The sequence below is a fragment of the Pseudomonas sp. PDM22 genome (assembly GCF_014851965.1).
Lineage (GTDB): Bacteria > Pseudomonadota > Gammaproteobacteria > Pseudomonadales > Pseudomonadaceae > Pseudomonas.
Genome location: NZ_JACVAR010000001.1, coordinates 1113048 through 1169825, shown reverse-complemented (window position 1 = coordinate 1169825; position 56778 = coordinate 1113048). Strand labels below are relative to the sequence as shown.

At 62.9% G+C, this 56778-nt stretch carries 52 protein-coding genes and 3 tRNA genes (2 of these 55 running past the window's edge); 26 read left to right on the top strand and 29 right to left on the bottom strand.

Features of this window, described 5'->3' with window-relative positions; genetic code table 11:
• The 4 genes from IB255_RS05640 to IB255_RS05625 form a co-directional block, all read left to right on the top strand.
• Positions 1–604, top strand: partial view of a C69 family dipeptidase gene (locus IB255_RS05640; RefSeq protein ID WP_081516409.1) — the end only. The gene continues 641 nt to the left of window position 1, outside the view; 604 of the gene's 1245 nt are visible here — the last part of the coding sequence; its start codon lies off the left edge, out of view; it ends in the stop codon at positions 602–604.
• 64 nt (positions 605–668) lie between these two features.
• Positions 669–1313: a carbonate dehydratase gene (gene can / locus IB255_RS05635; protein WP_081516408.1), complete on the top strand. Its 645-nt coding sequence runs from the start codon at positions 669–671 to the stop codon at positions 1311–1313.
• Positions 1310–2311 (top strand): isocitrate/isopropylmalate dehydrogenase family protein, encoded by a 1002-nt coding sequence (locus IB255_RS05630; protein WP_192209862.1) that lies wholly within the window; start codon positions 1310–1312, stop codon positions 2309–2311. Before can ends, IB255_RS05630 begins: the two co-directional genes overlap by 4 nt.
• 80 nt (positions 2312–2391) lie before the next feature.
• A complete protein-coding gene (locus IB255_RS05625; RefSeq protein WP_081516406.1) occupies positions 2392–3084 on the top strand; it encodes an SOS response-associated peptidase in 693 nt (230 codons plus the stop codon).
• Positions 3085–3923: 839 nt separating this feature from the next.
• Here IB255_RS05625 and IB255_RS05620 read toward each other — a convergent pair.
• Entirely contained in the window at positions 3924–6869 is a 2946-nt protein-coding gene (locus IB255_RS05620; protein ID WP_192209861.1) for a DEAD/DEAH box helicase, read from the bottom strand.
• A gap of 47 nt (positions 6870–6916) precedes the next feature.
• A complete protein-coding gene (locus IB255_RS05615) occupies positions 6917–7477 on the bottom strand; it encodes a hypothetical protein (RefSeq protein WP_192209860.1) in 561 nt (186 codons plus the stop codon).
• Between the two features lie 627 nt (positions 7478–8104).
• On the opposite strand from IB255_RS05615, the gene IB255_RS05610 reads away from it, so the two are divergent.
• The 12 genes from IB255_RS05610 to IB255_RS05555 all read left to right on the top strand — a co-directional run bounded on the left by IB255_RS05610 (position 8105) and on the right by IB255_RS05555 (position 16231).
• Entirely contained in the window at positions 8105–8377 is a 273-nt protein-coding gene (locus IB255_RS05610) for a DNA-binding protein (RefSeq protein WP_192209859.1), read from the top strand.
• 223 nt (positions 8378–8600) lie between these two features.
• On the top strand, positions 8601–8936 hold the full coding sequence (gene pflM / locus IB255_RS05605) for a lysogeny maintenance protein PflM (RefSeq protein ID WP_192209858.1): 336 nt from the start codon (positions 8601–8603) through the stop codon (positions 8934–8936).
• Positions 8937–8939: 3 nt separating this feature from the next.
• Complete coding sequence (locus IB255_RS05600) at positions 8940–9167, top strand: hypothetical protein (RefSeq protein ID WP_192209857.1); 228 nt, start codon at positions 8940–8942, stop codon at positions 9165–9167.
• A gap of 369 nt (positions 9168–9536) precedes the next feature.
• A complete protein-coding gene (locus IB255_RS05595) occupies positions 9537–9953 on the top strand; it encodes a DNA-binding protein (RefSeq protein WP_192209856.1) in 417 nt (138 codons plus the stop codon).
• A 16-nt stretch (positions 9954–9969) separates the two neighbouring features.
• A complete protein-coding gene (locus tag IB255_RS05590; protein WP_081520094.1) occupies positions 9970–10191 on the top strand; it encodes a hypothetical protein in 222 nt (73 codons plus the stop codon).
• A gap of 1 nt (position 10192) precedes the next feature.
• On the top strand, positions 10193–10444 hold the full coding sequence (locus IB255_RS05585) for a hypothetical protein (protein WP_192209855.1): 252 nt from the start codon (positions 10193–10195) through the stop codon (positions 10442–10444).
• A 12-nt stretch (positions 10445–10456) separates the two neighbouring features.
• Positions 10457–10708, top strand: a complete 252-nt coding sequence (locus IB255_RS05580; RefSeq protein WP_192209854.1) for a major capsid protein — start codon at positions 10457–10459, stop codon at positions 10706–10708.
• A 145-nt stretch (positions 10709–10853) separates the two neighbouring features.
• Positions 10854–12038 carry a hypothetical protein gene (locus IB255_RS05575; protein ID WP_192209853.1) on the top strand — a complete coding sequence of 395 codons (1185 nt, stop codon included), beginning with the start codon at positions 10854–10856 and terminating at the stop codon, positions 12036–12038.
• Positions 12039–12042: 4 nt separating this feature from the next.
• Positions 12043–12399 carry a DUF2523 family protein gene (locus IB255_RS05570; RefSeq protein WP_151188328.1) on the top strand — a complete coding sequence of 119 codons (357 nt, stop codon included), beginning with the start codon at positions 12043–12045 and terminating at the stop codon, positions 12397–12399.
• 3 nt (positions 12400–12402) lie between these two features.
• Positions 12403–13686 carry a zonular occludens toxin domain-containing protein gene (locus tag IB255_RS05565; RefSeq protein ID WP_192209852.1) on the top strand — a complete coding sequence of 428 codons (1284 nt, stop codon included), beginning with the start codon at positions 12403–12405 and terminating at the stop codon, positions 13684–13686.
• A gap of 239 nt (positions 13687–13925) precedes the next feature.
• The gene (locus IB255_RS05560) at positions 13926–15218 is read left to right on the top strand and encodes a hypothetical protein (protein ID WP_192209851.1); all 1293 of its coding nucleotides are present in this window, start codon (positions 13926–13928) and stop codon (positions 15216–15218) included.
• Positions 15215–16231 (top strand): tyrosine-type recombinase/integrase, encoded by a 1017-nt coding sequence (locus IB255_RS05555; RefSeq protein WP_192209850.1) that lies wholly within the window; start codon positions 15215–15217, stop codon positions 16229–16231. The genes IB255_RS05560 and IB255_RS05555 overlap by 4 nt, the downstream gene beginning before the upstream one ends.
• A 601-nt stretch (positions 16232–16832) precedes the next feature.
• Here IB255_RS05555 and IB255_RS05550 read toward each other — a convergent pair.
• The 11 genes from IB255_RS05550 to IB255_RS05500 form a co-directional block, all read right to left on the bottom strand.
• Positions 16833–17687, bottom strand: coding sequence for a hypothetical protein (locus tag IB255_RS05550; RefSeq protein ID WP_192209849.1), 855 nt, complete (start codon positions 17685–17687; stop codon positions 16833–16835).
• A gap of 118 nt (positions 17688–17805) precedes the next feature.
• Positions 17806–17882: transfer RNA gene (locus tag IB255_RS05545), tRNA-Met, on the bottom strand.
• Between the two features lie 178 nt (positions 17883–18060).
• Complete coding sequence (gene ychF, locus IB255_RS05540; protein ID WP_081516405.1) at positions 18061–19161, bottom strand: redox-regulated ATPase YchF; 1101 nt, start codon at positions 19159–19161, stop codon at positions 18061–18063.
• A 39-nt stretch (positions 19162–19200) separates the two neighbouring features.
• A complete protein-coding gene (pth, locus tag IB255_RS05535) occupies positions 19201–19785 on the bottom strand; it encodes an aminoacyl-tRNA hydrolase (RefSeq protein ID WP_081516404.1) in 585 nt (194 codons plus the stop codon).
• A 38-nt stretch (positions 19786–19823) separates the two neighbouring features.
• Positions 19824–20438, bottom strand: coding sequence for a 50S ribosomal protein L25/general stress protein Ctc (locus tag IB255_RS05530; RefSeq protein WP_081516403.1), 615 nt, complete (start codon positions 20436–20438; stop codon positions 19824–19826).
• Positions 20439–20550: 112 nt separating this feature from the next.
• Positions 20551–21492, bottom strand: coding sequence for a ribose-phosphate pyrophosphokinase (locus tag IB255_RS05525; RefSeq protein ID WP_015478849.1), 942 nt, complete (start codon positions 21490–21492; stop codon positions 20551–20553).
• Positions 21493–21544: 52 nt separating this feature from the next.
• Positions 21545–21619: transfer RNA gene (locus tag IB255_RS05520), tRNA-Gln, on the bottom strand.
• Between the two features lie 62 nt (positions 21620–21681).
• Positions 21682–21756 (bottom strand) — tRNA-Gln (locus tag IB255_RS05515).
• 31 nt (positions 21757–21787) lie between these two features.
• Complete coding sequence (ispE, locus tag IB255_RS05510; RefSeq protein WP_081516402.1) at positions 21788–22636, bottom strand: 4-(cytidine 5'-diphospho)-2-C-methyl-D-erythritol kinase; 849 nt, start codon at positions 22634–22636, stop codon at positions 21788–21790.
• Position 22637: 1 nt separating this feature from the next.
• Complete coding sequence (lolB, locus tag IB255_RS05505) at positions 22638–23282, bottom strand: lipoprotein insertase outer membrane protein LolB (RefSeq protein ID WP_081516401.1); 645 nt, start codon at positions 23280–23282, stop codon at positions 22638–22640.
• Between the two features lie 3 nt (positions 23283–23285).
• Positions 23286–25052: a tetratricopeptide repeat protein gene (locus IB255_RS05500; RefSeq protein WP_177429472.1), complete on the bottom strand. Its 1767-nt coding sequence runs from the start codon at positions 25050–25052 to the stop codon at positions 23286–23288.
• 145 nt (positions 25053–25197) lie between these two features.
• Here IB255_RS05500 and hemA point away from each other — a divergent pair, with 145 nt between their 5' ends.
• The 6 genes from hemA (at position 25198) to IB255_RS05470 (ending at position 30563) form a co-directional block, all read left to right on the top strand.
• Positions 25198–26466 (top strand): glutamyl-tRNA reductase, encoded by a 1269-nt coding sequence (hemA, locus tag IB255_RS05495; RefSeq protein WP_045211202.1) that lies wholly within the window; start codon positions 25198–25200, stop codon positions 26464–26466.
• Complete coding sequence (prfA, locus tag IB255_RS05490; RefSeq protein WP_081516399.1) at positions 26463–27545, top strand: peptide chain release factor 1; 1083 nt, start codon at positions 26463–26465, stop codon at positions 27543–27545. Before hemA ends, prfA begins: the two co-directional genes overlap by 4 nt.
• 14 nt (positions 27546–27559) lie before the next feature.
• Entirely contained in the window at positions 27560–28390 is an 831-nt protein-coding gene (prmC, locus tag IB255_RS05485; protein ID WP_081516398.1) for a peptide chain release factor N(5)-glutamine methyltransferase, read from the top strand.
• Positions 28384–29139 carry a molybdopterin-synthase adenylyltransferase MoeB gene (locus tag IB255_RS05480; protein WP_081516397.1) on the top strand — a complete coding sequence of 252 codons (756 nt, stop codon included), beginning with the start codon at positions 28384–28386 and terminating at the stop codon, positions 29137–29139. Before prmC ends, IB255_RS05480 begins: the two co-directional genes overlap by 7 nt.
• Positions 29132–29926 (top strand): glutamate racemase, encoded by a 795-nt coding sequence (gene murI, locus IB255_RS05475; RefSeq protein WP_081516396.1) that lies wholly within the window; start codon positions 29132–29134, stop codon positions 29924–29926. The genes IB255_RS05480 and murI overlap by 8 nt, the downstream gene beginning before the upstream one ends.
• A 115-nt stretch (positions 29927–30041) precedes the next feature.
• Positions 30042–30563 (top strand): acyloxyacyl hydrolase, encoded by a 522-nt coding sequence (locus IB255_RS05470; RefSeq protein WP_081516395.1) that lies wholly within the window; start codon positions 30042–30044, stop codon positions 30561–30563.
• 230 nt (positions 30564–30793) lie between these two features.
• On the opposite strand, the gene phrB is transcribed toward IB255_RS05470, so the two are convergent.
• The 4 genes from phrB to IB255_RS05450 all read right to left on the bottom strand — a co-directional run bounded on the left by phrB (position 30794) and on the right by IB255_RS05450 (position 35305).
• Entirely contained in the window at positions 30794–32221 is a 1428-nt protein-coding gene (gene phrB, locus IB255_RS05465; RefSeq protein ID WP_081516394.1) for a deoxyribodipyrimidine photo-lyase, read from the bottom strand.
• Positions 32218–33168 carry a MerR family transcriptional regulator gene (locus IB255_RS05460; protein ID WP_081516393.1) on the bottom strand — a complete coding sequence of 317 codons (951 nt, stop codon included), beginning with the start codon at positions 33166–33168 and terminating at the stop codon, positions 32218–32220. Before IB255_RS05460 ends, phrB begins: the two co-directional genes overlap by 4 nt.
• A 31-nt stretch (positions 33169–33199) precedes the next feature.
• Entirely contained in the window at positions 33200–34171 is a 972-nt protein-coding gene (locus IB255_RS05455) for a YbgA family protein (RefSeq protein ID WP_081516392.1), read from the bottom strand.
• A gap of 150 nt (positions 34172–34321) precedes the next feature.
• A complete protein-coding gene (locus tag IB255_RS05450) occupies positions 34322–35305 on the bottom strand; it encodes an NAD(P)/FAD-dependent oxidoreductase (protein ID WP_081516391.1) in 984 nt (327 codons plus the stop codon).
• A gap of 275 nt (positions 35306–35580) precedes the next feature.
• On the opposite strand from IB255_RS05450, the gene IB255_RS05445 reads away from it, so the two are divergent.
• The 4 genes from IB255_RS05445 (at position 35581) to IB255_RS05430 (ending at position 40493) form a co-directional block, all read left to right on the top strand.
• Positions 35581–36486 (top strand): TIGR01777 family oxidoreductase, encoded by a 906-nt coding sequence (locus tag IB255_RS05445; RefSeq protein ID WP_081516390.1) that lies wholly within the window; start codon positions 35581–35583, stop codon positions 36484–36486.
• 108 nt (positions 36487–36594) lie between these two features.
• Positions 36595–37617, top strand: coding sequence for a ferrochelatase (hemH, locus tag IB255_RS05440; RefSeq protein ID WP_081516389.1), 1023 nt, complete (start codon positions 36595–36597; stop codon positions 37615–37617).
• A 292-nt stretch (positions 37618–37909) separates the two neighbouring features.
• The gene (locus IB255_RS05435) at positions 37910–39274 is read left to right on the top strand and encodes a spinster family MFS transporter (RefSeq protein WP_081516388.1); all 1365 of its coding nucleotides are present in this window, start codon (positions 37910–37912) and stop codon (positions 39272–39274) included.
• Between the two features lie 103 nt (positions 39275–39377).
• Entirely contained in the window at positions 39378–40493 is a 1116-nt protein-coding gene (locus IB255_RS05430; protein ID WP_081516387.1) for a hypothetical protein, read from the top strand.
• A gap of 185 nt (positions 40494–40678) precedes the next feature.
• Here the strand turns inward: IB255_RS05430 and IB255_RS05425 are convergent, their stop codons facing one another.
• From IB255_RS05425 to IB255_RS05370, 12 genes are all read right to left on the bottom strand, one after another.
• Complete coding sequence (locus IB255_RS05425) at positions 40679–41116, bottom strand: type IV pilin protein (RefSeq protein ID WP_081516386.1); 438 nt, start codon at positions 41114–41116, stop codon at positions 40679–40681.
• The gene (locus IB255_RS31045; RefSeq protein WP_081516385.1) at positions 41113–45078 is read right to left on the bottom strand and encodes a pilus assembly protein; all 3966 of its coding nucleotides are present in this window, start codon (positions 45076–45078) and stop codon (positions 41113–41115) included. The genes IB255_RS05425 and IB255_RS31045 overlap by 4 nt, the downstream gene beginning before the upstream one ends.
• Positions 45079–45088: 10 nt before the next feature.
• On the bottom strand, positions 45089–45667 hold the full coding sequence (locus IB255_RS30765) for a PilX N-terminal domain-containing pilus assembly protein (protein WP_081516384.1): 579 nt from the start codon (positions 45665–45667) through the stop codon (positions 45089–45091).
• Positions 45664–46425 (bottom strand): PilW family protein, encoded by a 762-nt coding sequence (locus tag IB255_RS05410; RefSeq protein WP_081516383.1) that lies wholly within the window; start codon positions 46423–46425, stop codon positions 45664–45666. Before IB255_RS05410 ends, IB255_RS30765 begins: the two co-directional genes overlap by 4 nt.
• Before the next feature lie 8 nt (positions 46426–46433).
• Complete coding sequence (gene pilV / locus IB255_RS05405; protein WP_081516382.1) at positions 46434–46970, bottom strand: type IV pilus modification protein PilV; 537 nt, start codon at positions 46968–46970, stop codon at positions 46434–46436.
• Positions 46967–47443 (bottom strand): GspH/FimT family pseudopilin, encoded by a 477-nt coding sequence (locus IB255_RS05400; RefSeq protein ID WP_081516447.1) that lies wholly within the window; start codon positions 47441–47443, stop codon positions 46967–46969. Before IB255_RS05400 ends, pilV begins: the two co-directional genes overlap by 4 nt.
• Positions 47444–47788: 345 nt before the next feature.
• Complete coding sequence (locus IB255_RS05395; RefSeq protein WP_151188304.1) at positions 47789–50848, bottom strand: multidrug efflux RND transporter permease subunit; 3060 nt, start codon at positions 50846–50848, stop codon at positions 47789–47791.
• A gap of 195 nt (positions 50849–51043) precedes the next feature.
• Positions 51044–52159, bottom strand: coding sequence for an efflux RND transporter periplasmic adaptor subunit (locus IB255_RS05390; protein WP_081516380.1), 1116 nt, complete (start codon positions 52157–52159; stop codon positions 51044–51046).
• A gap of 290 nt (positions 52160–52449) precedes the next feature.
• Positions 52450–54075, bottom strand: coding sequence for a methyl-accepting chemotaxis protein (locus IB255_RS05385; protein ID WP_081516379.1), 1626 nt, complete (start codon positions 54073–54075; stop codon positions 52450–52452).
• A 242-nt stretch (positions 54076–54317) separates the two neighbouring features.
• Positions 54318–55412, bottom strand: a complete 1095-nt coding sequence (locus IB255_RS05380; protein WP_081516446.1) for a DUF1513 domain-containing protein — start codon at positions 55410–55412, stop codon at positions 54318–54320.
• A 153-nt stretch (positions 55413–55565) separates the two neighbouring features.
• Positions 55566–56627 carry an imelysin family protein gene (locus IB255_RS05375; protein WP_081516378.1) on the bottom strand — a complete coding sequence of 354 codons (1062 nt, stop codon included), beginning with the start codon at positions 56625–56627 and terminating at the stop codon, positions 55566–55568.
• A gap of 15 nt (positions 56628–56642) precedes the next feature.
• Positions 56643–56778 carry the 3' portion of a di-heme oxidoredictase family protein gene (locus IB255_RS05370; RefSeq protein ID WP_081516377.1) on the bottom strand. The gene runs 1289 nt beyond the window's last position, so the window shows 136 of its 1425 coding nt (coding positions 1290–1425); its start codon lies beyond the right edge, outside the window — the gene reads right to left on this strand; its stop codon occupies positions 56643–56645.

Below are 56778 nucleotides of genomic sequence, written 5' to 3'. Positions count from 1 at the left end.
CGATGGCCGCGTACTGCCCTGGGTGGCTGGCGCCCACCAGCGCCGCCAACTCAACGAAGACTTCCTCGCTCACTGCCCGGCTCAGGTCGACTGGCTGGCGCTGGTGGTTGCCCTGCGCAGCCACGGTCATCGTGGGCACCGCTTCAATCTGCACGACAACCGGCAGATCTGCCTGCACGCCGGCAGCTTCTGGCGCCCCTCGCAGACCACCGCCAGCCTCATCGCCCGGCTCGACGGCGACTCTCCGCGCCTGGCAGCGACCGCGACCTCCGCACCCTGCCTGTCGATGTTCCAGCCGCTGGGCTTCGACGAGCGTGCCGGGGAAGGGCTGCTCAGCCGCGAGACCGACGCCGTTGAGGATTCGCTCTGGTGGCGCTTCGAAACCGTGCACCAGCGCGCCCTGGCCGACCCCGGCTTCGCCGACGCCCTGCGCGCCGGTCACGGCTGGCTGGAAACCGAGTTGCTCGGCGCCCTGGATCGGCGCACGCTGGATTGGCCGCGCCTCGCCGCCGAAGGCCAGGCCTGGCACGATGCCTGGCACCAGCTGGCGCTGCAGCAGGCGCCTCGCCCGTCGCGCTGGTGGCGGATGAACGCTGTGCGCTGATGCGGCTTGTCAGCCACGCCTGTGCTGCGTAAGGTGCCGCCAGCCAAATGATGAGGAGCCGGACATGAGCGATCTGCAGGAACTGTTCGACAACAACGCCCGCTGGGCCGAAGCCATCAAGCAGGAAGACCCTGACTTCTTCGCCAAACTGGCTCGCCAGCAGACCCCCGAATACCTGTGGATCGGCTGCTCCGATGCACGCGTACCGTCCAACCAGATCGTCGGCCTGCTGCCCGGCGACCTGTTCGTCCACCGCAATGTCGCCAACGTCGTGCTGCACACCGACCTCAACTGCCTGTCGGTCATCCAGTTCGCCGTCGACGTACTCAAGGTCAAGCACATCCTGGTCACCGGCCACTATGGCTGCGGTGGCGTGCGCGCTGCGCTGCACCACAGCCAGCTCGGCCTGATCGACGGCTGGCTGCGCACCATCCGCGACCTCGCCTACGAATACCGCGACCACCTGGCGCAGTTCGAGAAGGAAGAAGAGCGCGTCGACCGCCTCTGCGAGCTCAACGTCATCCAGCAGGTCGCCAACGTCAGCCACACCAGCATCGTCCAGAACGCCTGGCACCGCGGCCAGAAGATCTCTGTGCACGGCTGCATCTACGGCATCAAGGACGGCATCTGGAAGGACCTCAACGTCACCGTCAGCGGCCTCGACCAGTTGCCGCCGCAGTACCGCCTGCGCCCGCTCGGCCAGTCTTGAGCCAACGCCTGTGCGTCATCCCCGGTGACGGCATCGGCCGCGAGGTCGTGCCCGTCGCCGTGGAGGTGCTGCAACGTCTGCTGCCCGATCTGCAGGTAGAAGAAGCCGAAGCCGGCTGGGACTGCTTCCAGCGCCACGCCACCTCCGTTCCTGACGCCACCTACGAACGCCTTCGAGCCTGCGGCGCCGGGCTGTTCGGCGCGGTTTCCTCGCCCAGTCACAAGGTCGAGGGCTACCGCAGCGCCATCCTCAGTTTGCGCCAGACGCTGGCGCTGAACCTCAACCTGCGCCCCGTGCGTTCTCGCCCGGTCGTCTCACCGCGCGCTGGCATCGACCTGCTGGTCCTGCGGGAAAACAGCGAAGGCCTCTACAGCGGCCGCGAGCATTGGGAAGCCGAAGGCGTCGCCATCGCTGAGCGGGTTATCAGCCACGCCGCCTGCGAACGCCTTGCCACGGGTGCCGCCGAACTCGCCCGCCTGCGCCACGCCCGGCGCATTACCCTCGTGCACAAGGCCAACGTCCTGCCGCTCACCTGCGGCCTGTTCCGCGATACCTGCCGGGACCTGCTGGCCGCAGATGGCTGGGGCGACGTGCTCGACGAACGCCTGGTCGACGTCGCCGCACTGCAACTGGTCGAGCGCCCGGAAGCCTTCGACCTGATCGTCACCACCAACCTCTTCGGCGACATCCTCTCCGACCTCGTCAGCCACTGGGGCGGTGGCCTCGGCCTGGCGCCCTCGCTCAACCTCGGCACCGGTATCGCCCTGGCCGAACCCGTCCACTGCAGCGCCCCCGACATCGCCGGCTCCGGCCGCGCCAACCCGCTGGCCGCCATCCTCAGCGCTGGCATGCTGCTGCGGCATTACTGGCAAGTGCCGGAACTGGCCGACCGACTCGATGGAGCGGTGGATGCATTCCTGCGGGAGGAGGGCAGGGTGGACTTCGGGGGCGAGACGACGCGGGTGATTTGGAAGGGTGTGCTGGAGCGCCTGGGCTAAACGGACGCCCGTCGCCCTGTCTGGACAGCCCGCGATTCGACACCCAAGGTGAAAGTAACCCTTTCCCCAAGGTAGCCGGCATGTGCGGACGCTACGTCAGCCCCCAAGAAGCAGCCATCGAACGCTACTGGCACATCGGCGCGCGCACGCCACCGCGCTGGCTGCAGGCCTGCTACAACGTCGCCCCGACCATGACCGTGCCCATCCTGCGCCACGACGAAAGCGGCCAGCTCGAACTGTTACCCGCCCGCTGGGGCCTGATTCCTACCTGGTGGAAGGAGTCCACCCCGCCGCGCTTCTCCTTCAACGCGCGCAGCGAAGAAGCCGCTGGCAAACCTCTCTGGCGCCAGGCCCTGCGTAGCACCCGCTGCCTCATGCCTGCGCTGGGCTGGTACGAATGGAACGAGAAGGAAACCGTACGCAACCCTGCCGGCCGCCAGGTGCACCAGCCGTATTTCATCCACAGCCCCACCGACCCCATCATCGCCATCGCCGGCCTCTGGTCCCTGTGGATAAACCCCAACGGCGAGCCTGTCCTGTCCTGCGCGCTGCTGACCAAATCCGCCGCTCCGAGCATTGAGGACATCCACCACCGCATGCCCGTGGTGCTGGCGCCGGAGAACTTCGAGGAGTGGCTGTCTGCTACCACGCGCAGTGAAGCGCTGGGCGAGTTGGTTCTCTATTCGCGTGAGGACTTCGTGGGGAATCGGGTGTCGTTGCGGGTGAACGATGCGAGGAATGATTCGGTGGAGTTGATTGACGAGGCTGAGTAAAGCGCGAGAAACGCTTTTTCGCAGGCGAAAGAAAAGGGGTTTAGCTTTCGCTAAACCCCTTTCGAGATATGGTGGCTACACCGGGACTTGAACCTGGGACATCAGCATTATGAATCGCATGAAGTGGTCATCGCGCCACCTCAGAGCCCCATATTTCGGGGCCTTCCGAGGGGCTGCTAGCTGGCTCAACCTCGCTGTTTCACGCTGGCGCCATGATGTAGTCACCTCAAATTCGAGCATCCGAGATAGGCTAACGTGACCACGACGGATCGATCTCATATCACCGCGTGGCGGTAACCACCTTGATCTGCAGATTGGCTGAGGTCGTCGGAGTAAGTTACGACGTGGACTCGCTGCGGGTTGAGGTGCGTGGCCTGGGGGCGAAGCACGTTGGCAAATCACCTTCCCTGGAGTCGAAGGTTTCCGTGTGCTTGATGAAGACGATCTTGGGGAGTTCTGGGCGCACGTTCCCGGCCTAGTCATTGAGGTGACCGCTGGCGGTTAGTGGGAACAGGAGTGTGCAAGAGCCGGGTTCGTCGGCAAATGGGACCAAGAAAGTCCGAGAGTATTTTTTAAGTGGCCAGAACGCCCGCTTTAGCGTGCTTTCTTGGAGCGGTCTACTATATCGTCGAGATAACGTTCTTTATGGATTGTATCTCTGCCGAAGAGTAGTGAGCTCTTCAGCAGAGTCTTATGAATCGCACGAGGATCGTTCTGGCGAGGCCATGCACCTCCTTGATACGGACTTTTCTAGCTGGTTCAAACACCTTAACGCCCGTTGCTCCTGAAAAGTCCCATCAATGTATTCGCTAAGAAACGCTATCAGGTTAAATAAATAGTTATTGATTTATTATCACTTTGAGGTTTTTTCCTGATATGCCTTTTATATATGTGTAGCTTGTCCCTAGGACAGTAAGCTGCTCATCGGTCAGGGCTTTTTCGGATATTGCCGGTTGCACAATAAAGAAGCCCATAACGAGTTCCAGATCTCGGCATTTTCTTTTTAGTATGTCGATGTCCGAAATCTTTCCTTTGAGAACTCGATCGAAGCCTCTGTCAATTGACTTTTGATATCGTGCAATTATTTGGGAAAAGAGTTGTTCGCCTTGATGAAGCCATTTCACTGAGCGTGAAGTTTGGCCTGATACGACATAGGTGTCCTCGACTCGCCCGCCCGCTTTTACTACACCCTGTTTGGATGGGCAGTATTTGCAGTGATAGAAGTCAACAAATATTACTCCATCTTTTTCATTTATACCTATTAGGTCTGCAATCTCGCCTGCATCATCATCGTTGAACACGATTTGGTAGGTGTCTTCTATCTTTTTAAATGTAAAACCTTGGACGCAGTCAAGTTCCGCATTCTTCCCCATGGATTCTTTTTCTATGCGGGTGTCGCCCCAATCCCATACTATCAAGTGCTCCTTCGGGATTTTTACATTCAAAGTCTGCGGGGAGAAGTATTTGTAGTTTCCGCGAATAAATGATCCATCTTGCTTGAGTAGGCGAAGTGGATTGTTGTCCAAATATTCCGCGAAGTCCCTATCTTTAGATCCCGAGAGCTTTATTCCATTGCATTTTGTTCTGAAGCCATCATCCAGTAACTCAATTTGTATACTGGATAGCTCCTCGTCTCTAATTCCGTTTTCGTGAGTTAGAATTGGAATTTCTAGAACTCTGCTAGATGCCTTATTTGGTTGCCCGAGAAATACGTCGAGTAAATTATAAGATATACCGCTTATTGTTAGGTGTGTTTTTATTTCTCGCTCAATTGATAGTTCGTCTGGCCAGTCAGCAAAAAATATACCAGTGGGCCAAGAGTCCTTTATTTGCTCGGCTCTCATTGAATTTTCAATAATCAGCTTTGTGTCAATATCGGGGTCGTTAAGTTTTGCTGCAGCGCTTTCACACCATTGGACCCAGTAATCGAGAGACTCAGAGTTCATCTCCCATATTTTACCCTTATAGGAGCATCCTGCAGTTGACTTTTTGCCATCTTCATAGCCAACCGCAAAAACATTGGACTTTACGGCTGCGCCTGTTTCCAAGTCGCTAATTATCGCGTTTATGTCGCGTCCAACGTGCATTGTAAAGCGAATGTCCTTGCTTGCACGTGATAGGCCAACGTTTTGCAGTCTCAAGAAGTCGATATTGTGAAGGATCCGGAATGTCCTTTCTCCAAATATCTTAATCGGATTTTTTGCAATGAGGTCACGGAACCTAGAAGTTTGTCCGTCGTCTCCAGAACAATGTATGAATAGAGTTTTTTCATTTTCTAAATAATAGGCTGCATACAAAAACCACTCGGTATTCTTGACTTCTGAGGTGTTGGCCCAAGGAACTGATGCTTCTGACTTTGTTACCATTACAACCATGTCGCCGGCATCGCTCACTGATACGAGCTGCATTTCTTCTGAGTGCGAAGAAAAATATTGAGCATTATTCGGTAGCCAATCATCTTTGGAGATAGTGTAAGCGGTCGCGCTGATATTTGGTGTGGGATTAAGTGCAAGTATTTTCTCGCCGCTTTCTTCTTTTTTGAATTTTGATTCGAGCGCTTCTCGCTGAATTTCTCTTTTTATTTTTTTTGCGCTTACATCTCGGATAATTGTGCTCCAGTCGGCGCTCTCTTCATATAGCGCGGACATTTGTGCGTCCATCCGTTGGTTAGCGATGTTTGCTACAAATTTTGCGGTGCCAAGTTTTTTATTGGCTCGAGTCATTCGTCCAATAAATTGCAGGGTTACTGCTGGGCTACAGTGCTGGTCATGTATTGCGGCGATTTTCAGCTCTGGTAGGTCGAACCCCTCTCCAAGCATATCAACGCATACAATTATTCTGTGCTCTTTAGCTTTTATGCTTTTAAGTATGGTGGCTCGATTCTTTGTTTTGCTATGTATTAGTATTGGGTTGAGCTCTTTTTGTGATTTGTATATTTCGAATAATTCATCTGCTCTCTTTTGTGATTTTGCTCTAACGAGCATGAGATGGTCTTTATTGTCCGCTAGATCTGCTTTTAGTAGAGCGACGGCTTTCTCTGCGATTGCATTGTCAGCCAGGCTAGGCTGGTATTCTCTAATTGGGTGGAATTCTATTTCTTGGAAATATCCATCGGATTGAGCTTCTTTTAATGGATAGTTATATATTATTTTTCCATCTAGCCCTTCCTTGTCCTCTCTGAATGGTGTTGCAGTGAACTGAATGCAAGGCTTGTTTTTGAAACATTTCTTTATTCGATTCCATGTCCTCGCTGCAACGTGGTGGGCTTCGTCGATTATTAAGTGCGAGCACAAGTCTGTGAAGCTCGAAAGCTCCTCTTCAGTAAGTCGCTGCAGAGCCTGGGGGGTAGATATGATTACGTTTGATAGCTTGGCGAGCTCAAGTCCTTCATCATCAAGTTTTGAGCTGACTTTAAGAACTTTCGGAGAGAGAGTTTCTTGCGAAATGGCTCCCATGTCTCGTAAGTTTTTCAAGGTTTGTATGTTTTCGGAGACTTGCTCTCGCAGCGCATCAGAAGGAACTATTATTAATGTTTTAGGGAATCTTCCGGATATTATGAGTGAAAATATTGTGTCGGATTTTCCTGTCCCTGTCGGCATCACTACTAACGCTGGTACTGTTGGGGTTGATGTTAAATGCCCAAGTATTGTGTATAGAGCAGAAATTTGGGGTTTTCTGAGGCCTTTTTCTTGGGTTTTCTGACTTGGTTCGATAAATTTAAAGTTGTAATCGGCCCAGCTTCTGTAGACATCATTGTCGTCGTATAGCTGTTCAACTATAGGCATCTAGAATTCCTTTTAGAAGTCGAGTAGGGATGTTTTGTTTCTTCTGTCTATTGTTCGTATATTTCGGAGTTTACGATTCTGTTTGCGTGTGCGTTTTCTATCGGTTTTCCCTCTTTCCAGTATGCACCTTTTCCCCATTCGGTATGAAAACGTTTCATTGCTCTTGCTCTGAAGTTAGAACAGTCCATTTGTGTCCACTTCATATCCGAAGGCGCGCAACTGGGATGAGGTATGAATACTCTGTTGAATGTGGCAAGTGATATTTCATACGATAGCGGCAGCTGTTCTCTTCCGCTGGATATGTGGGAGGTATCGACTTTGGGTTCTTCTGGTGAGATTTTTTGTTGCGCGGATTGTACCAAGCGAGGTTGAGTATTGGTCCCAGTCTCGATGAGGTGGTCTTTTATTTGAATATGGGGTGATGCTTTATCGTTAGTTATAGAAAAAGCATCAATTAATTTATTTCGATCAATCACGATGCCCCAGCCGGATTTGGCTAGGAGGAGAAACAAAAAAATATTACCGGCTGTGATCAGGGTTATCACCAGCCAAATTTTCGATTTTTTACCATGCCGATAAGCTAATCGGTCTTCCCTTTCTGCCCTCATCTCGGCGTCCTTGCTGAATCGCGTGGCGAACCACCAGCTATCCATCTAGCCGTTATTGGCTAGTGGCTAACGGCTATTAAGCCATACGTTTTGCATGGTTTCTACTGGTTGTAAAATCCTTCTTTAGTAGCCCTTCTATGTGTCTTCGTAGACGACCTAGCGATCTCCATCCTTGTTTCTAGCCTTCGGGATTCGGGCGTACCAGCGTCTAGTCACTTCGGTTGTGATCGCTAGCCCGCGTCTTGTCCGGCCAAGTTTCGATTAGCTTCCTCGAACGATGGGCTGACTTGACCAACCTCAGGCATCACTTCTCCGCTTATGAGCCAAAGGCGGTACTGAGGAAAAAGGCCTTGAAGTACCTCCAGTTCCTCGGTGCTCATTCGAATGTCCTTGTAGCGAACGCTCTGCCAGCGGGAGTGACTGATCTCACCATGGCGCACTAAGCGGTCTATGCCAGCCTTATCTATTAAGGTTCTAGCTCTGCCCTGTATCGATTCCATAAAGGTATAAAAATACTCTCTGAAACTATTTCACTGAGCGTCAGCTTTAGCTACCATTCAGTTCAATAGATCACTGAAATTATTTCAGTGAATTGATTTTGAATGATCTGATTATAGGGCAAAAGCCATGGAAGATTCTGGAATAGTGGGGTTCACCGTCACAGGTGCGATGGAAAAGGTCACGGACTTCCGTACCGCTCCGTTCTGCTCCCAGGCAGTCTTCGCGCAGATGCTGGGCCTGGAGGACATCACGGAAGACGTGGTGCGCGGCTGGGTCGAAACCAAGACTGTGCCGACCGCCAAGATTGGCCGCCGTCGCGTCATTAACCTCCACAAAATCCGCCGCGACCTCGACCGGGGCAAGTCGATCTTCTGCCAAGGGGATTACGACGATGAGTAAGTCCCTCTGCGTGGTTGAAGTCGCAAACCTTTATTCGCATGCCGGGCAGGGACGGTGTCAGTGGGTCCGTTGCTTCATAGGGCATGGCCGGAACCAGTGCTACGAGTTCATCGATCAAGTAGTAGGGGAGGTGGTTGCTGACGACCCGCTGGACTCCTTGCTCGCTCAAGAGCGCGCTAGAGAACTCTTTCGTCTGTACGGATTGAGGGTAGGTCGATGAGCCATGAACCTAATCCGTGCGTACCAGGGAAGACCGCATGCTCCGGACTGCGATTGCTCTGTCTGCTGGTCCCGTCGCGAGCTGGCGAAGCCCGATCCCTCCCAGTCCACACCCTGCACCGAATGCCGCCCTACACGAGTCTTCACGGTCGTTACTACGATGGCGCTGGTCGCGGGAGTGTGGCGCTCGATCCACTCGACGTACCGGGTGGAACCGGGTTTTACCTGCGCGAAACACATTCCCGCGCTCCGTCCGCCGAAGTACTGGCACGTTATCTACGACAGCGGCAGACCGACTCCCTTCGTGCCGATCCGCGAACCCTTCGAACTGGAGGCCTGAGCCATGCCCACTGACGCAGCCTTCAGCCTTACCTTGCTGTTCGCTCTTCTCACTTGTGTCGGCTTTCCGCTGATGTGCGTGGCCCACGAAATTTCGAAGTGGGCCGACCGCAACAACCGCACCCAGGCCAATCAGGTCCAGGGCCGCCGCACCGGCTTGTCCGAACGCGCTTTCCCGTTCGGACAAACGGAGCGCCGGGCGAAGCGTACCCTTGACCGTCCCCCGCCCTGAATAGCCTCCGCTCGGGAGTGAGGGGCAGCACCACCGCCCCGCGCTCCTGAGCCCTCGGCGGCGAGAGCGGGATGACAAGGGCAGAGCCCTTGGTGTGATTAACAACTCCTATCAGTCGGGAGCTACTTAAACCTTGGAAAACCTCGTTGTTTCAGAGCGATAGGCTCCATTTTGATAAATATCTATCGACGATTTTTTCGCTTGTTTTTGTGTTGAAGTAGATCTCGTCAGTTACTTGAAAGCCGCGATTTAGAGCGGTTCTAACTGGCAGCAAATGACCATTTATCCGTCCCCGCTGAATTAACGGCAAACAAGCCGAATTGCAGCAGCGGGCCAACTCATGCCCGAAAAAGGCAAAAGGAGCTTCAGATGAACATGTTTGCAACCACTGGCGGCGTAGTCGAACTCTGGGTCACCAAGACCGACACCTACACCTCCACCAAGTCCGGCGAGATCTTCGCCAGCGTCCAGGCGATCTCCCCGATCCCGGAAACCGCTCGCGGAAACGCCAAGGGCTTCGAGATCAGCGAATACAACGTCGAGCCAACCCTGCTGGACTCCATCGTCTTCGAAGGCGCCCCGGTGCTCTGCAAGTTCGCCAGCGTCGTCCGCCCGACCCAGGACCGTTTCGGCCGCACGACGAATACCCAGGTGCTGACCGAACTGCTGGCAGTGGGCAAAGAAGCCAGCGCGCCGACCCCGGCCGCTCGTCCTGCTGCTCAGCCTCAAGCCCAACGCCCGACTCAGCCCGCAGCTGACAAGCCCTCCGACAGCACCAAGTCCTGAAGACGAGGGTAGGTAGATGAAAGCGCCGCTCCGATTCGCCTTCGGCTGGGTTCTGTACGTGGCAATCCTCTGCGCCGTATCGCCTGCCGTGCGTGCGGTGCGCGAATTCCTCCAGCCCTACCCGCTGGACTCCGTGATCGCTGTGGTCGCGGCGGCGTTTGCCTTCTTCGCCCTGTGGTGGTTCGTCCTGCGCTCCTTCTGGAGCTGGTGCGACCGCCCGCGCAAGGAGGCTCGCTGACATGTCAGGCGTTGTTGCCATTCAGGTCTGCACCAGCTGGGCGTCCACAGCGAACGGCCTCATGCGCTGCCAGCAGATCGAATGGCAACAGGCCTATCTGATTCCGCCCGAGGCTGCTGGAGCAATTGAAATCCTGGTCAACGGCGGGTTCTCCCTGGAGGCCTTCAGCATCGGTGCTGCGGGCGTTCTCGGGGCATTCGTGACGGGGCTTTTAACTGGCTGGGTCGCGTCACTTCTTCGTAAAGCCAAGTAGAGAGGAAACACCATGAACGCCATGAAACAACAGATCGCCAAGTTCAACCCGGTCCGCTCGTTCCGCAACCTGTGCATCGCCGGCACCGTCACCGCCGTGACTTCGGTCCCGGCCTTCGCCGCCAGCGTCATCGACACCAGCGCGGTGGAACAGGCCATCACCGACGGCAAGTCCGACATGTCCAACATCGGCGGCTACATCGTCGGTGCGCTGGTCATCCTCGCGGTTGCCGGCCTGATCTACAGCATGCTGCGCAAGGCGTAAGTGCTCTGGTCGGTGTGGTTGGGGGCGTTCTTCGCCGGCGCCTTCATCACCGGGTACCGCTGCGGCGAATTCTTCTAACGCGCTGATCCAAAGCGGAAGCCCCTCCGGTTCGTCCGCAGGGGCTTTTTTGTTGCTTGGAGTTCACATGAGGCAGGCACTTCTACTGCTCGCGCTGCTGGCCGGCTTCTCCTCTTCCGCCTTCGCCGAAGACTATTACTGGTACATGGTGGACGGGGATCGATATCCCTCTCCCCAGGCTGCATGCGATGGGTACGTCGCCAAGGGCTATCCCACTACCGGGCTTCGTAACGCGGTAGCGCAGCCATACGTCCTGCCGATGGACGACAAGATTTCCTTTCGCTGCGTCTTCTACAACCAGCTCGGCGAAACATATGGCCGCCTGCCGCTGTCGCGCGGTGGTGATACCTGCTCCGGTAGCTACGACACCAACACCGGCATCTGCACGCGCCCTACGGATGCCGAGTGCAAGACTCGCGGCAACTACACCAAGACGATTCAGTTCTCGTACACCGACGGCGGCGCAGTCCTTGAGCTCGATCCCGAAATCAAAGACGGATGTGTGTACGAACCGGGAACACCCGATAGCTGTGACGACAATGTCTGCACCGTAGACATGATCCCGGTGGGTAACGACGACATGTCGGATAACCCGGACAACCCGGATCAGCAGTTGCAGGACTACCTCGACGAACTGGCGAAGAAGTTCGAATGCACCAAGACCGCCAACGGCACGGTCGGCTGCACCGGGGCACAAACCACCCCTCCTGATATCGACCCCGACAACAAATGCCCCGATGGCTATTCGTGGTCCGGCTCGGCCTGCTTCCCCACCACGGGCGGTGGCAACGAAAACCCCGACGGCTCCGGCGGCAACAACGGCGGGGGCAACTCTGGTGGTAGCGATGGCGGCACCAATCCCGGTACGGGCGGCGAAGACGGCGGCGGCGATGGCGGCGGCAATGCAGGGGGCGGTGATGGCGGCACCAACGGCGGCGACGGCCCTAAGGAGTCCCTGGAGCAGCCCAAGCAAGGCAGTTGGGACGAAGCCCTGGAGACCTGGACGGCCAAGGTCGACGAAGCCAAAGAGGCCTTCCGCGACAAGATCAAAGAGAACGCCGACCAGCTCAAGGGCGTGTTCGACCTGAACCTCGGCGAGGGCGGCGGCAAGCTCCCTTGCGACACCTTCGTGGTCTGGAAAAAGACCGTCAGCCTCTGCTTCACCGAGTACGAGGAAAAGCTCTCCTACCTGCGCTACGCGCTGATGTTCATGGCATCGGTGCTGGCCGCCTTCGTCATCCTGAAGGAGTGACCTCATGGAATGGCTATCCAGCTTCTTTGACCAGATCGTCCTGTTCCTCCAATGGATCTGGGAGTTCTTCACCCAAGGGATCTACGACTTCATCAAGGACGGCTTTGTGGTCGCCACCCAGTGGGCGATGTACAGCGCGCTCCAGGGTTTCCTGTTCCTGCTCGATGTCAGCTACACCGTGGCGCGCGAGCTGATCGACAGCCTCGGTGTGTCCAACATGGTCCGCTCCATGTACGCCACGCTCCCTGGTCCACTCGCGGCGGCGCTGCAATTCCTCGGCGTTCCGCAGGCCCTGAACATCATGTTCTCCGCCCTGGCCACGCGCTTCTGCATGCGCTTCGTGCCGTTCATAGGGAGGTGAGTCATGTCGATCAAGATTCACCACGGCCCCAACGGCTCGTACAAAACCTCCGGCGCGATTCAGGACGATGCTGTTCCCGCGCTCAAGGAAGGCCGCGTCATCATCACCAACGTGCGTGGGTTCACCCTGGAGCGGGCCTACACCGTCTTTCCCGATCTGCCCAACACCGCGCAGATCATCAACCTCGATCTCGAATCGCTGGCCGACCTCGAAAAAATGCGCGCGTGGTTTCAGTGGGCACCGCGGGGCGCGTTCCTGATCTTCGACGAAACCCAGCTGCTGTTCCCCAAGTCCTGGCGCGAACGCGATCTGGAGAAGTTCGACTTCCCCGGCGGTCCTGAAGCGGCGCATGAGGCGGACCGGCCCATGGGCTGGCTCGATGCCTGGACCCGGCACCGGCACTTCAACTGGGACATCGTCCTGACGACACCCAACATCAGCTACATCCGCGACGACATCCGCATGACCTGCGAGATGGCCTACAAGCACTCCAACCTCGCGGTCATCGGCATCCCTGGCCGGTACAAGGAGGCCCAGCATGACGCCCAGCTCAACCGACCACCCGCTGACGGCACCATCGTTGAATACAAGCGAATCCGAAAGCAGACCTTCCGCCTGTACCAGTCCACCGCCACCGGCAAAACCCAGGACACCAAGGCAGGGAAAAGCCTGCTCCGGTCGCCTAAGTTGGTTCTTCTACTGGCACTGCTGGCCGGCACTATTGGCTTTGTCAGCTATATGGGACCTCTCAAGGTCGTCGGTGGTGGGGCTCAGCAAAACCCTGATTCTGCCCATTCTCAGCAAGTCAGCGCGCCTCATCCTCAAGGGGCTGCTTTACCTGCTCAAACGCCTGCTGCTGCGCATAGCGCTCTTCCTGCTGGTGCTGTTTTTGGCCAATCAGGTGTTCCGACTCTTCCACTAGCCGAGCATCCCTTCGCGGGCCGACAAATCGCCGTGGCGGCCCGCGTGAAAGGACTGGTAAAGGGCATGCAGCGCGAGATGTACATGTTCGTCATCACCGACTCCGAAGGACGCCGGCTGATGCTCAATTCCTGGCAGATGGGCGAATCCGGCTACGGCGTGAAGGCCCGTTCGGAATGCGTGGCCGAGCTGTCCTACGGCGAGTACCACGAAACCATCGTGTGCGCCGGAGCCTTCCCCAGACAAGCACAACCACCCGCAGCAACGCCCGTAGAACTCGTAGCCGCCCCAGCAGCACCCCCAGGGCCAACGCTGACCATCGTCCCTGATTCCGAATACCCCGCACGCCCCTGGAGGACCCAATGACCCTGCACGGCCTAATCAACGCCCTTGGGCTGCTCGCGCTCGCGTATGCGCTCGGCTTTCTCACCGCCTTGCAGGTGATGCAGCCGGTGTCGGCGTTTCCGTTTTGAGTCGGCGAGCCGCGCCGCCGGCCGGGAGCGCCAGGCACGAGCGGTAGGCCGAAGGCGCGGCCGACGACCCTGTAACACGTCGGATAGCTAACGAGTAAGCACCTCAATAAACCTCATTGAAGGTACGAAAGAATGAAAAAGGCAGTTCACCCCCTCCGCCTGATCCTCAAGGAGACCGGGGATTTTTATGAGTCGTCCGAAGGACGGATTTTCATGGACCCGAGCAACGGCAGATTCGCCGACCTGTCGGGTGTGCGCCTGCTGCGCTGTGGCGTCGATACGGTACGGCAGCTGTACAACGGCATGATCCGCCCGGAAGTGATGGCGCTGTTCGATGAGCCGGAGGATCTCGTCAACTTCGCCGGCTACAAGTGGGCCAAGGGCCGTATCGGCCGGGATTCGGGCTATCAGTACCGTCTGCAGAACGCCGACATGGGCCTGATCCTGCTGATCAAGAACCATAACGTGAAGCTGGAGAACATCGGCCCGCACCTCAAGATTGAAGTGTCGCCACACGCCCTGGATGGTGCCGATCCGAAGATCCTGCAGGGCGTAATGGATGACCTGGCCGCTGGCGTTCTCTCGGCCTGCGAGGTGAATCAGTGCGCCGTCCATATCGCGCTCGACGTCCAGGGCTGGACCCCACCCGTGGACTTCGTGGATCGCATGCACTGCCGGTCCCGACGTGTACGCCAGATCAGCGGCATCGACCGCATCGAATACGACGGCAACGCCTCGATATACGGGCGTGGTGAGACCTTCATGTTCGGCTCGGCCAACGGCCTGCAGATGTGCCTCTACAACAAAACGCTGCAGGCGAGAGCGACCGACAAACTCGACTATTGGGAATCGGTGTGGGCGTCCCTGAATGGCGATCCCTTCGGTGATGGCGAACCCGCCTTCAACCCGCTGGAAACGGTATGGCGTATCGAGTTCCGCTATCACCACTCGATCATCCAGCAGTTCTCGGAAGGCTCCACGATGACCTCTGGCGAGGTGATCGGCTGCCGCACCTACGAGGGCCTTTGCCCGCACCTGCAAGGACTCTGGCAGTACGCCTGCGACAACTACAAGCTGATTTCCCGGGAAGGGATCTTCGACGCCTTCTGGTCGCTGATCAGCCTCGACACCAAGGTCCAGGTGGAAGCGGACCCACTCATCGAGCGCACCGAGTATCGCCGCTACTACAAGACCGCTCAGGGCTTCTCCGGCAAAAACTGCGAGATGTTCCTCGGCCAGTTCGCCAGTCTGATCGCACGGGAGCGCATCCCGCCAAAAAAAGCGCTTGAGGTCGGGAGAACGCTCCCCTTCTGGCACGTGATCGAAGACCACTACACCGCCAAGGGCTACAGCACTCGCGACCTCGAAAAGCACGTCATTGGACTGATCAACGATCGCTATATCAGGCGGGGCTACGCGATATGACCGCGCGCAAGGATGGGAAGACGTGGACGGCTGACTTCTACGAGAACGGTCGCTCCGGTCGCCGGATCCGCAAGAAGGGCTTCGCGACCAAGTCCGCAGCCATTCGCTACGAACAGGACTTCTTCACCGTCCTGGGCGAGACAGGCCGCCCGCTGGATGATCGTCTCTCAGATCTGGTGAAGGTCTGGTACGACCTCCACGGCTGCACCCTGAAGGACGGCAAACAGCGCCTCGCTCGCTGCCAAGCATTGGCTGAGCGCCTCGGCGATCCGCAGGCCTTCGAGTTCGATTCGCTCGCCTGGGCACGCTATCGGCAACGTCGTCTGACCGAGGTGAAGCCGGAAACGGTCAACCATGAGCAACGCTACCTGTCGGCCATCTTCTCCGAGCTGATCCGCCTCGGCTCATGGCACAAGGTAAACCCGCTGGCCAACGTCCGGCAGATCAAGACCGATCAGGTCGAACTAACCTTCCTCACCCTGGGTCAGGTCGCCCAGCTCCTCGAGGAGTGCAAGGCCAGCACGAACAACCACACGTACCCGGTCGCTCTCCTGTGTCTCGCTACAGGTGCCCGCTGGGAAGAAGCCGAGAGCATCGCCCGTGGGGGCGTGCATGGGGGGAAGGTCCACTACCACCGGACCAAGAACCGCCAGAGCCGATCAGTGCCGATCCCGGCCGAGCTGGAGCAACTGATGTTCAAGGTGGGCATGCCCGGAACCGGCCGCCTGTTCATGTCCTGCCGCGCCGCCTTCCGTTGCGCCTACGAGCGCTGTGGATTCCAGACGCCGGGTCAACTGACCCACATCCTCCGCCACACCTTCGCCAGCCATTACATGATGGGAGGAGGGGACATCCTGACGTTGCAGCGGATCCTGGGGCACTCGTCGATCACGATGACGATGCGGTATGCGCACCTTTCTCCGGATCATTTGGCGTCGGCTCTGTTGCATTCTCCGATTGCTCAAATGAGTTACTCAGTTCTAGCAGAAGTGCCTCCGTGCTTTGCCTCCTAACTTTTACTAGCTCGCCTAGAAACGTGTGATGGTCGCGTATGAGTGGAATGAAGTTATTGAGGTAATTAATTGCTGACAGGCAGCCTTGCTTGGTCTGAAGGTCAAAAAGCGTCGTGAACTTATGTGATAGGGCGTTTCTTTTTCTTACGAGTTGCGAAAAGCCTCGCTTTATGTCTTTGAACGTGGCCTCGTCCATGATAATGCGTGATCTAAATGCGAACTCTCGTGGGTTTGATGTCTGTATTTCAGAACCGCCGTCTTCCTCGGTTGTGAGGGAGAACGTGATCAGTTCGTTGATCAGTTTTCCCATGGTCAAATTTTCCACTCGGGTGAAGTTGCTTTGAAATACTTTGGCCGCCGTCTCTATGTCTCCGCGTATTTCAGTTCTTCCGACAATAGTTTTTAGCATTCTCTCGACGGACTGGAGATTGACGATTGTCTTCCCCAGCAAGATGAATACTTCTGAGCGGATTTCTTCGAGGTCCTGTTGACGTTCCATGCCTATGGTCCTTGAAAGTGGGATTGTCACAGTCTCTGTGGGAGACGAGGTAAGGGGCCTTTAGTTATCAATGCAGCAGGCTGTGAGCGGTGCGCCTGAGGCCTAGTCGGACGCTGGACATTTAACCTTCCCGTAACTATAGGACCTTCCATCGTAAATGGCGGTTCCTATCTCCCCCGTGCTCAAAATGACGAAGCTGTCTTTCGGGGATTTTTTTGTGGTGCATTTGTGCTCGCTGAGCGGGTAGCCGGAGGTGACTAATATCCAAGTCTCTAGGTTTTTAAAGGGTGTTGTTGTGGATAGCCGCGCTAGAACTTCTACGGATATAGTGAACGAAAAGGCTAGTCCGAGAAAAAGTGAAATCCAAGTTAGCGATGATTTGCTCTGCTCAACGCCCGCTTCCTTCTTGTTTGACTGGAATACTACCACCGCTCCAGAAATAACATAGAGTGGAAGCGATACCAGCGAGGCGAGTAGGCTCCATAGGACTGGTGCGTATAACAAAGTCAGCCCGCCCACCGCTGAAGGGAACTCAGATGCGCTTAGCTGAGTGTTTTTGCTTACATAGTTGATCGCGAGGGAGCCGGCATACCACGTGATCCAAAGCGTGATAATGGTAATCGCGACATTAATTAGAAATGAGGCCTTTTGATATATCCAGAAAGCTCGGAATACAAGGGCGCTAAGGCTTATTGAAGAAACTATTAATGTCGCAATATTTGCAATTATAAGTGATGGAGGAATGATGCCCGCTAATCGGCCATAGCCGGTTAACAAAAAAAGGCAGTAAAGACTGGCGATGATGCCTGCCGAAAGGAAGACCTCCTTGGTCTTTACTCTTTGGTCCAGCTTCCCGTCTGGCGTAATGAATCCGTTTGATTCGGCCAGCCGAGCGCAGATGGCAAGAACTGCGGGAGTGATGAAGAACAGGGCGGCGAGGATGTACAAGGTAGGCATGGGATTTCCTTTTCCTTGCCTTGCTCGATGGGGAGGGCTGTAGGCGCCCTGTAGTCACTTCGTAGTCACTACCCCAGAAAGCACAAAGGGCTAGCTTTCGCTAACCCTTTGTTTTGTATGGTGGCTACACCGGGACTTGAACCTGGGACATCAGCATTATGAATGCTGCGCTCTAACCGACTGAGCTATGTAGCCGAGTGGCGCGCATTTTCCGCAGATCGAGAGGGGGTGTCAACCCCTTTTCTTGAATATTGTTCTGATCTATCAATCGTTTAGCCTGCCGCGAGGGTTTTTCGCGATGAGCGGCGGGGCAGGGCGCTCATATGAAAAAGCCCCGGCGGGTGGCCGGGGCTTTTTCGGGTCTGGCTGGCGCTTATACGTTGAAGCGGAAGTGCATTACGTCGCCATCCTTGACGATGTATTCCTTGCCTTCCAGGCGCCATTTGCCGGCCTCTTTCGCGCCCTGTTCGCCCTTGAACTGGATGAAGTCGTCGTAGGCGACGACTTCGGCGCGGATGAAGCCTTTTTCGAAGTCGGTGTGGATCACGGCGGCGGCTTGCGGGGCGGTGGCGCCGACGCGGACGGTCCAGGCGCGGACTTCCTTCACACCGGCGGTGAAGTAGGTCTGCAGGTGCAGCAGCTCGTAGCCGGCGCGGATCACGCGGTTCAGGCCAGGCTCTTCGAGGCCGAGGGACTCGAGGAACATGTCCTTCTCTTCGCCATCGTCGAGCTCGGCGATCTCGGCTTCGATCTTGTTGCACACCGGCACGACCATGGCGCCTTCTTCTTCGGCGATGGCGCGCACGACGTCCAGGTGCGGGTTGTTCTCGAAGCCGTCTTCGGCGACGTTGGCGATGTACATCACCGGCTTGCTGGTCAGCAGGTGGAAGCTGCGGATGAGGCGCTTCTCGTCATCGCCCATGTTCTTCATCAGCGAGCGGGCGGGTTTGCCTTCGCTGAAGTGGGGGATGAGCTTTTCCAGCAGGGCTTTCTGCACCAGGGCGTCCTTGTCGCCACCCTTGGCGTTGCGCGCGACCTTCTGCAGTTGCTTCTCGCAGCTGTCGAGGTCGGCGAAGATCAGTTCGAGGTCGATGATCTCGATGTCGCGCTTGGGGTCGACGCTGTTGGAGACGTGGATGACGTTCTCGTCTTCGAAGCAGCGCACCACGTGGGCGATGGCGTCGGTCTCGCGGATGTTGGCGAGGAACTTGTTGCCCAGGCCTTCACCCTTGGAGGCGCCCGCTACCAGGCCGGCGATGTCGACGAATTCCATGGTGGTCGGGATCACGCGCTCGGGCTTGACGATCTCGGCCAGCGCATCGAGGCGGGCGTCGGGCATCGGTACGATGCCGCTGTTCGGCTCGATGGTGCAGAAGGGGAAGTTTTCCGCCGCGATGCCGGATTTGGTCAGGGCGTTGAACAGGGTGGACTTGCCGACGTTGGGCAGGCCGACGATGCCGCAGTTGAATCCCATGCTAGGTTCCTCGCGCCACGTGGCGGAAATTGAGGTGTGTCAGGCCTTCTGGCTGTGCAGCTTCTGCATCGCGCGGGTCCAGTCCCCGTCGAGCATTTCCGGCAGCACGCCGAGGGCGGAGTCGATGCTGGTGTCGAGCAGTTCCTGCTCGGAGCGCGGGGCGCGGCCGAGGACGAAGCCGGAGACCAGGCTGCTGTGCCCCGGATGGCCGATGCCAAGCCGCAGGCGATGGAAACCGTTCTGGTTGCCGAGTTGGGCGATGATGTCGCGCAGCCCGTTGTGCCCGCCATGTCCGCCGCCCTTCTTGAGCTTGGCAACGCCGGGAGGCATGTCGAGTTCGTCGTGGGCCACCAGGATGGCTTCGACCGGAATGCGGAAGAATCCGGCGAGCGCCGCCACGGCCTGGCCGCTGCGGTTCATGTAGGTGGTGGGGATGAGCAGACGAACGTCGCGGCCCTTGTGGCTGAACTTGCCGACCAGGCCGAAGTACTTCTTGTCCAGCGACAGGTTCGCGCGTTGCGCGTCCGCCAGTCGCTCAACGAAAAGGGCCCCCGCGTTATGCCGGGTCTGGTCGTATTCGGGGCCTGGATTTCCCAGGCCAACGATCAGTTGTACGGCAGTCACGACGGGGGCCCCTTCCTTAAAGGCAATGGTGCGCGCGATTACTCGGCAGCAGCTTCGCCTTCACCTTCTTCTTTCACTACGCGGGAAGCGTGGATGTTGGCGACGGCCAGGTCGTTACCGTGGGCCAGTTGCACCAGCTCTACGCCTTTCGGCAGTTTCAGGTCGGACAGGTGAACGATCTGACCCAGTTCTACTTTGGCCAGGTCGACTTCGATGAATTCCGGCAGGTTGGTCGGCAGGCAGGAAACTTCGACTTCGGCGATCACGTGGGAGATCTCGCCGCCACCAACCTTGACGCCAACAGCGGTGGCTTCGTTGATGAAGTGCAGCGGTACGTGGGCGGTCAGTTTCTGGCCGGCAACGACGCGCTGGAAGTCAGCGTGCATGACGAAACCCTTGGACGGGTGACGCTGCAGGGCCTTGATCAGTACGGTTTCCTTGGCGGAACCGACGTTCAGGGTGATCACGTGGCTGAAGGCAGCCTCGTTTTCCAGCAGCTTGGACACTTCGCGCAGTTCCAGGGTCAGGGATTGCGGGGCTTTCTCGCCACCGTAAACCACAGCCGGGATCAGGCCTTCGTTACGACGCAGGCGGCGGCTCGCACCTTTCCCCAGGTCGGAACGCTCTTGAGCATTGAGTACAAAATCAACCATTTCGCTATCTCCAAAATGACAAGATCGCCCGGACGCTTGCGACCAGCGTTCGGGCGATTTTGCTAATGCCCCATCGACGTGACGGGGCGCTTTACGTCAGCTCTGTCCCGCCTCAGCGGAACATGGCGCTGATCGATTCTTCGTTGCTGATGCGGCGCATGGCTTCAGCGACAACCGGAGCGATATCCAGCTGGCGGATGCGGCCACAGGCTTGCGCAGCAGCGGACAGCGGGATGGTGTTGGTCACCACCAGCTCGTCCAGTACGGAATTCTCGATGTTCTCGATGGCGCGGCCGGACAGCACCGGGTGGGTGCAGTAGGCGATGACCTTGGCGGCGCCGTGCTCTTTCAGAGCCTTGGCGGCGTGGCCGAGGGTGCCAGCGGTATCGACCATGTCGTCGACCAGTACGCAGGTGCGGCCTTCGACATCACCGATGATGTGCATGACTTCGGACTGGTTGGCCTTCGGACGACGCTTGTCGATGATGGCGAGGTCCACGCCCAGGGACTTGGCAACGGCGCGAGCACGCACCACACCACCGATGTCCGGGGAGACGATCATCAGGTTCTCGAAGCGCTGGTCTTCGATATCGTCGACCAGTACGGGCGAGCCATAGATGTTGTCGACGGGGATATCGAAGAAGCCCTGGATCTGGTCGGCGTGCAGGTCAACGGTGAGAACGCGGTTGACGCCTACGACGGTCAGCATGTCGGCAACGACTTTGGCGCTGATGGCCACGCGGGCGGAACGCGGACGGCGATCCTGGCGGGCGTAACCGAAGTAGGGGATGACTGCCGTGATACGAGTCGCCGAGGAGCGGCGGAAGGCATCGGCCATCACTACCAGTTCCATCAGGTTGTCGTTGGTCGGTGCGCAGGTCGGTTGGATCAGGAAGACGTCCTTACCACGAACGTTTTCGTTGATCTCAACGCTGATCTCGCCGTCGGAGAATTTACCGACAGAAACGTCACCGAGGGGGATGTGCAGCTGCCGTACGACACGGCGTGCCAGATCGGGGTTGGCGTTCCCCGTGAAAACCATCATTTTGGACACGCTGCGGTACCTGTGTCGGCTTGAGGGTAGGCCCGGTTGAGCCAGAAGAAAATGGCAGGGGCGGCTGGATTCGAACCAACGCATGGCAGGATCAAAACCTGCTGCCTTACCGCTTGGCGACGCCCCTGTAGCTTACAACTTGCGGAGCAATGTGTTCGTTGACGCTGTACGTGTAACCCTGTGGGTTAATGGCAGGGGCGGCTGGATTCGAACCAACGCATGGCAGGATCAAAACCTGCTGCCTTACCGCTTGGCGACGCCCCTGTATCGTACAACCGATTACATTGCTTACTTCTCAGTCCAGGCTTTGCAGCTTTCGGTGCAACATCGAGATGTTACGGCCTTGGGCAACAAAACTCGGCAGAGTGGCCGGAAGTTGGCGGCGAACTTTATCAGCATCGCCCTTGTTTGGGAAGCTCCCAAACACACAAGCTCCGGTGCCGGTCAATCTAGCCTGGGTAAATTTACCTAGCTGGATCAGTGCGTTACGTACATCCGGGTAACGCTTCTCGACGACCGGCTGGCAGTCGTTATGACCGTCCACCCCGAGAAGGCTGCGAACTTTAATGGGCGGAGTATCCCGTGTCAACTCGGGATCGGAGAAAACTTCTGCTGTGGAGACAAAGACTTGCGGCACGGCGACGAGGAACCAGGGTTCGTCGAGTTCCACCGGCGTGAGCTGTTCGCCGACGCCTTCGGCAAATGCCGCGCGGCCGCGCACGAAGACTGGAACGTCTGCGCCCAGGCTCAGGCCCAGCGCGGCGAGGCGGTCCTCGCTCCAGTTCAGCTGCCACAGGTGATTCAGCGCGAGCAGGGTGGTGGCAGCGTCGGAACTGCCGCCGCCGATGCCGCCGCCCATGGGCAGGCGCTTGTCCAGCCAGATGTCGGCGCCCAGCTGGCAGCCCGATTGCTCCTGCAGCCGGCGGGCGGCCTTGACGATCAGGTTGCTGTCGTGGGGAACGCCGTCGATCTCGGTATTCAGGCGGATTTCGCCATCTTCGCGAGCAGCGAATTGCAGTTCGTCGCCGTGGTCGAGGAACTGAAACAGGGTCTGCAGTTCGTGGTAACCATCGGCGCGGCGACCGGTGATGTGCAGGAACAGGTTGAGCTTGGCCGGCGCCGGCAGGGTCAGGCGGTCCTGCATGTCACTGCGGGTCCGCTTTGTTCGACTGGCCTGCGCCCAATTGACGCGGCTGCCAGGTCTTCACCACCAGGGTGACGTCGAGGTCCTGGCCGTGCAGCTTCAGGCGCTCGGGCAGCCAGTAGCCGTTCTGCTCGCTGTAGCGGGTGTACTCCACGTCCCAGCCGTCCTGCTGCAGCTTGGCCAGTCGGCTGTCGCCGTCCAGGGTCAGGCGGCTCTTGCTGTCCGGCGCGGGCAGGCCGCGAATCCACCAGAGCAGGTGGGAAACCGGCAGGCGCCAGCCCATCTGTTGTTCCAGCAGTTCTTCGGGGGAGGTGGCCTCAAAGCGGCCCTGGCCGGCGACCTCGAGGGTCACCGCACCTTCGCGCCCGGTCAGGCGTGCGGCGCCGCGGCCCAGCGGGCCCGACAGGCGGATGTCGTAGTAGTCCTGGCGTTGCAGCCAGAACAGGGTGCCGCTGCCGGAGTCCTTGGGTGCGCGGATGCCGACCTTGCCATCGATCTGCCAGCCGTCGAGGGTGGCGATGCGCGCCTTGTGGGCGTTCCAGGCGGTGGCGTTGCCCTGGCCTTCCAGGGCTTCGTGGGTGCCGAAGCTGGAGCAGCCGGCGAGCAAGGCAAGCGCGGCGGCGCCGATCAGGTGACGTAAACGCATGAATCAGAGGGTTCCGGAGCCGGTCAGGCGCAACATGGTGTCGCGTAGGACGGCGCTGTCAGGCTGGCTTTGCAGGGCGGTGGCCCAGACCTTGCGGGCTTCGCTCTGTTTGCCCTGGGCCCAGAGCACTTCGCCCAGGTGCGCAGCCACTTCGTGGTCGGGGAAGCGTTCCAGCGCCTTGCGCAGGTAGGTTTCCGCTTCGCTGAGGTTGCCCAGGCGGTAATTCACCCAGCCCAGGCTGTCGAGGATCGCGGGGTCGTCCGGGTTCAGCGAATGGGCCTTCTGGATCAGGTCGCGGGCTTCGCTGTAGCGGGTGGTGCGGTCGGCCAGGGTGTAGCCCAGCGCGTTGAGCGCCATGGCGTTGTCCGGCTCGCGCTGGATGATCAGCCGCAGGTCCTGCTCCATCTGCGCCAGGTCGTTGCGCTTCTCGGCGAGCATGGAGCGGGTGTAGAGCAGGTTGAGGTCATCCGGGAACTGCTTGAGGCCCTGCTGGATGACGTTCCAGGCGCGATCCACCTGGTCGCGATTGGACAGGCCTTCGGCTTCGATCAGGTACAGCTGGATGGCGTAGTCAGGCTGGCGGTCGCGAGTCTCGGCCAGGCGGCGCGAGGCGTCGTCATAGCGCTTCTGGTCCAGCAGGATCTCGGTCGAGCGCAGCTGGGCCGGGAGGAAGTCGTTGCCCGGGCCGACCAGGGCGTATTCCTTGAGCGCGGTTTCCGGGTCCTTCTGCTCCTCGGCCAGGCGGCCCAGGTTGAAGTGGGCGGAGTCGACGTGGCTGTCGCGCTCGACCAGTTCCTGCAGGTAGACCTTGGCCTCGTCCCAGGCCTGGGCTTCGAGGCAGACCAGCGCGAGGGAGAAGCGCAGGTCGTCGTCGTCGGGGAATTGCTCGACCAGCGCGGAGAACTCGGCCTTGGCGTCTTCCAGGCGGTTCTGCTCCACCAGCAGGCGGGCGTAGGCGAGGTGGACGCGCTTGTCGTCCGGGTGTTCCTTGATGCCGGCCTTGAGCAGCGGCAGCGCTTCGTCGCTGCGCTTCATGCTCTGCAGCAGGCGCGCGCGCAGCAGCAGCGGGGCGACGTCATGCTTGCTGGCGGAGTTGTCTTCGAGCAGGTGCAGGGCTTCCTGCGGGCGGCCGTCCTGCTGCAGCAGCAGGGCCTTGCCGAACAGCAGCTGGCCGTTGTCGGGGTACTTCTTCAGCAGGCGGTCGAAGCTCTGCAAGAGGCCGGCGCGGGTATCCGGGTCAGTCTCGGCGGCGGACAGCGCAAGGAAGTCGAAGTGAGTGTCACCCTGGCCGTTGAGGACTTTCTCCATGTACACCATGGATTCGTCGTACTGGCCGGTGCGCGCCAGCTGGATGGCGGCGGCGCGCTGGGCATCGAGGTTGTCCGGCGCGGCCTTGGCCCAGATCAGCGAGGTGTCCAGGGCTTCCTGGTCGGCGCCCAGGTACTCGGCGATGCGGAAGGCGCGCTCGGCGACGCCAGGGTCGCGGGTTTCCCTGGCCTGCTCGACGTAGTTGGCGAGGGCGATGTCGAAGCGGTTGCGCTGGCCGGCGAGCTCGGCGGTGAGCAGCGAGAACAGGGTGTCTTCGCTGAAGGAGCCGTACTTCTGATCCTTCTGAGCAGCCGCAGCTTTGTCCTTCTCCGCGGAAGCACTGTCGGAATTTTTCTGTGTAAGAGACTGGCAGCCGCCGAGCAGCAGCAGAGCAGTCAGCAGCGCAAGAGACTTGTTCATAGAGGAAGGACGAGGGCCTGACCTGCGAAATGGGACCATCATGACATAAGGAAAGTGCCAATCCCATGGGCAAGCGCCGCTGACGGGCCTGTATACGATTTGCAGTGTGCGATACGTCGCGGGTGGTTGTCCTTCACAAGGCTAAGTAGGACAATTGCGGGCTTTCCGATCAGCTCAGCGATTCTGCATGGCCTTCATTGCCCTCGGCATCAACCACAAGACCGCGTCCGTGGCCGTCCGCGAGCGCGTGGCTTTTACTCCCGAGCAGATGGTCGAGGCCCTGCAGCTGCTGTGCAGGCTGACTTCCAGCCGGGAAGCCGCGATCCTCTCCACCTGCAACCGCAGCGAACTCTACCTGGAGATCGAGCATCCGGACGCCGGCGACGTGCTGGCCTGGCTGGCCGATTACCACAACCTGGGGATCGACGACCTGCGCGCCTGCGCCTACGTCCACCAGGACGAGGAAGCCGTGCGCCACATGATGCGCGTCGCCGCGGGCCTGGATTCCATGGTGCTGGGCGAGCCGCAGATCCTCGGGCAGATGAAATCCGCCTACGCCGTAGCCCGCGAGGCCGGCACCGTCGGGCCGATGCTGGGGCGCCTGTTCCAGGCCACCTTCAGCACCGCGAAGACCGTGCGCACCGATACCGCCATCGGCGAGAACCCGGTGTCCGTGGCTTTCGCCGCGGTCAGCCTGGCCCGGCAGATATTCAGCGATCTGAGCCGCAGCCAGGCGTTGCTGATCGGCGCCGGCGAGACCATCACCCTGGTCGCCCGCCACCTGCACGAGCAGGGCGTGAAGCGCATCGTGGTCGCCAACCGTACCCTGGAGCGCGCCAGCCTGCTGGCCGAGCAGTTCGGCGCCCGCGCCATCCTGCTGGCGGACATGCCGGACGAACTGGTCAACAGCGACATCGTCATCAGTTCCACCGCCAGCCAGTTGCCGATCCTCGGCAAGGGTGCGGTGGAGCGCGCGTTGAAACAGCGCCGCCACAAGCCGATGTTCATGGTCGATATCGCCGTGCCGCGCGACATCGAGCCGGAAGTCGGCGAGCTGGAAGACGTCTACCTCTATAGCGTCGATGACCTCCACGAAGTGGTCGCGGAAAACCTCAAGAGCCGCCAGGGCGCTGCCCAGGCCGCCGAGGAGCTGGTGGGGGATGGCGTGCACGAATTCATGCTGCGCCTGCGCGAGCTGGCCGCGGTCGATGTGCTGCGCGCCTATCGCCAGCAGGCCGAGCGCCTGCGCGACGAGGAAACCCAGAAGGCCCAGCGCCTGCTGGCCAACGGCGCCGACCCGATGGAAGTCATCGCCCAGCTCAGCCGTGGCCTGACCAACAAATTGCTGCACGCCCCCAGCGTGCAGATGAAGAAACTCTCCGCCGAGGGCCGCATCGATGCGCTGGCCGTCGCGCAGGAACTGTTCGCCCTCGAGGAGGGCACTGACAAGCGATGAAAGCTTCCCTCCTGAAAAAGCTGGATATCCTGAGCGACCGCTATGAAGAGCTGACGGCTCTCTTGGGCGACGCCGAGGTGATCAGCGACCAGACCAAGTTCCGCGCCTACTCCCGTGAATACGCGGAAGTGGAGCCGGTCATCCTCGCCTTCCGCGAGTTCCGCAAGGTGCAGTCCGACCTCGAAGGCGCCCAGGCGCTGCTCAAGGACAGCGACCCGGACCTGCGCGAGATGGCCGAGGAGGAAGTCGCCGAGGCGAAGTCCGCCCTGGTCGGCCTGGAGGATCGCCTGCAGCGCATGCTGCTGCCCAAGGACCCCAACGACGGCCGCAACGTCTTTCTGGAAATCCGCGCCGGCACCGGCGGCGACGAAGCCGCGATCTTCTCCGGCGACCTGTTCCGCATGTACTCGCGCTACGCCGAGAAGCAGGGCTGGCGCGTGGAGATCATGTCCGAGAACGAGGGCGAGCACGGCGGCTATAAAGAAGTCATTGCCCGCGTGGAAGGCGAGAGCGTCTACGCCAAGCTCAAGTTCGAATCCGGCGCCCACCGCGTGCAGCGCGTACCGGCCACCGAATCCCAGGGGCGCATCCATACCTCGGCGTGCACCGTGGCGGTGCTGCCGGAGCCGGACGAACAGGCGGCCATCGAGATCAACCCGGCCGACCTGCGCGTGGACACCTACCGTTCCTCCGGCGCCGGCGGCCAGCACGTGAACAAGACCGACTCGGCGGTGCGCATCACGCACATCCCGTCGGGCATCGTGGTCGAGTGCCAGGAAGAGCGCTCGCAACACAAGAACCGCGCCAAGGCCATGGCCTGGCTCGCGGCCAAGCTCAACGACCAGCAGCAGTCCGCGGCCCAGCAGGCGATCGCCAGCACGCGCAAGCTGCTGGTCGGTTCGGGGGACCGCTCCGAGCGCATCCGCACCTACAATTTCCCCCAGGGCCGGGTGACCGACCACCGCATCAACCTCACCCTGTATTCCCTGGGTGAAGTCATGGAAGGCGCGGTGGAGCAGGTCATCGAGCCGCTGCTGCAAGAGTTCCAGGCCGACCAGTTGGCCGCGCTCGGCGACTGAGAGAGCGATAGACCATGGCAACCATCATGACCCTGCTCAACGAGGCGCAACTGCCGGACTCGCCCAGTGCGCGTCTGGATGCCGAACTGCTGCTCGCCGCCGCGCTGGGCAAACCGCGCAGCTTCCTGCGGACCTGGCCCGAGCGCGTGGTCACCCGCGAGGCCCACGACCTCTATGACCGCTACCTGGCCCGCCGGGTGGCTGGCGAGCCTGTGGCCTACATCCTCGGCCGCCAGGGCTTCTGGAGCCTGGACCTGGAAGTTGCGCCGCACACCCTGATTCCGCGTCCGGACACCGAGTTGCTGGTGGAGACCGCGCTGGCGCTGCTGCCGGCCTCGCCAGCGCGCGTGCTCGACCTGGGCACCGGCACTGGGGCCATCGCCCTCGCGCTGGCGTGCGAACGCCTGAGCTGGCAGGTGCTGGGCGTCGACCGCATTCCCGAGGCCGTGGCCCTGGCCGAGCGCAACCGCGAGCGCCTGCGCCTGGCCAACGTCGCCTTCCGCACCAGCCACTGGTTCTCCGCGATGGAGGGCGAACACTTCGCGCTGATCGTCAGCAACCCGCCCTACATTCCCAGCACCGACCCGCACCTCAAGCAAGGCGATGTGCGCTTCGAGCCCTCGAGCGCGCTGGTCTCCGGGCAGGATGGGCTGGACGACATCCGCCTGATCATCGATCAGGCGCCGAACCACCTGGAAAACGGCGGCTGGCTGATGCTCGAACATGGCTTCGACCAGGCTGACGTCGTGCGCGACCTGCTGCTCTGCCGTGGCTTCAGCGCGGTGGAAAGCTGTCGCGACCTCGGCGGCCACGAGCGCATCAGCCTGGGGCGCTGGACATGCTGACCGACAACGAACTGCTGCGTTACAGCCGGCAGATCCTCCTGCCGCAGATCGACGTGGACGGCCAACTGCGCCTGAAGGACAGCCGCGTGCTGATCGTCGGCCTCGGCGGCCTCGGTGCCCCGGTGGCGCTGTACCTGGCCGCGGCCGGCGTCGGCGAACTGCACCTGGCGGACTTCGACACTGTCGACCTGACCAACCTGCAGCGGCAGATCATCCACGGCACCGACAGCGTCGGCATGGGCAAGGTGGACTCCGCCACCGCCCGCCTGACGGCGCTGAATCCGGACGTGAAGCTGGTCGCCCATCGCCAGGCGCTGGACGCCGACTCCCTCGATGCCGCCGTGGCGGGCGTGGACCTGGTGCTGGATTGCTGCGACAACTTCGGCACCCGCGAAGCAGTCAACGCCGCCTGCGTCGCCGCGAAGAAACCGCTGGTGAGCGGCGCTGCCATTCGCCTGGAAGGGCAGCTTTCGGTGTTCGATCCGCGCCGCGAGGAAAGCCCGTGCTACCACTGCCTCTACGGCCATGGCAGCGAAGCCGAGCTGACCTGCAGCGAGGCCGGCGTGGTCGGCCCATTGGTGGGGCTGGTGGGCAGCCTGCAGGCGCTGGAAGCGTTGAAGCTGCTGGCTGGCTTCGGCGAGCCGCTGGTAGGTCGCCTGCTGCTGATCGATGCCCTTGGCACGCGCTTCCGCGAACTTCGGGTCAAGCGCGATCCGCAGTGCGCCGTGTGCGGAGCCGCGCATGGCTGATGCCGCGCCGATCGGCGTGTTCGATTCCGGTGTGGGCGGCCTCAGTGTCCTCCACGAAATCCGGGCGCGGCTTCCCCACGAATCCCTGATCTACCTCGCCGATTGCGGCCACGTGCCCTACGGCGAGAAGACTCCCGAATACATCCGCGCGCGTTGCCGTGCCATCGCCGACTTCCTCCTGGCCCGTGGCGCCAAGGCGCTGGTGCTGGCCTGCAACACGGCCACCGCCGCCGCCGCTGCTGACCTGCGCGAGCTGTACCCGCAACTGCCCATCGTCGCCATGGAACCGGCCGTGAAGCCGGCGGCCGAAGCGACCCGCAGTGGCGTGGTCGGCGTGCTCGCCACCACCGGCACCCTGAAGAGCGCACGATTCGCCGCGCTGCTGGACCGGTTCGCCAGCGACGTGCGCGTCATCACCCAGCCCTGCCCGGGGCTGGTGGAGCGCATCGAGCTGGGCGACCTGAGCGGTCCGCAGACCCGCGAGCTGTTGCAAGGTTACGTCGCGCCGTTGTTGGCCGAAGGTTGTGACACGCTGATCCTGGGCTGCACGCATTACCCTTTCCTGCGCCCGCTGTTGCGTGAACTGGTGCCAGCGGACGTCTCGCTGATCGATACCGGGGCTGCGGTGGCCCGCCAGCTTGAGCGCCTGCTGCAGGTGCGGGGGATGCTGGCAAAAGGCGATGCAAAAAAAACTGAGCTATGGACCAGCGGTGCAGTCGAAGGATTTGAACGCGTACTGCCGGTGCTCTGGGGCACCGAAGAGTCCGTCAGTTTCTTCCCTGGCTGAGAGAAAAATAGCTAGCTACCCACTTTGGTCTGTCAGCAAGTGGTGACAAATGGCCTTATAATCGCCAGCTATTCGCGGGGATTTTTCATTCAGCTTTCTAATAAAGGATGTTTCGATGAAGAAACTACTCTCGCTTGCCGCCGTGGCAGCTTTGACTCTGGGGCATCTGGTCTCCGCACAGGCCGCTGGCCTGACTGGCGCCGTGGGTTTCACCGGGCAGAACACCATGACCTATCGCCTGGGGCTGGGGTTCGATTGGGACAAGAGCTGGTGGGAAAGCTCCACCGGGCGCCTGACCGGGTACTGGGACGCCGGCTACACCTACTGGGAAGGTGGTGACGAGGCCAGCGGCCGTCATTCGCTGTCCTTCAGCCCCGTGTTCGTCTATGAGTTCTCTGGCGAGAAGGTCAAGCCCTTCGTCGAAGCCGGTATCGGCGTGGCCGTATTCAGTGGCTCCCGTGTCGGCGACCAGAACCTGGGTGGCGCTTTCAACTTCGAGGATCGCCTGGGCGTCGGCCTGCGCTTCGGTGAGGGCCAGGCACTGGGTGTGCGCGCCATGCACTATTCCAACGCCGGTATCAGCCAGCCGAACGATGGCATCGAATCCTACAGCCTCTATTACACGCATCCGCTGTAACGGAACGCTGACAAAGAAAGCCGGGCCCTGGGTCCGGCTTTTTTGTGCGCGACAGGAATAGCGGGGGGCGGCTCCTGCGCCCCAAAAGGCACTGGAGTTGATCGGTAACTCCATAGGGCGGATAACGCGCCAGCGCTACCCGCTGTGACGTAACCGGCGGATAACCCGTTCCGGGTTATGCGCCCTACGGGCGGAGTCCCCCCGCGATCGTGCGCATGGCGCGCTCGGCTTCAGCGGCCGGCGGAGAGGCTCTTGAACGCTTCCAGCGCGCGTTCCCGAGTAGCCGACAGGTCGCACATCGGCTGTGGATAACGTTCCGCGCCGAACAGCCCGAGCTTCGATGGATCGTGCATCGCCCGACCCTGCAGCCCGGCCAGCTCCGGCACCCAGCGGCGGATGAAACGCCCGTCCGGGTCGAAGCGCTCGGACTGCGAGATCGGGTTGAAGATGCGGAAGTAGGGCGCCGCGTCGGTGCCGGTGGAGGCGCTCCATTGCCAGCCGCCGTTGTTCGCCGCCAGGTCGCCGTCGATCAGGTGACGCATGAACCAGCGTTCGCCCTCGCGCCAGTCGATCAGCAGGTTCTTGGTGAGGAACATCGCCACCACCATGCGCAGGCGGTTGTGCATCCAGCCGGTGGCGAGCAACTGGCGCATGGCGGCGTCGATGATGGGGAAGCCGGTGCGGCCCTGCTGCCAGTCCTCCAGGTCCTTCCGGTCGTAGCGCCACTTCAGCTTCTCGGTGTCCTCGCGGAAGGCCCGGTGCCGGCTCACGCGCGGGAAGCCAACCAGGATGTGCTTGTAGAACTCGCGCCAGAGCAGTTCGTTGATCCAGCTGACCGCGCCGCTGTTGCCGGTCTCGAACTCGCCGTGGTTGTTCGCCAGCGCCGCGTGCAGGCATTGCCGGGACGACAGCACGCCGGCGGCCAGGTACGGCGAAAGGCGGCTGGTGCCGTCGCGGGCGGGGAGGTCGCGGGTGTCCTGGTAGGTCTTGAGGATTTCGTCGGTGAACAGCTCAACGCGCTCATGGGCGGCTTCCTCGCCGGCGGGCCATTGCTCGCTCAGTTCGGCTGGCGGCGGCTCGAAGCCTGCGACCTGCGCGGGCACCTCGTCGCTGGCGATATCCAGCTCCTGCTGCGCGCGGGGTGCCGGTACGAGGCTGGGCACACCGAGGTTCAGGCGTTCGTAGCAGACCTTGCGGAACTGGCTGTAGACCTGGAAGTAGGTGCCACCCTTGGTGAGGATGGTTCCGGGGGTGAAGAACAGCTGGTCGAGGTGGCTGCGCACGCGGATGCCGTCGTGCTCCAGCGCTTTCTCCACGGCGGCGTCGCGGGCGGCTTCGTTGACGCCGTACTCCTCGTTGACGTGCAGCGTCTCGATGTCCAGCTCGCGGCAGAGCTGCGCGATGACTTTTGGTGCCTCATCCCAGTGATCCGCCGTGCGGATCAGCAACGGTATGCACAGCTTGTCGAGGCCGGCGCGCAGTTCGCGCAGGTTGCGCAGCCAGAAGTCGACCTTGCACGGGGCGTCGTCGTGGCGCTGCCACTGGCCGGGGCTGAGCAGGTAGAGAGCGATCACCGGGCCGCGCTCGGCGGCGGCGTGCAGGGCACTGTTGTCGCGCAGGCGCAGGTCGGTGCGCAGCCAGACGAGTTGGCGTTTCATGCGGCCTCCCCGTTGAGCAGGTGCAGTTCGCGCAGCAGGTCGAAGGCGGCGACCGGATCGCTGGCCAGGTGCAGCGGTGGTTCGGCGATGGCCAGTTCCTGCAGCGCGTCGGGGTGGATGGCGGTGGCGGGGCCGGCCAGCAGGCGCGGGCAGTCGACGCCGGCCAGCAGCCGGGGCAACTGCAACAGGTTCAGCGTGCGGCTGGAGTAGAGCAGCACGGCACGCGGCTGCAGGCGCTCCACCGCCAGCGCCAGTTCACCGGGCGGCAAGGGCCAGTCGAAGATTTCCAGCGGGCAACCGGCGCTGCTGGCCAGCCAGGCGGTGAGCCACAGGCCCGGTTCCAGCGGCAGTCCGGACTGGTTCACCAGCAGCAGCGGTGCGCCGCGCTGCTGGCGGTTGTGGTGGTAGAGGCGGGTGCCGAACTTGGTGCGCAGCCAGGTGTGGAAGAACACCCGTTCCAGCTGCGCGCCGAACTGGCCCTGCCAGCGCCGTTCCAGCTCGTCCAGCAGCGGCAGCATCAGTTGCTCGCAGAGGGTTTGCGCGGGATAGATTGCCAGCGCGCCGTTGAACAGCTCGTCCAGCTGGCGTTCGTTGATCCGGCCGATCGCGGCGATGCATTGCAGGCGCAGGTCGTCCCAGGGCGAGGCGGTGGTTTCCGGCGGAGGCGGCGCGTCTTCGTCGAGCAGCGCGCGGATCTTGCTCACCGCCACGCCTCTGCCTAGCCAGGTGAGAATGGCCTGGATGCGCGCGATCTGCGCTTCGGAGTAGAGGCGGTGGCCCTTGGGCGTGCGTTGCGGCACGACCAGGCCGTAGCGGCGCTCCCAGGCGCGCAGGGTGACCGGGTTGACGCCGGTGCGCCGGGAGACTTCGCGGATCGGCAGCCAGCCTTCGGCCAGGGCCTGACGGTAGTCGTCGTCTGATTCGCGGTGAGGGTGGTCGGGGTTCATGGACATCCTTTCAGTACGTCTGATGGCTACGTCAGATGGCATTGCGCAGGCTCAGGTCTTCGGGGTGCGGTTGCAGGTAGGCCTGGGCATCGATGTAGGGGTGCGGGTGCAGGCGGAAGTGGTGCTTGAGCAGCGTCAGCGGCACCACCAGCGGGATCACGCCTTCGCGGTACTGGTCGATCAGCCGCTGCATCTCTGCCTTCTCGGTGGAGGGCAGGTCGTGCTTGAGGTAGCCGGCCAGGTGCTGCAGTACGTTGCTGTGGGTACCGCGGGTGGCACAGGTGCCCAGCGCCTGCATGAAGTCACGGAAGTAGTCCGGGGCGAAATCCTCCAGCGGCTGCTCGCCGATCTTCGCCAGACGCTGGCCGAGCGCGCTGTACTGGCGCGGGTTGTGCGCCATCAGCTGATACTTGTAGCGGGAGTGGAAGCCAATCACCGCGTGGCGTGTCAGGCCCTGCGCGCAGAGCTTCTGCCAGGCGGCGTAGGCAAACACGCGGGTGAGGAAGTTCTCGCGGATCACCGGGTCGTTGAGCCGGCCCTCTTCTTCCACCGGCAGTTCCGGTCGCGCGGCGCAGAAGGTTTCCGCATAGAGCCCGCGCACGCCTGGCGGACGCAGCTGGCCGTCGAAGCGATAGAGCTTTACCCGCTGCAGGCCACAGGAGGGCGACTGCTGCATGAATATGTAGCCGCAGATGTCCTGCAGCAGCCCGGCTTGCTTGCGGCCGAAATCGCGCAGGGCTTCGCTGACATCGCGGCCGCCTTCTCGCTGGATCAGGGCCTTCGGGTCATCTCGGTCGCCGACCAGGCGCAGGGTCGGCCGCGGCACGCCGAGGCCGATGGCGACTTCCGGGCACACCGGGACGAAGTCGAAGTAGCGGCTGAGCACGTCCAGGCATAGGCGCGAGGCCTTGTGTCCACCGTTGTAGCGCACCGGCTCGCCCAGCAGGCAGGCGCTGATGGCGAGCTGGGGGCGTGAGGGGCTGCTGGGCTTGGCGATGGGCATGGCGGTAACCGATTTCTTGTACAGGTTGGCTATCTTGTACAACTATCGGTAAGGATAGGCGCAGGCTTGTACAAGTGCAAAGACTTGTACAAGGAAGGGGCGGGTGCGCGGATTCGACGGCCATCTCCGCAGGGAGATGGCCGTGGTCGATCAGAGGTGTTCGAGCAGGCGGCGAGCGGCTTCCAGGCCGCTCAGCCAGGCGCCTTCCACGCGGCCTGAGAGGCACCAGTCGCCGCAGGCGTAGATGCCCAGGTCAGCGTCGGCGAGGGCGCCGAACTGGTGCGCTTCCATGGGGCGGGCGTAGAGCCAGCGGTGGGCGAGGGCGAAGTCAGGGGCGTGGACGGCGCAGCCGATCAGCTCGGCGAAGGCGCCGCGCAGGTGCTCGATCACGCTGTCCTTGGGCAGGTCGATGTGCTGCTTGCTCCAGCCGCTGGCAGCGTGCAGCACCCAGGTGTCGAGTTGTTCGTCACGGCCCGGCTTGGAGTGGTTGCTGGCCAGCCAGGACAGCGGCCCCTCGTGCACGAAACAGCCCTGCACGGGCGTATCCAGCGGCTCGCGGAAGGCCAGGGCAACGGCCCAGGTCGGCTCCATGGGTATGCTCGCGGCGGCGGCGGCCAGCTTCGGCGCACTGGCCAGCAGGGCCGCGGCCTGGGGCGCGGGGGTGGCGACCAGCACGTGGCTGAAGGGGCCGTGGGTCTGGCCCTCGGAGTCCTGCAGGTGCCAGTGCTCCTCGCCGCGGAATACTTCGGTGATGCGGCAGGTGAAGGTGACGACCTGGTCCTGCAGCAGTGCCCGGGTGATCGCGCTCATGCGCGGAGTGCCGACCCAGCGCGGCTGCTCGTCGGGGGAGGGGCTCAGTTCACCGTCGCGGTACTGGTAGAGGGCCGGGTCCCATTCGGCGACCCAGCCGTGCTCGCGCCACTTCTGCACGGCGTCGAGAAAGCGCCGGTCGCGGGCGGTGAAGTACTGCGCACCGAGATCCAGGGCGCCGGCTTCGCTGCGCTTGCTGGCCATCCGGCCGCCGCTGCCGTGGCCCTTGTCGAACAGCTGGACGACTTGTCCGGCGTCGCGCAGGGCGTGGGCGGCCGAGAGTCCGGCGATACCGGTGCCAATGATGGCAATGGGGGCGCTCATGACATGCCTCGTAGTCTGTGTCTTTCAGCGTAACGAGCGGAGTGTTCTTGTACAAACGAAACTATCTGTACAATTGGTTTCCAGCTGCCCGCGCTCGTCAACGATAGGAGTCCGATCATCGGAACCTTCGGCGCCGCATCGGTTCATTCAGGAATGAGCCCGGCTTTGGTTCCGGCACTTACAGCGTAGACCTCGCCGTAGAGGGAGTGTCAATGCAATCGCCTCCCTCTCGTCCAGACTGATGGAAGGTGGAACAGCCAAACAAGGAGTTCGCCATGCATATTCTCTTGACCGGCGGCACCGGCCTGATCGGCCGCCGCCTCTGCCGCCGGTGGAGCGCCGAAGGGCACCAGCTCACCGTGCTGAGCCGCCAGCCGCAGCGCGTCGCCTCGCTGTGCGGCGAGACGGTGCGCGGTATCGCCGACTTCGAGGCCTATGGAGACGGGCCGCTGGATGCGGTGGTCAACCTGGCCGGCGAGCCCATCGCCGACAAGCCGTGGAGCGCCCGGCGCAAGGCCCTGCTGTGGGACAGCCGGGTGCGCCTGACCGAGCGCCTGGTGAGCTGGCTGGAGGGGCGCAGCCAGCGCCCGGTGGTACTGATCAACGGCTCGGCGGTCGGTTGGTACGGCGATGCCGGCGAGCGTCCGCTGGAGGAGAACAGCGCGGCTGCCGGCGAGGATTTTGCCAGCGAGCTGTGCCTGGCCTGGGAGCAGATCGCCCGCGAGGCCGAGGCACTGGGTATCCGCGTGGTCCTGGTGCGCACCGGGCTGGTGCTGGCACCCGAAGGTGGTTTCCTCAAGCGCCTGCTGCCGCCGTTCCGCCTGGGCGCCGGTGGGCGGCTGGGCGATGGTCGGCAGTGGATGTCGTGGATCCATATCGAAGACCAGATCGCCCTGATCGATTTTCTTTTGCGCAAGGCGGATGCGGCCGGTCCTTATAATGCGTGCGCGCCGCAGCCGGTGCGCAACCGCGACTTCACCCAGGAACTGGGCCAGGCGCTGCACCGGCCGACGCTGGTGCCGGTGCCGGGCTTTGCCCTGCGCCTGTTGCTGGGTGAAATGTCGACCCTGTTGCTGGGCGGCCAGCGCATCGTGCCGCGCCGCCTGCTGGACGCCGGCTTCGAGTTCCGCTTCCCGGAATTCAAGGAAGCGCTGGCCGATGTGCTGCAGGAAAAGCGCTGAGTCCCTGCGACATCGGCAACAGCCCTGGAACATCTGGATAGCGCGGGCGGCGTGTAAACTGCGCAGCCCGCACGACGACCTCCTACCGTACCGGTTTAAGGACACTGCATGACCCAAAACGCCCTCCTGCTGGTCAACCTGGGATCCCCGGCCTCCACCCAGGTCGAGGACGTGCGCCGCTACCTCGATCAGTTCCTCATGGACCCTTACGTGATCGACCTGCCCTGGCCGATCCGCCGGCTGCTGGTATCGCTGGTGCTGCGCAAGCGCCCGGAGGAATCCGCCCACGCCTACGCGTCGATCTGGTGGGACGAGGGCTCGCCGCTGGTCGTGCTGAGCCGCCGCCTGCAGGAGGCCGTGAAGCCGTTCTGGCCGCACGGCCCGGTGGAGCTGGGCATGCGCTATGGCGAACCGTCCATTGAAAAGGCGCTGTTGCGTCTGAGCCAGCAGGGCATCACCCAGGTGACCTTCGCGCCGCTGTACCCGCAGTTCGCCGACAGCACCACCACCACTGCCATCGAGGAAGCCCGCCGGGTGATGCGCGAGCACAACCTCAAGCTGGAGCTGAAGGTGCTGCCGCCGTTCTACGCCGAACCGGAGTACCGCCAGGCGCTGGTGGACAGCGTGAAGCCGTACCTGGAGCAACCCTATGACCATCTGCTGCTGAGCTTCCACGGCCTGCCCGAGTCGCACATCCGCAAGCTGGTGAAGGACAAGCGCCACGACCTCACCGCCAGCTCCAGCCGGGGTGTGCACGAGGATGTCATGGCCGTCTGTTATCGCAGCCAGTGCCTGCGCACGGCGGAGGATTTCGCCGCTGGCGCCGGTCTGCAGGACGGGCGCTGGTCGGTGTCCTTCCAGTCGCGCCTGGGCCGCAACAAGTGGATCGAGCCCTACACCGAGGCGCAGCTGGACAAGCTCGGCAAGCAGGGCGTGAAGCGCCTGCTGGTGATGTGCCCGGCCTTCGTCGCCGACTGCATCGAGACGCTGGAAGAGATCGGTCAGCGTGGCCAGGAGCAATTCCGCGCGGCGGGTGGCGAGGAGCTGGTGCTGGTGCCTTGCCTGAACGACCAGGAACTGTGGGCGCGGGCGCTGGCGAAGCTTTGTGAGCGAATGCCTGCTGCGATCTGAGCCAGTCATGTCGGGTGAATAACGCCTCGAGCGTTATCCGCCACGGCGGATAAAGCGTTCCGCTTTATGCGCCCTACAGGGATGATCTGCTCTTCGTGGGAGCGAGCTTGCTCGCTCCCACAGGGGGAGACGGCGAAACCCTCCATCCAATCCCTGACCACCCATTCATCAGCCAACGGCCGACGCGCGCATTCAGAGATTTGATAGTGCGCGCGCGACGCGTTCGCAATGCCTACTCTGCGGGTTCTCCCCTTCGCCTTCGCCGCGATTGGCGGCGTTTCAGGAGCCCGGCATGAACAACAACAATAACGGCTACCCCTCCAGTGCCGTGGCCTGGTCCACGGTTGCGATCCTCATGGTCGCCTACGTGCTTTCCTTCATCGACCGACAGATTCTCAACCTGCTGGTCGGCCCCATCCGTCGCGATCTGGAGATCAGCGACACGCAGATGAGCCTGCTGATGGGCCTGTCCTTCGCGCTGTTCTACACGCTGTGCGGTATCCCTCTCGGGCGCATGGCCGACAGCCGCAGCCGTCGCGGTCTGATCACCGTCGGCGTGCTGATCTGGAGTGCCATGACCGCCGCCTGCGGCCTGGCTCGCCAGTACTGGCACTTCCTGCTGTTCCGTGTCGGTGTTGGCGTGGGCGAGGCGGCCTTGTCGCCGGCCGCCTACTCGCTGATCGCCGACAGCTTCCCGGCCCAGCGTCGCGCCACCGCCATCAGCGTCTACTCCATGGGCATCTACCTCGGCTCGGGGCTGGCCTTCCTGCTCGGCGGGCTGGTGATCAAGTTCGCTTCCGCCCAGGGCGACGTACACCTGCCGATCCTCGGTGAAGTGCGCCCCTGGCAGCTGATCTTCCTGATCCTCGGCGCTGCCGGCGTGCTCTTCACCCTGCTGATGCTCGCGGTGAAGGAACCGACCCGTCGTGGCGTCGGTGCCGGCGTGGTGGTGCCGATGAGCGAAGTGGGCGCCTACCTGCGCGCCAACCGCAAGACCGTGCTCTGCCACAACTTCGGCTTCGCCTGCATCTCCTTCGCCAGCTACGGCAGCGGCGCCTGGGTGCCGACCTTCTTCGTCCGCACCTACGGCTGGGACGCCGGCCACGTGGGCGTGGTGTACGGCAGCATCGTCGCCGTGTTCGGTTGCCTGGGCATCGTCTGCGGCGGCCGTCTGGCCGACTACTGGGCCAAGCGCGGGCGCACCGATGCCAACATGCGCGTGGGCCTGCTGGCCGCCTGCCTGGCGATTCCGCTGAGCCTGGTCTATCCGCTGCTGGACAGCGGCAACGCAGCGGCGGCGATGATGGCGCCCATCGTGTTCTTCCTCAGCATGCCCTTCGGCGTCGCCCCCGCGGCGATCCAGGAAATCATGCCCAACTCCATGCGCGGCCAGGCCTCGGCCATCTACCTGTTCGTGGTCACGCTGCTGGGCCTGGGCATCGGCCCGACCGCCATCGCCCTGGTGACCGACTACGTGTTCGGCGACGACATGGCGCTGCGCTACTCGCTGCTGATCGTCAGCGTCGTGGCCCTGGTCGCGGGCGCATTGCTGCTGGCCAGCGGCCTGAAGCCCTACCGCGCGAGCCTGGAGCACCTGAAGAGCTGGAGCCTGAAAGGCGAGAGCGACAGCGGCGCGATGCAACGCCAGCCGGCCTGATCGTTCTTCCGCGAGATCGAGCCCCCGCGCAGTGATGCACGGGGGCTTTTCTTTGCCCGTGGCACAATGCGGCGCAACACGGACTTGAGGAGAGGTTTCCGGCATGGACGGAAAGGGCATTGGTGCTGGGCTGGCAGGCCTCGTGGCGCTGGCGCTGAGCACTTGCGCAGCGGCGGACGGCCCCTGGTTGGCCTTCACGCAGAATGACCTCATCGGCTTCAAGGATGCGCAAGGTGTGGTGAAGGTCGCGCCGACGCTCAGCCCGATGTTGACCCTGGCCCGACGCTTCGAGCACGTCATCGCCGCCGGTGAGGAAACTGCCGACGGTTACCGCAGCTACTACCTGTTGCGCGACGGCCGACAGGTGGCGCCGGATTCGCTGTGCTTCTTCGATAACGCACCGGTCTGCGAGAGCGAAAACAGCATCCGCTTCCGTGACCGCCAGCGTGACAAGGTCGGTTTCCTCGACGGCAATGGCCAGGTGCTGATCCCGGCCGAGCTGAGTGACGCGACGGCCATGCGCAACGGCATGGTGGTGGCGCTGAAGGGCGCCACGCGCAGCTGTGCCGATCCGGACGTGAGCCTGGAGCAGTGCGAGCACAAGGGCTGGAGCGGTGGCACTGAACTGCTGCTGGATCGCCACGGCAGGACGCTGGTGCAAGGCTTCGACGCTTCCCGCGCCGAAGCGCTGGACTGGTTTTCGAAGCAGGTGAGCGGGCAAGCTTCCAGCGACCCACGCCGCGTGTCCTTCAAGGGAGTCGACGGCCGCTACATCAGCTTCGTCGATATCGAGAAGGACTTCGCCGTCTGGTTCCGCGATGAGTTCCTCGCGCACCTCGATGACGCCTCGCTGAAGGCCCACAGCTACTCCCGAATCCGGATTGGGCAGGGCGGTGAGCCGCTGGATGACTGGCAGGCCGCCACGCCGGACGAGGTGCTGAAAAAGTACGGCGCAGAGTTGCGCCAGCGACTGGAGGCCTTGCGAAGCTCCGCCGGCTACGGCGTGCGCCAGGGCGATATGGGCTGGCCCTTCGACCCCGAGCGCGACCCGCAGTACTTCGACGGTTGCGGCGAGTTCGCCCAGTGGCAGACGCCCAGGGTGTCGGCCATGGAGCATTGGCAGCAGGGCTCGTTCGAGCCGGGCAAGCACGCCAGCTTCGAATTCATCCGTACCGCCGAGGGGTATCGGCTGGTGGCGTTTTCTATCCCCGGGCAGTGACGGCTACCTGTAGGAGCGGGCCATGCCCGCGACCGTCTCCGGTGCGTGTCCATCCGGTGAGCCCAGTGCCGATCTGGCGCCGGCCTTGCCGGCGGATCGCGCGCATGGCCCGCTCCTACGGTGGAGCCCGAGCTGTCTGCGATTGACTCAGCGCCGCTCCGCTCGATCAGGCGGCTGGTTGCGCCTCACCGCCAGCAATCGCTCACACTGCCGGTGCCGCTGCTGCCCTTCTGGCCCTGGGCGGTCAGGGTCAGGTGCGTGCACTTGCTATCGGTGAAGGTCGGGTTGGCCGTCAGCGTGTAGCCGCCGTCGCTGCTGCCTCCGCCCACCGTCAGGGTATACAGGCCGGTGGGGGAGGTGACGGTGCTGCCACTGGTGCCAGCCAGCTTCAGGTTGGCCACCGCAGCCTGGTCGGTGACGTAGCCGGATACCGAGTTGAGCGCATACCAGCGCTCTTCCTGCGACGCGGCCTGGTTGAGCAGGGCCTGGCCTTCCGCGCGTTTGCCGCGCAGCACGTATTCCTGGTAGCTGGGGTAGGCTACGGCGGCGAGGATCGCCACGATCGCCACCACCACCATGAGCTCCATCAGGGTGAAGCCTTTTTGCCGGTAGTGCCTGTTCATTCCTGTTCCTTGATGTTCAGCCAGTTCTGCCGCCCGGAGCTGGCGCCGCTGGTTGCCACGCTGACGCAGCCGTCGCTGCCGCAGGCGTTGACGTTGCTGCTGCTGGCGCTGGTGCTGCCGACCGTGAAGCCGCCCTTGAGGCCGGACATCTGCAAGGCGGAGACGACGCTGCCGTTGTACAGATCGTTGTCGTCCACCACGCCGTCGTTGTTCAGGTCCAGGGTGGCGAAATCGGTGGCGCCGCCGGTATACGGGTCGAGCGACATCAGCCAGGTGGTGACGCCGTCGGCGCAGGGGTCTTCGTTGGGTGTCAGGGTGCTGGCGAGCAGCACGCCGGAGGTGGCATAGGGGTTGTTGACCACCATTTCGCCGGTGGCGGGCAGGTCCAGGTACCAGCCGTACTGCGAGACGTTGCCGCTGCTGTCGTACCAGGTGACGGCGTTGTCGCTGACGGTGCGGATGGTCTGGGTCACCGCCGTGCCGTTGTTGTCGAAGGACGTGGTCACTTCGCTCTGGGTGATGGTCTGCTGCTGCAGCTTGCTGCGGCTGAGCGTGGGCGTACTGGTGGCGGCCTCGCCGGCGGTCTGCCGGTCCCAGATGCCATAGAGGCCCATGATCTGGGTGGAGTTGGGGTCGGCGTCGTCGGACTCGATGTACTTGCCGGTGCCGAAGATCACCAGGTAGCCGGTGCCGGAGCTGTGCTTGACCAGGTAGGGCGCGCTGGTGATGGGTTGCACCTGCCCGGCCGTAGTCGTCGCGCTGTACAGCGGCGAGCCGCCGAAGCCGACGCGGAAGCTGCTGGCGGTGGTGCTGGCGGTGAGGCTGCCGGAGCTGGTCAGGTCGAAGCGCCAGAGGTTGCCGTGCAGGTCACCGGCATAGACGTAGTCGGTGATCAGGTCACCGTTGATATCGGCGGCGCGCGGGGTGGCCAGGCCATTGGCGGTGGTCTTGCCGTCGCTGACGGTAAGGGCCTTGATCAGGCTGCCGTCCTTGACGTCCATCAGGTAGAGCACGGCCTTGTCGTTGGCGCCGTTGTACCCGTTGCCCAGGATCACCGCCCAGGTGCCGTTGTGCAGCAGGCTGATGGTCGGCCGCGAATAGGTGAAGCCCAGCTCGCTGTAATCGCTGTCGCTGTAACTCTTCTCCCAGAGGAGCTTGATGTTGGCCGGGTCGGTGATGTCCAGGGCGAACAGCGCGCGGCCGCCGCCGCGCAGGGTGCCGACCAGCACGGTGTGCCAGGCGTTGTCGTAATAGACATCGGCGGTGACCGGCGAGCCGTCCACGTAATACTGGTGGGTGGCGCTGGTGTAGTCGCTGTCGGTGAGCTTGTAGAGGTTGCTGATCACCGCGCTGGGCACGTAGGCGAAGACTTCCTTACCGTCGGCATCGAAGGCATGCAGCATGCCGTCGTTGGCGCCGACATAGAGGCGCGTGGGGCGCGCGCTCCAGGTGCTCTTGAAGGTGGTGTAGGAGGTGTCGGTGCTGCTGACGGTGGCATTCATCAGCGAGGCCAGGCGGTTGGGTGGGCCCACCAGTACCGGCGAAGAATCGATGATGTCGCCCAGCACGGTGCTGCGAGTACGCAGCAGTGTGCCTTCGTTGCTGCGGTCGCCACGCAGGTAGGCCACGCGCTTCTCGCCATTGCTGTCGATGACGCTGGCGAGGGTCTTGTTGAGGGTGGTCTGCTGCGCGCTGCTGAGGTTGCTCCAGGTGAAATCCTTGAGCGTCCCGGCGGTGCTGCCGGCCATCTTCACCGTGCGCGTGGACCAGGCGCTGTTGCCGCTGCCGTAGGTGCTGTCCATCACGTCCTGGGCGCTCCAGACCGAGGTCTGGCTGCCGTTGGCGGTGTTCTGCAGGTACTTGATCAGGTCGCCGCTCCAGTCGGTGCTGGCGAACTTCGGGGTATAGCTGTACAGCTCGCTGTCGGCGGTGCTGCTGTCGGCATTGAGCAGCGGCGAGCTGACCAGCGCCGGTGCGGCGCCGGAGTCCTCGCGCTGGGAGATGCGGTTGACCACGTTCTGCAGGGCGGAGACCAGGTCATCCGGCGAGTCGACGCTGAAGAACTCGCCACGGGAGTCGACCGCCGCGTGCCACAGGTCGTAGACGTTGTTGGCGCTGCCTGACGAAGCCGCGGGCCAGCTCAGGGTGCCGGCGGCCAGTTTGCTGTAGTCGCCGGAGTAGGTGGCGCCGCCCCAGGCCGGGTTGGTCAGGCTGGTGGTCAGGCCCAGGCCGACGAAGTAGCTGACCATGTGCTGCCAGGTCGCCGGATCGTTCTTCGGGTTCCAGTACTGGGTGGTGGCGTTGCTGCTGCTCTCGGCGATGTAGGTGCTGACGTTGTTGGCGATGTTCGGCTGGGCGTCGGTGGCCCAGTACTTGAACGCCAGGTCGGCGAGGGTGTTGGAGGCGCTGTCCTTGTACGGTGCGCGTGCACTGTAGGTCTGGCCGTCGGGCAGGGTGCGGCCGGTGCTGTCCCAGTCGCCGTGGCTGCCGGCGGTGTTCCAGATGCCGTCGGTGAGGGTGATGCTGTAGCTCGCCCGGCAGCTGTACAGCGGTGTTTCGCTGCTGCCGATGGAGTAGGCATAGGGGCTGTACTTGCCGGTGACGCTGAGCAGCGAGCCGACGCGGTCGACGGCATCCAGCAGCGGGGTGCCCTGGTTGAAGTAGATGTCGCCGAGCCACTCGAAGAACTTGGCCCGGTGCGCGCCGGAGAAGGTGCCCAGGCGGTTGTCGTAGTAGCTGCTGCTGGTGTTGCTCAGCCCGCGGCAGTTGTAGCTCGACAGGTACGAGCTGCTGGTGATGCAGGTGTCGCTGGTGCCCAGGGCCTGCCAGCTGAGGCGGGTGTTCTCCGGCAGCGAGACGAAGGCGAGGTTGGCGCCGGACTGGGTCGCCAGCTCACGGTTGCGGTAGAAGCTGTACCAGTTGGCGAAGTTCTGCCGCTCGTCACTGCCGTTGGTGCCGGAGGTGGAGGACACGGTCACCAGCTTGTAGCAGTTGTCGTCGTTGACGTTGCTGCTGCAGCCGCTGAGCGCAGTGTTGTAGACGTAGTAGTACGCCGGCACTGCGGTTTTGGTGCGGTCCGGGTAAGTGATGGTGCTCGTCTGGGTAGTGGTCGCGGTCGATGTCACCGTGTAGGTGGTTTTGCCGCCGCTGGTGACGTAGGAGCAGCTGGCAGTCGAGTAGCTGACGGCGGTGGTGGTGCTGGTGGTGCTGCCGTCGCTGTTGGTGGTCGAGGTGCTGCTGGATTTCGGGTTGGTGACCGTGGCCGTGCAGCTGTTGCTCTTGGTGGTGACGGTGTAGGTGCCGCCGCCGGTGAGCGAGCCCGATTTGCTGGTGCTGGAGGAGGTGGCGGACGAGCTGCTGGTGGTGCTGGCGAGTTGGGTACTGCTCGAACTGAAGTCCGACGACGGGTTCGCCGCCAGGTAGTAGACCTTGTCCGGGCTGTTGTAGGACGTGTAGCCGGTGTAGGTCCAGTAGGTGCTGTCGGTGGTCGCGCGAGCGGTGTCGTACTCCCAGGAGACCTTGTACGCCGAGCTCAGGTCGAAGCTGCCCTTGGCGCTCTTGAAGCCGTTCACGTAGGCCGTGGTGAAGCTGGTGGTCAGCGGCGTGTAGGTGGTGCTGGCATTGCTGTAGCTGACGCTGTAGGGCGCCTGGTAGGTGACGTTGGGGTTGTAGTACAGCGGGTTGAAGGTCGACGACTTGGCGCGTCGGCTGGTACGCACCTGGTCGGCGGTATAGCCGTTGTAGGTGCTGCCGGTTGTGGGGTTCATGCCATCGGGGGCGAAGCTCCAGCGCATGCTGTTGGAGTTGTCGATGGTCACCATGATGTTCGGCGCCACGCCCTCGGTGAGGAACAGCGGCTGCTGGCTCAGCGTCAGGGTCGCGGCATCGGTGGGCAGCGCGGTGGCCAGCAGCAGGCCGCCGAACAGGTACGGCAGGAAGGGCTGGGCGGGACGTCGGCTCACGTCGGGCTCCTCAGTAGTAACGACGGATGGTGACGGTCTGCAGCACGCTCATCAGGCGCTGTCCGTCGGCGCGGGCGGCAGCGCTCACCCGGTAGTAATGCGGCCCGCGCCCCTGGGAGCGTTCGTCGGGGTCGGTGATCTGCACGTTGCCGTTGGAGTCGGCCGGGTCGAAGGCGATGTAGGCGGCGTTCCAGCGTGGCACCGGGTCGAAGGTGGAGCTGCCGTCCATGCCCAGGTAGGCGATGGAGGTGGCGTCGCTGCTCCACCAGTCGGCGCTGGCCTTGGCGTTGGAGGAGTACTTGTCGCTGACCAGGATGCACAGGTTGGCGTGTTGCGCGACGCTGGAGGCGCAGTTCGCCGACCCCTGGTCCAGGCTGGTCTGCGCGGCCAGGCGGCGCTCACCCTCGCGCAGCGCCGACTCGGCGGCCGCCCGCGAATGCTGCTGCTCGCTGAGGTTGCCGATGATGCGGGTCTCGGTGGTGGTACCGCGCATGCTGCTCAGGGCGATCAGGGTGCCGAGCAGCAGCATCACCAGGGCGATGACCAGGGTGGCGCCGCGTTGCGCGCGCAGGGTGTGTCGTGGGCTCATGGCATCAGGTTCCGCAGCATCACGCTGCCTTGGGCGATCTGGTAGACGTAGGCGGTGTTCTCGCTGAGGGTCGCGCCGCTGAGGGTTTTCCAGCGGCTGGCGATATCGCTGCTCATGCCGCCACGGGTCGACGCGCCGGTGGCGAGCAGAGCGGCGTAGCTGACCGCCTGGCTGTCATCGCTGCTGGCGGGCAGGGCGAACAGCGCAAAGCCCGCCACGCCCTTGATCAGCGTCTGCTCGGTGGCGCCCTGGGCCGTGCAGGTAAGGGTGCCGTCCGCCGGCGTGCTGCCGGCTACATAGCCGATGCGCGTGAGCACGCGTGTACCGCGCGGGATGAACGTGCCCAGGCAGTCGTACTGGTTGCCATTGGAGCCGGCGACTTCCGTGGTGCTATCGCTGGCGCCTTGGTAGCGCAGGCAGACGCCCTTGCCGTCGCTGCTGGCCTGGTAGGTCTGGCCGGCCTTGAAGGACGGGCAGCCGTTGCTGCTGGCCAGCGCGGGGAAGGCCACTTCCAGGCTGTCCTGGGGCAGGTAGCGATAGCCGGTGCGGGCCAATTGCTGGTCCAGCAGCAGGAGTGTGTAGCGGGCGTTTTCCTGATTGCCCAACTGCCCCTGCTGGAACTGGAAGTGCGCCTTGTTGTTGATGTACAGCTCGGTGGCGCCAAGGATCAGCAGGCTGCCGATGGCCAGGGCGACCATCAGCTCGACCAGCGACAGGCCGGCCTGGCGTGCTTGTGCGGGAAATGTTCTTGCGGACATGGCGGACCTCAGAGTTCGCCGCGCAGGCGGTAGATGCACAGGTTGTTGTCGCACTGGCCGCTGGGGTCGTTCCAGGCCAGCTGGATCAGCACGGCGGAGCTGGCGTCGTTGCTGCACGCGCCATCGGACTGGCTGGGGCAGATGGTGAAGCTGGCGCTGAGGATCGAGCTGGTCACCGGCAGCGTCGCCTGCACCGCTTGCAGCCAGCAGGCGAGATCGGCTTTCGCCACGTCGGAGCCGCCATTGCCGCGCTCGCGAGTGGCGCAATCGCTGCGCGAAGCGTTGGCGAAGGCCGTGCCGGCGACCTTGTAGTAGGCCGAGCTGCTGCTGAATTGGTGGGTGGCGCTCAAGGCATCCTTGGGGTTGCTGCGCATCTGCTCGAGCAACTGCTGGGCGAGCATGATCGCTTCGTTGCGCTGCACCGCATCCTGCGTGTAACGCAGGCTCTTGCCTTGCAGTGCCGCCATGCCCAGGGCGCCGACGCTGACGAGCAGCAGGCTGATCAGCACTTCCAGCAGGCTGAAACCTCGGTGGGCGCGTCTCATGACGAGCACTCCGTGGTGGTGCTGGTGATCTGCCCGCTGCTGGAGATGCTCAGCAGACGGCCGCTGCTGCTGCCGCTGCTGGGGCACAGACGGATGCTCTGTGCAGCGCCATTGAGCGTGCCGGCGGCGCGGAAGGTCAGGCTGCTGGCGCTGCCAGTGGCGGTCACCGCACTGCCGCCGTTGATGCCCTCGCTGCCGTATTGGCGCAGGGTTTCGCTGCTGGTGGCGACACTCAGCGCACCGACCCAGTTGCCGCTGCTGGCGGTGACCGTCACCGCGCTGGCGCGGGTGATGGCCTCGCTGCGGGCGTATTGCAGCAGGTGAGCCAGTTCGCCGCTGGCGGCGTCGACCTTGTTGCGCTGGATCAGGTCGCCGAACATCGGCGCGGCCAGGGTTGAGAGGATGGCCAGGACGGCCAGGGTGACCATCAGTTCGACCAGGGTGAAGCCTGGGCTTGGGGCGTTTGCCGGCATGGCGGGTTCCGACGTTGAGCCGGAGATTCCCGGCGAATGGCGCGCAGGGATACGTGATGCGTGTATGGGGAATTTAGAGGTTGTGTATCAGCGCTGAGATAAAGGCGTGGGCGGTCGAAATATGCGTATGAATGGTCTGTCAGAAGACCACTCAGATGACGAACTGGCGTGCCGATCCTGCAGGCGGGCCCCGACGTAGGATGGCGTGGAGCGAAGCGATACCCATCGATCTCGTCCACCGGCAGCATGGGTATCGCTGCGCTCCACCCATCCTGCACGGCAGCTCCGGATGTACCGGTGGCGGAGCTGCTCAACGAAAAAGCCCCGCATCAGCGGGGCTTTTTTTCAGTGCGCCGGAGCCGGCGCGGTGGCTTCGCCGGGTTTCTTGTCCGGCTTGGCCAGCAGCGTGTACACGCAGGGCAGTACGAACAGGGTGAACAGCGTACCGACGCTCATGCCGGTGGCGATCACCACGCCGATGTCGAAGCGGCTCACCGCGCCGGCGCCGGTGGCGAGCAGCAGCGGGATCACCCCGAGCACCATGGCCGCAGTGGTCATCAGCACCGGGCGCAGGCGAATCGCCGCGGCTTCCTCCACGGCCTCGCGCACCGACAGCCCACGCTCATGGCGCAGCTGGTTGGCGAACTCGACGATGAGGATGCCGTGCTTGCTGATCAGCCCGATCAGCGTCACCAGCCCGACTTGGGTGTAGATGTTCAGGCTCGACAGGCCAAGGAACAGCGGGATCAGCGCACCGCAGATCGACAGCGGCACGGTGACCATGATCACCAGCGGATCGCGGAAGCTCTCGAACTGCGCCGCCAGCACCAGGAAGATCACTGCCAGTGCCAGGGCGAAGGTGATCATCAGCGCACTGCCTTCCTGCACGAACTGCCGCGAGGCGCCGGCGTAGTCGAAGGAGAAGCCGCGCGGCGACTCCTGCTCGGCGATGCCGCGCACCGTGTCGATGGCCTCGCCCATGCTGACCATCGGCACACCGGAGATGATCGCCGAGTTGAGCTGCTGGAACTGGTTGAGCTGGCGCGGGCGCGCACGCTCGTGGAAGGTCACCAGGGTGGACAGCGAGATCAGCTGGCCGCTCTGGCTCTTCACGTAGTAGTTGTTCAGCCAGCTCGGGTTGTCGCGGTAGGCGCGCTCGACCTGGGCGATCACCTTGTAGCTGCGCCCGTCGATGGTGAAGCGGTTGATCTCGCCCTCACCCAGCAGGGCGCCCAGAGCGACGCCCAGGTCCTGCATGGACACGCCCATCTGCGCAGCCTTGGCGCGGTCGATATCGACGACCAGTTCGGGCTTGTCGAAGGCCAGGTCGAGGTCGAGGAAGGCGAACTTGCCCGACTCCTCCGCGCGCTTCTTCACCCGCTCGGCCACTTGCAGCAGCGACTGGTAGTCGCTGGCGGTGTTGATCACGAACTGGAACGGCAGGCCCTCGCCGGTGCCCGGCAGCGACGGCAGGTTGAAGCCGAAGATCTGCAGGCCGGGGATCTTGTCCAGCTCGCCCTGCACCGCGTGGAGCAGTTCCATCTGGCTGCGGTCACGCTCGTCCCAGGGCTTGAGCAACATGCCACCGATGCCGGTCTGCACGCCGTTGTAGCCGTTGATCTGGAACGCCGAATAGTACTCGGGGAACTTGCGGAAGATGCCTTCGAACTCGGCGGTGTACTTCGACAGGTAGTCGAGGTTCGCCGTCTGCGGCGCGTTGGCCATGATGAAGACGATGCCCTGGTCCTCCTCCGGCGCCAGTTCCTTGTGGGTGAACATCATCAGCAGCGGGATGATCGCCAGCACCAGCAGGGCGAAGACGATCACCACCGGGCGGCTGTTCAGCGTGCCGTGCAGCGCACGCTGGTAGCGCACTTTCAGGCCTTCGAAGATCAGGTCCAGGCGATGGGCCAGGCCGCTGGGGTTCTCGTCGTGGCGCAGCAGGCGCGAGCACATCATCGGCGACAGCGTCAGCGCGACGATGCCGGAGATGATCACCGCGCCGGCCAGGGTGAAGGCGAACTCCTTGAACAGCGCGCCGGTGAGGCCGCTGAGGAAACCGATGGGGGCGTACACCGCGGCCAGGGTGATGGTCATGGTCACCACCGGCACGGCGATTTCCCGCGCGCCCTCGATGGCGCCCTGGAACGGCGACTTGCCCTCTTCGATGTGGCGGTGGATGTTCTCCACCACCACGATGGCGTCGTCCACCACCAGGCCGATGGCGAGCACCATGGCCAGGAGCGTCAGCAGGTTGATCGAGTAGCCCATCACCTGCATGAAGAACAGCACGCCGATCATCGACAGCGGGATGGTCACCACCGGGATGATCACCGAGCGGAACGCGCCGAGGAACAGGAACACCACCACGATGACGATCAGGATCGCTTCGCCCAGGGTCTTCACCACCTCGTCGATGGACGCCTGGATGAAGCGCGTGGCGTCGTAGGCGATGGACACCTGCAGGCCCGGCGGCAGCTGCTCTTCCAGCTCCGGCATCTTGGCGCGGACTTCCTTGATCACGTCCAGCGGGTTGGAGCTGGGCGTGCCCTTGATGCCGATGTACACCGACGGGATGCCGTTGAACGAGCTGACCGCGTCGTAGCTCGCCGCACCCAGTTCGATGCGCGCCACGTCGCCCATCAGCACGCGGCGGTCGCCCGCAGTCTTCAGCGGAATGGCGGCGAAGGCTTCCGGGGATTTCAGGTCGGTGGAGGCGTTCACCGAGGTGACCACCATTTCGCCCTTCACCTCGCCGGCGGCGGAGAGGAAGTTGTATTGGCGCACCGCGTCGGCCACGTCACCGGCGGTGATGCCGTAGGCGGCCATCTTCACCGGGTCCAGCCACAGGCGCATGGCGAACACCTGGTTGCCGAGGATTTCGGCTTCGGAAATACCCGGCAGGGTGGCGAGCTTGGGCTGGATCACCCGCGACAGGTAGTCGGTGATCTGCGGGTTGTTCATCTGCTCGCTGAAGAAGCTGATGTACATCAGCGCCGAGGCGTCGGCGGCTTCCTTGTCCAGTACCGGGTCTTCCGCATCGGGCGGCAGCTGGGTCTTCACCTCGCCGATCTTCGACAACAGCTCGGTGACCAGGCGATCGGAGTTGGCGCCGATGTGCGCGTAGATCGAGATCACCGAGTAGTTCTGCCGGCTCACCGAGGTCATGTAGTCGATGCCTTCGGCGCTGGCGAGGCTCTGCTGCAGCGGCTGGGTGATGTAGCCCTGGATGGTTTCGGCGTTGGCGCCGGCATAGAAGGTGGTGACGGTGATCAGCGCGTTTTCCATCTGCGGATATTCGCGGATCACCAGCTTGCTGAAGGCCTGCATGCCGAGCAGGACGATCAGCAAGCTGACCACGGTCGCCAGCACGGGGCGACGGATGAAGGGATCGGTGAAGCCCATAAGCTCAATCCTTTGTATTCGGATTTGCTGCGCGTCGGCCATGCGGCGTTGGAGGGAATCGTCGAAATGCTCATTGGCTACAGCCAACTCCGCTTTCGCCAATTCCCTCCGCCTTGCCTGGCTCTAGCTCGCGAAATCCGGGCAGAGCGGTTGTCTCTGGTTGCCCTCGCCGGTGGCGAGGGCACTGCTGTGCGATTACTGCGGGTCCTTGACGATGGCCACGGCGGTGCCGTTGTCCAGCTTGAGCTGGCCGGAGGTCACTACTTCTTCGCCGGCCTTCAGGCCCTCGAGGATCACCACGCTGCCTTCGCGGCGCTCGCCGGTCTTCACGAAGCGGCGCTCGACATCCAGCTTCGGCGCGTCGGCCTTGGCGTCTTCCGCCTTTTCGCCGTCCTTGGGCTTGTGCGGCACCACCACGTACACCGAGTTGCCGTACAGGGTGAAGGCCACCGCGGTTTCAGGCACCACGATGCGCGGCGCGCTGTCCGGCAACTGCACTTCCAGGTTGGCGAACATGCCCGGCAGCAGCTTGCCGTCGGGGTTGGCCATGCTGGCGCGGACCAGCAGGTTGCGCGTCTGGTTGTCCACGCGCGGGCTGATGGCGTCGATCTGCGCGTCGAAGCTCTGGCCCGGATAGGCCGCCACGCGCACCACGACTTTCTGCCCGCGCTTGAGCAGCGGGAAGTCCTGTTCGGGCAGGAAGAAGTCCACCTGCAAGGTCGTCAGGTCCTGCAGGGTGACGATCTCGGTGCCCGGGGAAACGTAGTCGCCGACGTCCACCTGGCGGATGCCGATGGTGCCGGAGAAGGGCGCGAGGATGCGCTTCTTCGCCAGCGCCGCGCGCAGTTGCGCGACGGTGGCGGTGGAGCGGTTCAGCTGGGCGGCGAGGCGGTCGTACTCGCTCTTGGAAATGGCCTGGCGGCCCACCAGGCTCTTGCCGCGCTCGTACTCGACCTGGGCCAGCCCGAGGTCCGCTTCGGCGGTGCGCAGGGTGGCCTGCTCGACATCGGATTCGAGTTGCACCACCGGCTGACCGACCTTGACCTTGTCGCCGGAGACGAACTGCACCGCGCTGACCGTACCGGAAACCTCGGCGGTCAGGGTCACGCCCTGGATCGCGCGCAAGGTGCCGATGGCCTGCAGGCGGCTCTGCCAGTCGCGCTCTTCGGCGTTGGCTGCGTTCACGCTCACCGGCGGACGCGGCGCCGAGAACATGGCAATCTGTTTCTTGATGGAGAGGTATTTCGAGCCGGCGAGCACCGCAACGATGACGGCAACTACGCCCAGCATGATCAGCATGCGGCGCAACATCTTCCTGTTCCTTGGTACGTGCCTGGCAGCAATCGGGCGCGATCGCTCGCCCACAAGTTGCCGGGCGGCCTTCCGTTCGCGCAGATATCGATCAGGCTTTGAAGCCGATACGGGGGACGCCCCATTGCGGGGCGGAATTGCGCACCTTATGCCTGAATGCGCGGCGAGTCAAAGGCCTGCGATTACAAGAGGTTTCCCACGAAAAGTAAGGTTGTTTGCCGCAGATACGCGCTGAATCGGTGCAGCAGACGGATCCGGGAAGGGTGCCACATCCCTGTGGCACAAGTGGATCAGGCGCTGAGCTTGCGGGTGACGTCCGCCAGTTCACCGGAGAGGCCGTGCAAATGCCGGCTTGCACCCTGGGTACGCACCACGTTTTCCTCGTTGGTGGCGCCGATGGCGGTGATCTCGGTGAGGTTGCGCGAGATGTCCTCGGCGACCGAGGTCTGCTCCTCGGCGGCGGTGGCGATCTGGCGGTTCATGTCGCGGATCGCTTCCACCGCATGGGTGATGCTGCGCAACACTTCGCCGGCCTGGGTGACGCGCTCCACGCCCTGTTCGCTGCGGGTCTGGCCGCTCTCGATGGCGCGCAGGGCGTTCACCGAGCCGGTCTGCACGGTATCGATGATCTGGTGGATCTCGGCGGTGGACTCGGCGGTGCGCTGGGCCAGGGTGCGGACCTCGTCGGCGACCACGGCGAAGCCACGGCCGGCTTCACCGGCGCGGGCGGCCTCGATGGCGGCGTTGAGGGCCAGCAGGTTGGTCTGGTCGGCGATGCCGCGGATCACTTCGAGCACCTTGCCGATGCGTCCGCTGTCGCTTTCCAGGCGGCGGATGACTTCGGCGGTGTTGGCGATCTCATTGCTCATCTCGGTGATGGTGACGATGGTGGTCTTCATCACTTCGCCGCCTTCCTGGGCGTGCTGGTCGGCATCGTCGGCGGCGCGGGCGGCGTCGGAGGCGTGGCGGGCGACTTCCTGGGCGGTGGCGGACATCTCGTGCATCGCCGTGGCTACCTGGTCGGTGCGCGAGAACTGCTCGCGGGTGCCTTCGGCCATCAGGGTGGCGATGGCGTTCAGCTCGCCGCTGGCGGTGTCCAGTTCGGTGGTGCTGTGTTTCAGGCGGGTGAAGGTCTCGGCCAGGAAGTCGCGCAAGGTATTGGCGGCGCGGGCCAGGCGGCCCAGTTCATCGCGGCGGCTGGCGTCGACGCGCTCGCCGAAGTTGCCTTCGCTGAGCAGGGCGATGTGTTCGATCAGGCGGGCGATCGGGCCGATCAGGTTGCGGTTGACCAGCCACAGACTCAGCAGGCCCAGCGCGATGCCGGAGATCAGCAGGATCAGGCTGCCGCTGATGACGGTGCTGTGGGCGCTGGCGGAGATGTTCCCGGCTTCTTCCTGGGCATCGCGGTGCAGGCTGTCCACCAGGGCGGCCATCTGCTCGCTGGCGGCGCGGTCGATGCCTTTCACCGCGGCGTCACCGGTGCGCGGGTCGCTGCCGGCGGCGAGGTAGGCGTCGCGGCCCTTGCGGTAGGCCTGGCCGAGCTGGCGGTGTTCGTCGCGCAGGCGGCTGACCTGGGCCTTGAGCTGCGGCTCGGCGGCGGCGTTCTGCTCCAGGCGACCGAGCACGTCCTGCACGACGCGTTCCTGGTCCTCGAACTGGCCCCAGTACTTGGTCAGGTCAGCCGGCTGCTGGCCGCGCAGCAGGACGTTCTTCCATTCCTGCACCTGGACCTTGAAGGCCAGGTTCGCCTGGTCGACCAGTTGCGAGGACTGCAGCGGACCGTCCAGCAGGCGCTGGTAGGCGCCGACGCTGCCGGAGAGGAAGTGGAAGCAGGCGAGGGCGATCAGCAGCACGAGCAGCAGGCTGCCGCCCAGCAGCGAAAGGATCTGGGTACGCAGGGAAGTGTTGGGGGACATCTTGGTTTACGCCTCTAAGACGCAGGGTGGGAATCGGTCAGCCTTTGCATCGGCCGCATGGGTGTCTTCCTGAGTCCAGGGAGACGAGTGGTAGAGGTTTCAGATGCTCTGGGACGGGCGTTCTGGCGAATGTCGAGTGAGCGACTGAGCACACCCGTAGGAGCGCGCCATGCGCGCGATCGCGGGCGTGGCCCGCTCCTGCAAGGGAATGCCGGCGCTCAACCAGCGTTCACCGATCCTGTTCAGGCCAGGTGCAGGTGGTTGTCCCAGAAGGCCGGGGGCAGGTCCAGTGGGGTGCCGGCGATGCGCTCGCTGCGGCAGTCGTAGAAGCGGCAGCGGCCCTGGCCTGAGGTGACGACGAAGCCGTCCTTCACCGCGCCGACACCGGCGCAGTCGGGCAGCGGCGCGTCCAGGCGCACGGCGCCGGAGTCCAGGTCCCAGATGAAGAAGCGGTTGCCGCGCGGGGCGGTCAGGGCGACCAGGCGCAGGTCGTTGTGCACGGCGACGCTGGCGGTGTACTGGGTCATCGCCAGGCGCTGCTCGTCGGCCAGCGGGAAGGCCTGGAAGGCCTCGCCGGGGCGCTTGATGGCGAGCAGGTCGGCGCGGTCATGGGAGTCGCCCATGTATTGCTGGCCGGCGACTATGGTTCCGTCCGCGGCGATGGCCAGGTGGCGCACGCTGTTCATCTGCTGCGGCAGGGTTTCCCTGGAGATCAGCGCGCCGTCGCGCTGCATCAGCACCAGGCTCGGCTCCATGGCGTCGAGGTTCATCTCAACGCGGCTTTCGGCTTCGGTACGGATGCCGCCGTTGGCCACCACCAGGGTTTCGCCATCGGGCATCCAGGACACCTGGTGCGGACCGAGGCCGTGGGTGGAAACCTCGCCGGTGTGGTTCAGGCGCTCGCCATCGAAGCGGTACACGCCGAGCAGGCCGCGACCCGGATCGGTGGTGTCGTTTTCGGTGGCGTAGAGCCACTCGCCGTCCTTGTGCCAAACGCCGTGGCCGTAGAAGTGGCGGTCGGCCTGCGAATCGACGGTCTGCAGCAGGCGGCCGTCATTCAGGTCGATCAGGTAGCTTTGCCGGCCGGGGCGGCGGGCGACGAACAGCGCCAGCGGCAGGCTGGGGTGCTGCACCACGTCGTGGCAGCGCAGGCCGACTTCAGTGGCGAAGGCGCAACTGCCGTCCAGGCGATAGCCCACGGCATAGTGCTTGCCATCCGCGTCGTCACGGGCGGACAGCACCAGGGGCTCCTTGCCCTTGCGTGACAGCGTCCAGCCGCCGAAGGTCAGGGCGCCGAGCAGCAGACTGCCCAGGCCGATCACGTGACGTCGCAACATGGCTTTCACCTCTATCACTTCCTGCATCCCATCGATCTTGCGAGCTAGAGCCAGGCTAGGCGGGATGGTGCGGCGGATGCTGAGTTGGCTCCAGCCAATGAGCAATCCGACGCACCGTCCCAACGACGCATGGCCGACGCGCAGCAGATCGAATCAATCCCCGTCGTTGGCGTTGAACCCCAGCTGCACTCCCAGGGCCTTGGCCAGGTCGCCTTCGTGCAGGCGGTGGACGACGTTGAGGCTGTCGTACAGGTCGTTCAGCTGCTTGAGGCCAGCTTCGTCCTTGAGCAGTTCGCTGAGCGGCTGGTTGATCGCCTTCAGCTTGCCGTGGACGTCGGCGTAGGCCGCGTCGATCTTGCCGGCCAGGTCTTTCTGTTCGGCCGGCAGCAGGGCGCGCAGGCCCTTCTTGTCGGTGCCGTCCCACAGCGCCTGGGCGCCGGTCAGGCTGGAGTCCAGGCTCGCCAGCGACATGTCGCTGCGCCAACCTTCAGCCTGGAACGGCTGCGGGATGCCCTTGCTCTGGCGGCCCAGCGGGGTGCCGAGCTTCTTCTTCAGCATGTCCAGCGCGGTGACCTGTACCCGCAGCAGCTCGGCGATGGCCTCGTGGGCATCGGCGTAGCGCTCGTTGGGGAACTTGGAGAGCTGGGCGAGCATGCCGCCGTCCTGCTTCCACTGCGCCAGGATGCTCTCCGCCAGGGCCTGCTGGTGGCTGCCGATGGCTTCCAGCAGCGGGCAGTAGCGCGCCTTGGTCTCGGCGTTGGCGAGGTCGATCCTGGCGTCGTAGAGGATGTATTCGTAGGCGGTCAGGCCCTGCACCACGACGCTGGATTTATCCAGGGTCGCCGGGGAGATCGCGTTACCGCTGTTGAGCAGTTGCTCGACCTGGCGCGCCACGAGGTTCTTCTTGTCCGGCCAGAACTGTACCTGCCAGGAGCGGTTGCCCTCGGCCAGCGGGCCGACCAGCAGCGGCTGCAGCTCGGCCCAGGCCTTCTGCGCAGCCATGAAGTCGGCGCGGGCCTTGGTCAGGTCTTCCTTGCCCTGGCAGTAGGCCAGGGCGCTGGCGGCCAGCGCGCGGTCGGCGTCGACCCAGCGGCTGTAGGTCGGCAGGATCACCTGCTGGGCCAGCGTGGCGCTGGTGGTGGCCTGCGGGTCGGTGGGCGAGCAGGCGCCCAGGGCGATGGCAAGGCTGGTGATCAACAGTCGGGGGCGGAACATGGTGGGCTCGGCTCCTTAGAGTGAGTTCAGGAACGCCAGCAGGGCATCGCGCTGCCCGGCGTCGAAATTCAGTACGCGTTGCTTGGCCGCTTCGGCTTCGCCGCCGTGCCAGAGCACGGCTTCGAGCAGGTTGCGGGCGCGGCCGTCATGC

Bases quoted from the DNA above. Each gene is read 5' to 3' on its own strand.
- pilV (WP_081516382.1), bottom strand. From the start codon at position 46,970: ATGAGACGCGCCCACCGAGGTTTCAGCCTGCTGGAAGTGCTGATCAGC.
- IB255_RS05375 (WP_081516378.1), bottom strand. From the start codon at position 56,627: ATGTTCCGCCCCCGACTGTTGATCACCAGCCTTGCCATCGCCCTGGGC.
- IB255_RS05480 (WP_081516397.1), top strand. From the start codon at position 28,384: ATGCTGACCGACAACGAACTGCTGCGTTACAGCCGGCAGATCCTCCTG.
- IB255_RS05600 (WP_192209857.1), top strand. From the start codon at position 8,940: ATGCCCACTGACGCAGCCTTCAGCCTTACCTTGCTGTTCGCTCTTCTC.
- IB255_RS05390 (WP_081516380.1), bottom strand. From the start codon at position 52,159: ATGTTGCGCCGCATGCTGATCATGCTGGGCGTAGTTGCCGTCATCGTT.
- IB255_RS05585 (WP_192209855.1), top strand. From the start codon at position 10,193: ATGTCAGGCGTTGTTGCCATTCAGGTCTGCACCAGCTGGGCGTCCACA.
- IB255_RS05625 (WP_081516406.1), top strand. From the start codon at position 2,392: ATGTGCGGACGCTACGTCAGCCCCCAAGAAGCAGCCATCGAACGCTAC.
- IB255_RS05560 (WP_192209851.1), top strand. From the start codon at position 13,926: ATGAAAAAGGCAGTTCACCCCCTCCGCCTGATCCTCAAGGAGACCGGG.
- IB255_RS05550 (WP_192209849.1), bottom strand. From the start codon at position 17,687: ATGCCTACCTTGTACATCCTCGCCGCCCTGTTCTTCATCACTCCCGCA.
- IB255_RS05500 (WP_177429472.1), bottom strand. From the start codon at position 25,052: ATGATGGTCCCATTTCGCAGGTCAGGCCCTCGTCCTTCCTCTATGAAC.
- IB255_RS05620 (WP_192209861.1), bottom strand. From the start codon at position 6,869: ATGCCTATAGTTGAACAGCTATACGACGACAATGATGTCTACAGAAGC.
- hemA (WP_045211202.1), top strand. From the start codon at position 25,198: ATGGCCTTCATTGCCCTCGGCATCAACCACAAGACCGCGTCCGTGGCC.
- IB255_RS05385 (WP_081516379.1), bottom strand. From the start codon at position 54,075: ATGTCCCCCAACACTTCCCTGCGTACCCAGATCCTTTCGCTGCTGGGC.
- IB255_RS05445 (WP_081516390.1), top strand. From the start codon at position 35,581: ATGCATATTCTCTTGACCGGCGGCACCGGCCTGATCGGCCGCCGCCTC.
- IB255_RS05395 (WP_151188304.1), bottom strand. From the start codon at position 50,848: ATGGGCTTCACCGATCCCTTCATCCGTCGCCCCGTGCTGGCGACCGTG.
- hemH (WP_081516389.1), top strand. From the start codon at position 36,595: ATGACCCAAAACGCCCTCCTGCTGGTCAACCTGGGATCCCCGGCCTCC.
- IB255_RS05455 (WP_081516392.1), bottom strand. From the start codon at position 34,171: ATGCCCATCGCCAAGCCCAGCAGCCCCTCACGCCCCCAGCTCGCCATC.
- phrB (WP_081516394.1), bottom strand. From the start codon at position 32,221: ATGAAACGCCAACTCGTCTGGCTGCGCACCGACCTGCGCCTGCGCGAC.
- IB255_RS05430 (WP_081516387.1), top strand. From the start codon at position 39,378: ATGGACGGAAAGGGCATTGGTGCTGGGCTGGCAGGCCTCGTGGCGCTG.
- lolB (WP_081516401.1), bottom strand. From the start codon at position 23,282: ATGCGTTTACGTCACCTGATCGGCGCCGCCGCGCTTGCCTTGCTCGCC.
- IB255_RS05435 (WP_081516388.1), top strand. From the start codon at position 37,910: ATGAACAACAACAATAACGGCTACCCCTCCAGTGCCGTGGCCTGGTCC.
- IB255_RS05570 (WP_151188328.1), top strand. From the start codon at position 12,043: ATGGAATGGCTATCCAGCTTCTTTGACCAGATCGTCCTGTTCCTCCAA.
- prmC (WP_081516398.1), top strand. From the start codon at position 27,560: ATGGCAACCATCATGACCCTGCTCAACGAGGCGCAACTGCCGGACTCG.
- IB255_RS05590 (WP_081520094.1), top strand. From the start codon at position 9,970: ATGAAAGCGCCGCTCCGATTCGCCTTCGGCTGGGTTCTGTACGTGGCA.
- IB255_RS30765 (WP_081516384.1), bottom strand. From the start codon at position 45,667: ATGAGCCCACGACACACCCTGCGCGCGCAACGCGGCGCCACCCTGGTC.
- prfA (WP_081516399.1), top strand. From the start codon at position 26,463: ATGAAAGCTTCCCTCCTGAAAAAGCTGGATATCCTGAGCGACCGCTAT.
- IB255_RS05610 (WP_192209859.1), top strand. From the start codon at position 8,105: ATGGAAGATTCTGGAATAGTGGGGTTCACCGTCACAGGTGCGATGGAA.
- ispE (WP_081516402.1), bottom strand. From the start codon at position 22,636: ATGCAGGACCGCCTGACCCTGCCGGCGCCGGCCAAGCTCAACCTGTTC.
- IB255_RS05580 (WP_192209854.1), top strand. From the start codon at position 10,457: ATGAACGCCATGAAACAACAGATCGCCAAGTTCAACCCGGTCCGCTCG.
- ychF (WP_081516405.1), bottom strand. From the start codon at position 19,161: ATGGGATTCAACTGCGGCATCGTCGGCCTGCCCAACGTCGGCAAGTCC.
- IB255_RS05380 (WP_081516446.1), bottom strand. From the start codon at position 55,412: ATGTTGCGACGTCACGTGATCGGCCTGGGCAGTCTGCTGCTCGGCGCC.
- IB255_RS05410 (WP_081516383.1), bottom strand. From the start codon at position 46,425: ATGTCCGCAAGAACATTTCCCGCACAAGCACGCCAGGCCGGCCTGTCG.
- IB255_RS05450 (WP_081516391.1), bottom strand. From the start codon at position 35,305: ATGAGCGCCCCCATTGCCATCATTGGCACCGGTATCGCCGGACTCTCG.
- IB255_RS05595 (WP_192209856.1), top strand. From the start codon at position 9,537: ATGAACATGTTTGCAACCACTGGCGGCGTAGTCGAACTCTGGGTCACC.
- IB255_RS05470 (WP_081516395.1), top strand. From the start codon at position 30,042: ATGAAGAAACTACTCTCGCTTGCCGCCGTGGCAGCTTTGACTCTGGGG.
- pflM (WP_192209858.1), top strand. From the start codon at position 8,601: ATGAACCTAATCCGTGCGTACCAGGGAAGACCGCATGCTCCGGACTGC.
- can (WP_081516408.1), top strand. From the start codon at position 669: ATGAGCGATCTGCAGGAACTGTTCGACAACAACGCCCGCTGGGCCGAA.
- IB255_RS05565 (WP_192209852.1), top strand. From the start codon at position 12,403: ATGTCGATCAAGATTCACCACGGCCCCAACGGCTCGTACAAAACCTCC.
- IB255_RS05555 (WP_192209850.1), top strand. From the start codon at position 15,215: ATGACCGCGCGCAAGGATGGGAAGACGTGGACGGCTGACTTCTACGAG.
- IB255_RS05575 (WP_192209853.1), top strand. From the start codon at position 10,854: ATGAGGCAGGCACTTCTACTGCTCGCGCTGCTGGCCGGCTTCTCCTCT.
- IB255_RS05400 (WP_081516447.1), bottom strand. From the start codon at position 47,443: ATGCCGGCAAACGCCCCAAGCCCAGGCTTCACCCTGGTCGAACTGATG.
- IB255_RS05460 (WP_081516393.1), bottom strand. From the start codon at position 33,168: ATGAACCCCGACCACCCTCACCGCGAATCAGACGACGACTACCGTCAG.
- IB255_RS05425 (WP_081516386.1), bottom strand. From the start codon at position 41,116: ATGAACAGGCACTACCGGCAAAAAGGCTTCACCCTGATGGAGCTCATG.
- murI (WP_081516396.1), top strand. From the start codon at position 29,132: ATGGCTGATGCCGCGCCGATCGGCGTGTTCGATTCCGGTGTGGGCGGC.
- IB255_RS05615 (WP_192209860.1), bottom strand. From the start codon at position 7,477: ATGAGGGCAGAAAGGGAAGACCGATTAGCTTATCGGCATGGTAAAAAA.
- IB255_RS05530 (WP_081516403.1), bottom strand. From the start codon at position 20,438: ATGGTTGATTTTGTACTCAATGCTCAAGAGCGTTCCGACCTGGGGAAA.